Here is a 55,024-nt window from a genome sequence, read left to right as displayed (position 1 = left end):
GCCGTCGGCACGTAAAGCTCTGTCGCACGCTCGTGCGAAATCAGAACTGGGGTTCTTATGTCCTCTCTCGACCTTGCTCAGATGACTCTTCGAGTACTTGATGTCCTGCGCCAGGTCGGCGAGCGAAAGCCCGGCCTCGACACGACGCCGACGCAACTCGGATCCGAATGGAAATGCCCGCCCCACGGACTGTCCCCCTGCCGGCACGGAACCTCGAATTCCGCCCCCACTGGCCGGTACTCCCCGTGCTGACGTCTTCTTATCCGTCATCGACCATTTGAAACACCATCACCCCCGGCCATCACGCGTGACTCAGCGTTCTCTGCAGCGGCGCAGTTCCCTGCTCTCCTGTCAGCCGCCCAGGGCAGTTCGAGACCGTCCCGGCGACGGCGGGGGAGGACGTGCAGATGCAGGTGGAAGACCGTCTGGGTCGCGAGTCCGCCTCGCGAGGTGATGATGTTGCACGCTCCCATGTCGCCCGCCAGTTCCGCAGCGCGGCGCATGGTGGCCGCCGACACCGCCGGGTCGACACCCACATCGGCGACATGCTCCCTCGGGATCACCAGCATGTGCCCGGCGGTCACCGCGGACAGCGGCACGATCGCCAGGGCGTCCGGCCACCTCCGCGTGATCGTGGCCGACGCGCGTCCTGCCACGATCGCGCAGAACGGGCAGTCGCCGGGCCCCGGTGCCGACAGGTTGTTCGGGCCGGCGCTGGTCGGACGGTGCATGGACTGTTCTGCCTTTCGAGTCGGATAGGTCTCCTGCTCAGGACAGGAAGCCGCTCCCAGGATGATCGAGAAGGTGGGGCCGCCGCTGAGCGTGCGGGCAACTCGTCCGCCAGGAACAGATGGGCGACCGAACGCGCGAGACGCCGCCCCCGCGCATCCTCCCGCCCGCCCCGCTCCGGAGGCTACGCCCGGAACGGCCGGAGTGCGGCGCGGGCCTGGTCCGCCGCGCCCCGGCCGTGGTCGCACTCGGCGATGACGGCCCTCGATTGTTCTCCCTGCGGCGTGCCTGGGCGCCCAGGCGAGATGCCCGATATATCACTGTCGGGTGTCCGTGCTCATCCTCTGCCACTTCGCGCTCGCGCTGTTCGCCGCGCCGTTGGTGAGATGGTGCGGAACCCGTGCCTTCCTCGTGCTGGCCCTGCCACCCGCCGCGGCCACCGCCTGGGCCGCCACCCGGTGGACCACGACGGCCGCGGGCGGCGCCGACACCGCCGAGTGGCGCTGGCTGCCGGCCTACCGCGTGGACTGGGTGCTGAGACTGGACGCCCTCGCCGAACTCATGGTGCTGCTCGCCGCGGGAGTGGGCACCCTCGTCCTGGTCTACTGCGCGTCCTACTTCGACGACCGCTCGCGGCAGCTCGGCAGGTTCGCCGGGAACCTCCTCGCCTTCGCCGGGGCGATGCTCGGGCTCGTCCTCGCCGACGACCTCGTCCTGCTCTACATCTTCTGGGAACTGACGACCGTCTTCTCCTACCTGCTGATCGGGCAGACCAGCGACCACAAGCGCAACCGGCGCAGCGCCCTGCAGGCCCTGACGGTCACCGCGCTCGGCGGGCTGACCATGCTCGTCGGCTTCCTGCTCCTGGGCCACGAGGCGGGCACCTACCGCATCTCGGCGATCCTGGCCGACCCGCCGTCCCCGTCGGCGGCGCTGTCCACGGCGATCGTGCTGATCCTCGTCGGCGCCCTCTCCAAGTCCGCGATCTGGCCCTTCAGCCTCTGGCTGCCCAACGCCATGGCCGCCCCCACCCCGGTCAGCGCCTACCTGCACGCCGCCGCCATGGTCAAGGCGGGGGTCTACCTCATCGCCCGGCTCGCCCCCGCCTTCGCCGACGTCACACCCTGGGGCCCGCTCCTGCTCGTCCTCGGCTCGGCGACGATGCTGCTGGGCGCCTGGCGGGCCCTGCGGCTGCACGACCTGAAACTCGTCCTCGCGTACGGCACCGTCAGCCAGCTCGGCTTCCTCACCGTCCTCACCGGCGCGGGCCGCCACGACACCGGCCTCGCCGCCACCGCCATGATCCTCGGGCACGCCCTGTTCAAGGCGCCGCTCTTCCTGGTCACCGGCATCGTCGACCACGCCACCGGCACCCGTGACCTGCGCAAGCTCTCCGGACTCGGACGCCGGCTGCCCGCCGTGTGCGCCGTCGCCGTGATCGCCGGAGCGTCCATGGCCGCCGTACCGCCCCTGCTCGGCTTCACCGCCAAGGAGGCCGCCTTCCAGGCGCTCCTGGACGGGAGCACGGGTGACCGCTGGGCGCTCGCCGCGGCCGTCGTCGGCTCAGCCCTGACCACCGCCTACACCCTGCGCTACCTGTGGGGCGCCTTCGCCCGCAAGCCCGGCCTCCCCGACACCGACGCGCACCACGTCCCGGCGGCCTTCCTCGCACCGCCCGCCGTGCTCGCCCTGGCCTGCCTCGTCCTCGGACCCGGCGTGCCCTGGCTCCAGGACCTGCTCGGCACCTACGCCGGGCAGTTCCCCGCACTCGCTCACCCCTACCACCTGGCACTGTGGCACGGAGCGGGCCTCGCCCTCGGCCTGTCCGGCGCGGCCTGGGCGGGCGGAATCCTGCTGTTCCTCGCCGCGAGCCCCGTCCTGCGGGCCGGCCAGAGGCTCGCCTGGCGCTCCGCGGACCTCGTCTTCGGACGGATGCTGCTCGCCCTGGAGCGCACCGCCCTGCAGTGCACCGGGCTCGTGCAGCGCGGATCGCTGTCGGTGTACCTGGTGACGACCATGAGCGTGGTCCTCGCCGGGCAGATCGCCGTGCTCGTCGCGGACGAACCCTGGGCCGGGGTCCCCGCCCCGAGGCTCTGGGACCACCCCGCCCAGGCCGGTGTCGCGCTGCTGACCTGTGCCGTGGCCCTGCTGTGCCTGCGCGTGCGGCGCCGGATGAAAGCCGTCGTCTTCGCCGGCCTCACCGGATACGGCACCGCGCTGCTCTTCGTCGCACAGGGCGCGCCCGACCTCGCGCTCACCCAGTTCTGCGTGGAGACCGTCTCCATGATCGTCTTCGTGCTGGTGCTGCGCCGCATGCCGGTGCGCTTCGAGGAGAACTTCAGCCGGTGGCGGCGCCTGCTGCGGATGCCGGTGGCGCTCGCGGGCGGCGCCGCCGTCGCCGTCGTCGTCTGGATCATGGCGGGGCACCGCCGGGCGGACAGTGCGGGCGCCGCGATGGTCGAGGAGACCGCGCACCACGGGCTGAAGGACGTCGTCGCGACCATCCTCGTCGACCTGCGGGCCTGGGACACGATGGGGGAGTCCGCGGTGCTCGCCGCCGCGGCGATCGGTGTCACCAGCCTCATCTACCTGCACCGCCGTGCCGACGGAGCCGAGCAGCCCGTACTGCCGCTGCCCGGCGACCACCCGCACGCCGGACTGCGCACCGCCTGGCGGGCGAGCCGGTACGAATCGGCGGGCCTGCCCAGCGGCGACGAGGGCGCGCCGGAGCGGACCTGGCTCGCCGCCAGCGCCACCCTCGCCCCCGAACGCCGATCCCTCGTCCTGGAAGTGGTCGCCCGCCTCATCTTCCACCCCGTCCTCGTCCTCTCCGTCTACCTGCTGCTGTGCGCGGAGAACCTGCCGGGCGGCGGCTTCGTCGCGGGCCTGACCGCCGGCGTCGCCTTCATCGCCCGCTACCTGGCCGGCGGGCGGCACGAACTCGCCGACGCCATGCCCTTCAAACCGGGCCTGTTCACCGGCCTCGGCCTGTTCCTGTCCACCGGGGTCGCGCTGGGCGGCCTCGGCGAGGGCACCGTGCTGCACGGCTGGACCTGGCACGGCCACCTGCCCGTGTGGGGCGACGCCCACCTGTCCACCGCCGTTCTCTTCGACTGCGGGGTCTACCTGCTCGTGCTCGGCGTGGTCCAGGACATCGTGCGGGCCCTCGGCGCCCGTATCGACCGCCAGATCGAGCGGGCCGCCCCGCGGCCGGAGGCGGGCCGCGCATGACCGTGAGCCTCTCCCTGCTGGTGGCCGCCGCCGTCCTCAACGCCGTCGGCGCCAGCCTGCTGCTGACCCGGTCGCTGACCCGGATCCTGCTCGGCGCCGTCGTCCTCGGCAACGGCGTCAACCTGCTGGTCCTCGCCGCCACCGGCAGCGCGGGCGACGCGCCGCTGCTCTACCCGCACATCATCCGCAACCGCGTCACCGACCCGCTGCCCCAGGCCATCGCCCTGACCGCGATCGTCATCACCCTCGCCACCACCGCGTTCCTGCTCGCCATGGCCTACCGCAGCCACCAGGTCACCGGCTCCGACGAGATCAGCGACGACACCGAGGACCGGCTGGTCGCCCTGCGCGCCGAGTTCCTCGACCGGCGCGGCGAACTGCGCGACCGCTACCGCGAGGCCCGAGCCGGGGACGGCGGCGCCGACGCCGAGCAGCGCGCCCGCTATCGCGCGGCCCGCAAGCGGCTGCGCCGGCGGGTCCGCGCGGAACGCGCCTACCAGGCCCGTGCCAACGACGTCTCCGGCAACCTCTGGAACGACATCCTCGGCGCCGACCCCGAGGACTACCGGGAGGGCCGGGAGCTGGGCTCCACCGACGCCGCGGGCCGCCCCGGACCGGCTCCGGCCCGCATCGCCGGGCCCTCCAACGACCCCGAGGAGACCGGCCGCGAGCCCGATTCCCGTCCCGGCGAGGACTCCGGCCACCCGTCCCCCGACCAGCCCGACGACCCCGAGGGCGCCGGCACGGAAGGAACCAGGTGAACGCGCTCGTCCCGCTCCCCGTCCTGCTGCCCCTGTGCGTGACGGGCCTGAAGCTGGCCATCGGGCCCCGGCTCCACCGGCTCCAGCGCTTCATCAGCCTCGCCGTGCTCGCCGCGGTCCTGGTGCTCTCCGTCCTCCTCATGGTGGCCGCCGACCGCCACGGCCCGCTCAGCGTGCACCTCGGCGACTTCGCACCACCGGTCGGCATCACCCTCGTCGCCGACCGGCTGGCGGGCCTGATGCTCACCGTCTCCAGCGCCGTCACCCTGCTCGTCCTCGTGTACTCGCTGGGCCAGGGCATGGCCGACCGCGACGACCAGGCGCCGGTCGGCGTCTTCCACCCCGCCTACCTCATCCTCGTGGCGGGAGTCTCCTGCACCTTCCTCGCCGGGGACCTCGTCAACCTCTACGTCGGCTTCGAGATCATGCTCGTCGCGAGCTTCGTCCTGCTCACCATCGGCGGCACCGCGACCCGGATCCGGGCCGGGTCGACGTACGTGATCATCTCGCTGTTCTCCTCCGTGCTCTTCCTGGTCGCCATCGCCATGACCTACGCGGTCGCCGGGACCGTCAACTTCGCCCAGCTCGCCCAGCGGCTGCAGGAGGTGCCGCTCGGGGTGCGCACCCTGCTGGAGGCCATGCTGCTGACGGTCTTCGCGATCAAGGCGGCGGTGTTCCCACTGGCGGCCTGGCTGCCCGACTCCTACCCGACCGCGCCCGCACCGGTCACCGCGGTCTTCGCCGGACTGCTGACCAAGGTCGGCGTGTACTCGATGCTGCGCACCCAGACCCTGCTCTTCCCCGGCCACCGCCTCGGCGACCTGCTGATGCTCGCCGCGCTCGCCTCCATGGTCGTCGGCATCCTCGGCGCCGTCGCCCAGACCGACCTGAAACGGGTGCTGTCCTTCACCCTCATCAGCCACATCGGCTACATGGTCTTCGGCATCGCGCTCGCCGGACGGGGCTCGATCAGCGGGGCGATCGTGTACGTGGCCCACCACATCACCGTGCAGACCACCCTGTTCCTCGTCGCCGGGCTCATCGAGCGGCGCGACGGCACCACGGAACTCACCCGCCTCGGCGGCCTGGCCAAGGCGGCTCCGCTGCTCGCCGTGCTGTTCTTCGTCCCCGCCATGAACCTCGCGGGCATCCCGCCGCTGTCCGGGTTCATCGGCAAGCTCGGCCTGATGCGGGCCGGTATCGACGCCGGCGGCGGCTGGGCCTGGGCCCTCGTCGCCGGATCCGCCGCCACCAGCCTGCTCACCCTCTACGTCATGGCGAAGGTCTGGAACCTCGCGTTCTGGCGCGACGCGCCACCCGGGGCCGAGGAGGAGGGCGTGGTGCTGGAGTCCGCCGAGGACGACGACTCGGACGACGACGAGGAGGAGGGGAGGGCGACCGGCTCCGGCGGGCAGGCCGGCTCCGGAAAGGCGCCGGGCTCCGGCCCGCCGACCGGTGACGGGAGCGACCTGCCGGTGCCCGCGGGCGCCGTGGTCGCCGCGGGCTTCCTGGGGCAGTCCATCACCACCACCAAACGGCTGCCCTGGCCCATGCTGGCGGCCACCGGTGCCGCCGTCGCCCTCGGCCTGTCGTACACCGTGCTCGGCGGCCCCCTGACCACCTTCACCCAGGCCGCCGCCACCGAACTCCTCGCCCGCACCCCCTACATCGAGGCGGTGCTCGGCCGGTGAGCAACCTCTTCCGCGACCGTTCGCCCTACAGCTGGTCCTTCCGCGTGGGCCGCGGCCGACGCGTGCTCGACCTGCCGCTCGTCGGCTGGCTCACGGTCATCTGGATCCTGCTGTGGGGCACCCCGTCCTGGGCCAACCTCGTCAACGGCGTCCTCGTCGCGGTCTGCCTGTGCCTGGCCTTCCCGCTGCCCGCCGTGGACATCGGCCTCAGGCTGCGCCCCCTGGGCATCCTGCGCCTGGCCGCCTACCTGCTGTACGACATGTTCTCCTCCAGCGTCGAGGTCACCCGGCAGATCTTCGCCAAGGGCCCCTACCACGCCGCGGTCGTGGCCGTTCCGCTGCGGGTGCGCAGCGACCTCATGCTCACGGCCACCGCGGTCGCCGTCTCCAACGTCCCCGGCGGCTCCGTGATCGAGGTGCGCCGGTCGACGGCCACCCTGTTCCTGCACGTCCTCGACGCGGCCAACCCCGGCGAGATCGAGGGCGCCCAGCGGCAGGTGTGGCGCATGGAGGAACTCGTCGCCCGCGCCTTCGGCACCGCCGAGGACATCGCCGACGCCGCCCGTCCCGTACCGGAAGGTGACCCCTCGTCGTGACCACCCTGCACGCCGTCGAAGACGCCATGCTCGTCGCCGCGCTCGCGATGATCCTCCTCGCCGGCGCCCTGCTGCTGTACCGGATCTGGTACGGTCCCTCGATGCTGGACCGCGCCGTGGCCCTGGACGTGGCCGCGGCGCTCATCATCGCCGGCATCGGCGTCAAGGCCGCCCACGACCGCGACTCCTTCTACTTCCCCGTGATGCTGGTGCTCGCCTTCCTCGGTTTCAGCGGTTCGGTGGGCATCGCCCGCTTCATCGCCGTACGCGACCGGCCCTCCGTACGGCCGGACGGCAGGCAGGACCACCGGTGAACGCCTGGGCCGAGGCCGCCGACCTGGCCGGGACCCTCCTCCTGCTCCTCGGCTGCCTGCAGTGCCTGCTCGGTGTGATCGGCATGCTCCGCTTCCCCGACGTGCTGTCCCGCAGCCACGCGGCGACCAAACCGCAGACGCTCGGGATGCTCCTCGTCCTCGCCGGGGTGGGACTGCGCCTGCGCCACGGCACCGACGTGGGCACCCTCGCGCTCATCGTCTTCTTCCAGTTCCTCACCAGCCCGGTCGCCTCCCACCTGGTGGCCCGCTCCGCCTACCGCACCGGCCAGACGGGATCCCGGGGCCTGCTCCGGGACGACCTGGACCCCCAGCTGAGCGACGAGGACGAAACCGGTGACCAGCGGTAGCTCCCAACGGGCCCGGCGGTCACCGGGTGGTCAGACCACGCAGCCCACGTGCGCCAGCGCCTGCTTCAGCAGCACCCCGTGCCCGCCCGGCATCTCGCTCTGCACCGCCTCGGACAGGGCCTCGCGCGGATCGAACCAGACCAGGTCGAGGGCGTCCTGGCGCGGCCGGCAGTCGCCGGTCACCGGCACGACGTAGGCGAGCGAGACCGCGTGCTGGCGCGGGTCGTGGTACGGCGTGACACCGTGCGTCGGGAAGTACTCGGCCACCGTGAACGGCTGGAGCGAGGACGGCACCCGGGGCAGCGCCACCGGACCCAGGTCCTTCTCCAGGTGGCGCAGCAGGGCGTCCCTGACCCGCTCGTGGTGCAGCACCCGGCCGGAGACCAGCGTCCGGCTGACCGTCCCGTCGGGCCCGATGCGCAGGAGCAGGCCGACGCTGGTGACTTCGCCGCTGTCGTCCACACGTACGGGCACGGCCTCGACGTACAGGATCGGCATGCGGGCGCGTGCCATCTCCAGCTCGTCCGTCGTCAGCCAGCCCGGCGTGGTCTCGGTCATGTCAGACATCGCTTGATCATACTTTCAGCCGTTCGTGAGTCCCGGGCGGCGCTCCGGGACTGTGACCCGTCCCACGCCGCTCAGCCGTCGTCGCTCGGGCCGCCGGGCAGCCGGTAGACCCGGCGGGCGTTGTCCCGCCCGGCCCACCGGGCGAGGCGCAGCGCGTCCGGCAGGGACAGTTCGTCGGCGTCCAGCCGCTCCTGCAACAGCCCGGCCAGCCCTTGGCGGAAGGCCAGCGCCCCCAGGTGGTGGAACTCGGCCACCCCGTAGGCGTCGGAGCTGTACAGCAGCTTGCGGAACGGGGTGATCTCCAGCGCCTCCGCGAGGACCGCGCCCGCCCGTGCGGGGCCGACGTGGTGCAGGGTGAGCCCCACGTCGAGGTACACCCCCTCGAAGACGGCCGACAGATAGGCCGCCTGGCGCTGGTAGGGCCAGCAGTGCAGCAGCAGGACCGGGATCGTGCCGGCGGTCAGGTGCAGCCAGTCGGTCAGCAGGGCGGGGTCCACGCGGTGCATGCGGATGTCGCTGTCCCCGAACCCCGTGTGCAGTTGCAGCGGCCGCCCGAGGTCCACGGCGGTCCACAGCAGGTCCCGCACGAGCACCGGGTCGTCGAGCCGGCCGCCGCCGCGCGCGAGCCAGCGCCCGGCGGCCTGGGTGACCTCGGCCGGCGAGGGGCGGGCCGGGTCCAGGCCGAAGCCGGTGCGGTAGGCCGCGACCGACTTGACGCCCACCACACCCGGCCGCCGTACCGCCTCCCACGCGGCCGTACGGAACGCCCGCGCGTACGCGTCCGGTTCGACACCGCCCGCCGCCACCGCCTCCGCGACGCCCTCCAGCCGGACCACCTCGTACGCCGTCGCGCCCGCCGTCGCGGCCAGTTCGGCCGGACCCGTCACGGGGTGCGGGGCGTACCCCGTGTCCACACAGAACACGCCGGTGCCCGCGGCCCGCAGGAACCGCCGGTTGACCTCGGCGGCGCCCAGCTCCGACCGTCGGGCCAGGTAGGCGTCGGCGGGGGCGTGGCGCGGCAGGTCCAGCAGCGGTGCGCAGTGCCGGCGTACGGCGAGGCCGACGGGGCTGTCGAAGGGGGAGACGCCGGGCCACGCCTCGCCCTCGGTGAGCAGGGACTCGAAGCCCGCGCGGTCCAGGTCGTCGGTGACGGCGCCGTGGCAGTGGTGGTCCACCAGCTCCAGCGCGGCGAGCCGCTCGTGCACGGGCCCGGCGGCCATCTCAGTACGTCCAGCGGTAGGCCGCCGCCACGCCGTCGTCGTCCAGCCCCTCGACCGCCCCGGCCTCGCCCAGCCGTACGGCGATCACCGCGTCGGCCAGCACCGGTCCCAGCGCGGTCCTGAGCACGTCGTCCGCGCGGAACGCCGCCACCGACTCCGCGAGCGTGACCGGCAGCCGCCGCACGCCCCGGGCCGCCGCCTCGGTGGGGTCCAGCCGGGCCGGGTCGCCGGTGATCTCCTCGGGCAGCGGCGCGGACGAGGCCAGCCCGTCCAGTCCGGCGGCGATCACCGAGGCGAGGGCGATGTAGGGGTTGGCGGCGAGGTCGACCGGCTTGACCTCCAGGTTCGCGGCGCGGTCGCGGACCCCGGCGGTGCCGGTGACGATCCGCAGCGCGGCCTCGCGGGTCTCCCGGCCCCAGGCGGTGAACACCCCCGCCCACTGCGAGGGGCGCAGCCGCAGACGGCTGGCCGGGCTCGGCGCGGTCATCGCCGTGAGCGCCGGGAGGTGGCCGAGGACTCCGGCCACGAAGGACTCGGCCTCGGCGGTCATGCCGTACCGGCCCGCGCCGCCCGCGTGCAGGTTCGTCCCGCCGCGCCAGGCGGAGAGGTGGAGGTGCCCGCCGTTGCCGACGCCCTGCCCGAGGACCGCCGGGGCGAAGGAGACGCGCAGCCCGTGCCGCCGGGCCACCGCCCGGATCGTCTGCCGCACCAGCACGCTGTGGTCGGCCGCCGCCACCGGGTCGAGCGCGCCCACCGAGATCTCGAACTGCCCCGCCGCGTACTCGGGATGGAACTGCTCCACGTCCACGCCCTGCGCCGCGAGAGCGGCCAGCAGGTCGGCGGCGCAGTCGCTCAGCTCGACCTGCCGGGTGGCCCCGTACGCCGGTCCGGACACCGCCGGGACGAACGCGTCGTCGTCCGCGTCGCCCCGGCCCACGACCCACTCGATCTCGACGGCGGCCCTGAACGCGATGCCGTGCCGCTCGGCGGCCTCGGCCACGGTCCGGCGCAGGACGGTGCGCCCGCACGCCGGATGCGGTGCGCCCTCCTGCGTGATCCGGTCGACCGGGGCCCACGCCCAGCCGGGCTGCGCCGCCAGCACGGTCAGGCGGTCGAGGTCGGGGTAGAGGCGCAGGTCGCCGTCGGGGGAGCCGAGGACGTCCGTGGTGACGATCGAGTCGTCGGCGAGGAAGGTGTCGAACACCGGGGACATGCCGACGCCCCAGGCCACGGCGGAGGTGAGCTTCGCGGTGGGCACCGTCTTCACCCGGGCGATCCCGGCCGTGTCGACGTAGGCCAGCACGACGCCGTGCACGCCCTGCCCGTTCAGCTCGCCGCTCAGCGCGGTGGCCCGTTCCACCTCACCGGGCCGCCCGCCGGGCACGGGGTCGCTCTCACACACGTCTCGGCTCCTTCGCGCGGTGCGCCGTCCGTCGCGGACCATTGTGCCGTCCGGTGATCACGCTGTCCGGGTTTCGCCGGATGTGCGCACGACGCGGTGGGAGCCGCCCGGGAGTCAGTCCAGGTCGGTGGGCTGCGGCGACGGGGTCCCGCCGGCCAGGACGGTCTTCAGGCGCTCGGTGCCCTGGCGCACGCCCTGCTCGACCGAGGAGGTCTGGCCGCCGTCCAGGCCGCCGCCCGTGACGGTGAGCGCGGAGGTGCCGACGCGTACGGCGGCGATGTCCAGGGTGAGCGTGACCGGGGTGCCGTCGGCGTCGCCCTGCACGGTCACGCGCAGGCCCTCGCGGGCGTCGCCGACGTCGGGCACCGAGGCCTCGGTCACCTGGACGGTGCGCTCGGCGCCGCCGGAGTCGGTCGCGGTGAACTCGTCGCACTTCTGCGGCAGGGAGCCCATCCACTTCAGGCGGTCGTCGAGACCGGCGCGGTCGTAACCGGCGACCTGCTCCAGGAGGCGGGAGTCGCCCTGCTCGAAGCCGGTGAGCGCCGACGGTCCCGACGGCTCGCCCAGCAGGTTGTCGCGGTAGAGCCCGTCGAGCAGCTGCCGGCAGTCCGCCGCGTCGGCCTTCGCGGTGAGGAAGCCGGCCACGTCGACCTTGCCGACGAGCAGCCGGTCGCGCCACTTGTCCGCGTCCTGGACCTGGTTCCAGTCGCCCTCCAGGTCGGCCTCGGTGAGCAGGGCGGCCTTGGCGCCGGACTCGGTGAGGGTGCCGGGGGAGGCGCTGGGCGAGCCGGTCGGAGAGGTCGTGGGGGAGCCGCTCGGGGTCTGCTTCGCCGCGTTCTGCTTCGCGACCCCGGCCTGTTCGGCGGCGGTGTCCGAAGCGCTGTCCGAGCCCCCGCCGTCCGAGCAGGCCGCTGTGGTCAGCAGCGCGCCCGCCGCCAGGGCGGAGGCCAGGAGACGGACGGGGTGGGACGGACGACGGCTCATCGCGGGATGCCTCCTGGGACGGGAAAGGTGTCCTCAGCGCATCACCGGGGCCGGGCGCGCACCAGCGCAGGGGGCTGTTCGGGTGAGGGGCACCCGGCCGCTCGGTCAGGCCGCGTGATGGAGGGTGTCCTCGGCCACTTCCTTGTCCACCGCCGCGCGTACCAGCGCGGCCGCGAGGACGGCCGGTTCCGCCTTCCCGGCCAGGGCGAGGAGCCGGTCCGGGTCTCCGGGCAGACCGAGGCGCTCCGCGCCCTGGAGGGCCTTGCGGTCCAGGTACGGGGCCGCCTCCGGCCAGACCTGCTGGGCCTCCCGCAGGAAGATGTCCGCGCCGGTGGGACCCACCCCGGGGAACTCCTGCAGCAGCCGCCGCACTTGTGACACGTCGCCGTCCGCCTCGTCGCGCAGCTTGCGCAGGTCGCCGCCCCACCGCTCGGTCAGCAGTTCGGCGGCCTCGCCGAGCTGGGTGGCGGTGCGCTCGTCGTAGCGCCGGTAGCCGCCCCGGCCGAGCGCGTCCACCCGCTCCTGCCAGGCGGCGTCGGCCATGCGACGCGGGTCGCGCAGCCCCGCCTCGCTCAGGGCGCGGGCGGCGGCGACCGCGATGGAAGCGCTGATGCGGGCACTGAGCAGGTGTGCGAGGACCAGCAGCCGGTACAGCGGCTGCGGGGTGTCCTTCAGCCGGATGCCGGCCTCGTCCGCGTACGTCTGCCCGTGTGCGCCGACGAGTTCGCGCACGATCCGCTGTTGGTCGCGGCTCACGGCTACGGCTTCAGCGGGTCGTGACCGACCGTCATGAGCCGGTGCCGCAGGCCGGTGTCGTCGGCCTCGGGCTCGTTCTCCAGGTCGGTCTGCGAGGTGACGGTGTCCACGACCTTGCGCATCGCGCGCAGGTCGTCCTCCGTCAGGTCGGTGCGCCGCTTCTGCAGGATCGCGAGGACGTGCTGTCCGAGCGGCGACCCGGCGTCGTCCGGCAGCGGCTCGGTCAACTCGCCCGAGTCGCGCACCCGGAGCCAGTCCGCGAGTTCCGCGGAGGTCATGTTCACCACGCGGTGGAAGTCCTCCCACAGCGCGTCGAGTTCGAGGGCGTCGGCCATGAGGGGTCCCTCATTTCGTCGTGCGTACGTGCGTGCTGCGTGGTCAGCCGGAGCAGCGCGTCGCGCTCCGCCTCGTCGGTGCCGCCCCACACGCCCGACGTCTGCCCCGACTCCAGGGCGAAGGCCAGGCACTCGGGGGTCACCGGACATCTGGCGCAGACCCGCTTGGCGGCCGCCGTGTCCCGCAGGGCGGGCCCGGCGGTGCCCACCGGGAAGAACAGATCGGGGTCCTCATCCACGCAGGCGGCGCGGCGCAACCACTCCATGCGGGCGCGGGTGCCCATGGGGCGTGGGGGCAAACGCCCGGCGGACTCCGACGCGGACGACCCGCCGGGTCAGCGGGCGAGCACGCCGTCCAGGAAGCGGGTGACGTCCGCGAACACCGCGTCCCGGTTGGTCTCGTTGAAGAGCTCGTGCCGGGCGCCCGGGTAGATCCGCTCGGTGAGGTCTCCGCCGCTCAGCGGTTCGACGCCGACGCGGCTGCCGGGCAGCGGCACCAGCCGGTCGTCGTCCCCGTGCACCCACAGCAGCGGCAGCCGGCCGACGTCACCCCCCTTGGCCACGGTCTCCAGCGTCCGCACGAACGCCTCCAGGGTCGGCCGCTTCATCGGCCCGTGCCAGACCAGCGGGTCCGCCGCGTACGCCGCCCCCACGGCAGGGTCGCGGGAGAGCGAGGCCGGGCTGATCGGGGTGTCGGGGATCTCCTCCATGGCCAGCAGCCGGCGCGGCAGCTCCCAGTCGCCGATGACGGGTCCCGACAGCACCAGCGCCGTCAGCTCGCCGGGGTGGCGCTGGGCGTAGCGGGAGGCGATGAGGCCGCCCATGGAGTGTCCGACCATGACGACCGGCAGGCCCGGGTGGGCGGCGCGGGCGAGGTCCGCCACGGCGTGCACGTCGGTGACCACGTCCTCGAAGTCCTCGATCATCACCCGCTCGCCGTCCGAGCGCCCGTGCCCGGTGTGGTCCGGGGCGTAGACGGCCGCGCCGTGGCCGGTGAGGACGCCGGCCACCTCTTCGTAGCGGCCGGAGTGCTCGCCGTATCCGTGGACCAGCAGCGCGACGTAGCGGGGGCGCCCCGCGGACCACTCGCGGACGGTGATCCGTCCCCGCGTTCCGTTCAGGGCGTGCTCGCGGGCCTCGGCCATGACTCCTCCGGCTGCGTCGGTGACGGTCGTCCGGAGGATCTTCCCAGGACGCGGTCCGGCGGTCTATAGTCCAAAACTAGCAGTGCTAATTAAGGGTAGTGCTCATCAAGGTTCGCGGTGGTCGACGCGGCGGCGGTGCGCCGTCCGGTGACCGCGCGACGACGGTCAGGAGTCCCCCCGTGCGTCCCGTCCACTTCGCGGCCGCCCGCCGCACCCCGATCGGCAAGCTGCGCGGCGCGCTGTCCACCGTGCGACCCGACGACCTCGCCGCCGCGGTGATCCGGGGCCTGGTCGCCGACGTGCCCGCGCTGGACCCGGCCCGTATCGACGACGTGTACTGGGGCGCCGCCAACCAGGCCGGCGAGGACAACCGCAACGTCGCCCGCATGGCCGCCCTGCTCGCGGGCCTGCCCGAGACCGTGCCCGGCGCCACCGTGAACCGGCTGTGCGCCTCCGGCCTCGAGGCCGTCACCACCGCCGCCCGCACCATCGCCGCCGGCGAGGCCGACGTCGTGCTCGCGGGCGGCTCCGAGTCCATGAGCCGGGCCCCCTTCGTGCTGCCCCGGCCCGACGAGGCGCTGCCGCACCGCATCGAGACCGCCGACACCCGGCTCGGCTGGCGCCTGGTGAACCCGGCGATGAAGGACCTGCACGGCCTGCTGGCCATGGGGGAGACGGCCGAGGAGGTCGCCGAGCGGTACGGCGTCCCGCGCGAGCGCCAGGACGAGTTCGCCCTGCGCAGCCACCGCCTGGCCGCCGAGGCCCGCAGACGCGGCCACTTCCACGACGAGATCCTCCCCGTCGAGCGTCCCGACGGCATGGTCGTCGACACCGACGAGTGCGTCCGCGAGGACACCTCCCTGGAGAAGCTGGGCCGCCTCAAGCCCGTCTTCCGCCCCGGTGGCACGGTCACCGCGGGCAACGCCTCCCCGATGAACGACGGCGCCGCTGGTCTCCTCCTGGTCAGCGAGGAAACCCTCAACGACCTCGGTCTGGAGTCGCTGGGCCGCTACGTCGCGGGCGGCTCGGCCGGCGTCCACCCGGACGTCATGGGCATCGGCCCGGTCCCCGCCACCCGCAAGGTCCTCGCCCGGGCCGGCTGGAGCGTCGACGACCTCGCGGAGGCCGAGTTCAACGAGGCGTTCGCCGCTCAGGCCCTCGCCTGCGTCGACCAGCTGGGCATCGACCCCGGCCTCGTCAACCCCACCGGCGGCGCCATCGCGCTGGGCCACCCGCTCGGCTGCTCCGGCGCCCGCATCCTCACCACCCTGCTCCACCGCATGCGCCGCACGGGGGCCGGCCGAGGGCTGGCCACGATGTGCGTGGGCGTGGGGCAGGGCAGCGCGGTGCTCGTCGAACGCCACTAGGACCGCACCAGCCGTAGAACCACCCCCTCTGCAGAGCCGCAGCAAGGAAACGGAGCAACACCCCATGGCAACCCTCTCCGTCGCCGCAATCCTCGCCGAGAACGCCCGGCGCCGTCCCGACAAGGAGGCGCTGGTCGAAGGCGACCTGCGGCTGACCTTCGCCGAGGTGTGGCGGCGGGCCCGCGCCCAGGCCGGTGCCCTCGTCGGCCTGGACGTCCGGCCGGGGGACCGGGTGGCGCTGATGGCACCGAACACCGCCGACTTCCCGCAGGCCTACTACGCCGTCGCCGCGGCCGGCGCCGTCGTCGTACCGGTGCACCTGCTGCTGTCGGCGGCCGAGGTCGAGCACGTCCTGCGCGACAGCGGCGCCACCCTGCTGCTGTGCCACCCGGCGCAGGCGGAGACCGGGGCCGCCGCCGCGCGGGCGACGGGCGTACGGATGATCACGCTCGGCGAGGAGTTCGGCAAGCTCGCCGCCGACGCCGAGCCCCTGCCCTCGTACGTCACCCGGAACGCCGACGACCCCGCCGTCGTCTTCTACACCAGCGGCACGACCGGCGTCCCCAAGGGCGCCGTGCTCAGCCACTTCAACCTGGTGATGAACGCGACGGTCAACGCCTTCGACGCCAACGACATCCGGCCCGATGACGTGGCGCTCGGCGCACTGCCCCTCTTCCACGCCTTCGGCCAGACCGTCTCCCTGAACTCCACCTGGCGGGCGGGCGCCACCCTCGTCCTGCTGCCGCGCTTCGACGCGGCACGCGCGATCGAGCTGATGGTGAAGGAGGGCGTCAACACCTTCCACGGGGTGCCGACCATGTTCGTCGCCCTCGCCGCCGCGGCGGCCGGTGCCGAGGCCCTGCCGGAGCTGCGGGTGTGCATCTCCGGCGGCGCCTCGCTGCCGGTGGCCGTGCTCGAACGGTTCGAGGAGGCCTTCGGGGCGAAGATCTACGAGGGGTACGGGCTGTCGGAGACCTCTCCGGCGGCCGCCGTGAACCAGCCGGTGTTCGGCGCCAGGCCCGGCACCATCGGCCACCCGCTGTGGGGCGTGGACGTGGAGATCGCCCGCGCGGAGGTCGAGGACGCCGTGGAGCTGCTGCCGGCCGGCGAGCTCGGCGAGGTCGTCGTACGCGGCCACAACGTCTTCTCCGGCTACCTCGGCCGCCCCGAGGCCACCGCCGAGGCGCTGGTCGACGGCTGGTTCCGCACCGGGGACCTGGGCACCAAGGACGAGGACGGGTTCCTCAGGATCGTCGACCGGAAGAAGGACGTCATCATCCGGGGCGGCTACAACGTCTATCCGCGGGAGGTCGAGGAGGTGCTGATGCGCCACCCCGGCATCGCCCAGGTCGCCGTCATCGGACTTCCGGACGAGCTGCACGGCGAGGAGGTCTGCGCGGTGGTCGTGCGCGCCCCCGGCGCCGAGCCCGGGGCGACGCCGGACGCCGGCAAGGTCACCGAGTGGTCCAAGCAGCACCTCGGGCGGCACAAGTACCCGCGCCGGGTGGAGTTCGCGGACGAGCTTCCGCTCGGGCCGAGCATGAAGGTGCTGAAGCGGGAGCTGCGGGCGCGCTACGCCGACCGCGGCGGATCAGCCGGCCGCTAAGGATCAATGGGCGAGACGGTGCTTACGGTACCGGGTGGGTGCGCATAGCATCGGTCCCCGCAATGGACACCATGACGCTCTGGCACCTCACCGGCTGGGAATTCGCCGCCCTCGCCTTCGCGGCCCTGCTCGTCGGCTTCTCCAAGACCGCGGTGAGCGGGGCCAACACGGTCAGCCTCGCGATCTTCGCGGCGGTCCTGCCGGCCCGCGCCTCCACCGGCATCCTGCTCCCCGTCCTGATCGCCGGTGACATCCTCGCCGTCCTCACCTACCGGCGCCACGCGCACTGGCCCACCCTGTGGCGGCTGTTCCCGGCGGTCGGGGTGGGCGTGGTCGTCGGCACCCTGTTCCTGGTGTGGGCCGACGACGCCGTCGTGCGCACGTCGATCGGCGTGATCCTGCTGTTCATGGCCGGGGTGACGGTGTGGCGCCGACGGCAGGCCGACGCCACCGAGCAGCCGGACGAGGTCACCTCGCGCACCGGCCGCGTGAAGGCCCGCTCGTACGGCGTACTGGGCGGGTTCACCACGATGGTCGCCAACGCGGGCGGCCCGGTGATGTCGATGTACCTGCTCTCCGCGGGGTTCAGGAAACTCGGCTTCCTGGGTACGTCGGCGTTCTTCTTCCTGATCGTCAACGTCTCCAAGCTGCCCTTCAGCGCGGGCCTCGGCCTGATCGACGGCCGCTCGCTGCTGCTCGACGCGGCGCTGGTCGTCTTCGTGGTGCCCGGCGCGTTCCTCGGCAAATGGGCCGTGAACCGGATCAACCAACGCCTGTTCGAGCGTCTGGTGATCGCGGCGACGGTTGTGGGCGGTCTGCAGCTCCTGCTTGCCTGACCCGCTGCGGGAGCCCGCTGCTGAGGTCCTCCACCAGCAGGCGCTTGGCGATGGCGTCGACGGCGGCGCGCAGCTCCGTGTCCGTGGGGCGCCCGATGTCCCGCTCCACCCGGTCCTCCAGCCAGGCCGCCCACGCCCGGCCGATCACCAGCGCCTCGCGGGCGCCCGCCTCGGTGTGGGAGAGCAGGGAGCCGTGGCGGGTCAGGAACCCCTCCTCCACCATCCGGTCGAAGACCGGCAGCAGCACCTCCGGCGGGAGCCGGCGGCGGGCGGCGATCAGGCCGAGGCTGGCGTGCCCGACCAGCCGCGTGAACAGGTCCACCTGCATCACCGCCCAGGCACCGGCGACATCCAGCCGGGTGTCGCTGTCCGCGACGATCCGGCGCGCGGTGTCCAGCTCCGTACCGCCGATGATCTTCCCGACGGATGCCTCCAACGCCCGCCTGCTGTTGGCGTCGTGCGGTGAGGCGAAGCCCTCGCCCATGTCCGTGGAGCCCGCGCGGGCGCTGTCGCGCAACTGGACCTGCTTGAGGAACAGCGCCACCAGGAAGCCCAGGACCGCGACCGGCACCGTCCACAGGAACACGGTCTGGATGGTGTCCACGTACGCGCCGACGATGGGCGCCGACGCCCGGGGCGGCAGCCCGTGCACGCCCTCCGGACTGGTCGACGCCCGGGCGATCACCGAGGGGTCGGCGGCCCCGGTGCGGGCCGCCGCCGCGACGCCGTCGCGCAGGTTGGGGCCGAGTGCGTTGGCGTAGATCGTGCCGAACACGGCGGTGCCGAAGGAACTGCCCAGCGTACGGAAGAAGGTGACGCCGGAGGTCGCGGTGCCCAGGTCGGCGTAGTCGACGGTGTTCTGCACCGCGATGGTCAGCACCTGCATGGACAGCCCGATGCCCGTGCCGAGGACGAACATGTACAGCGACTCGAGGCCGGCGCCCGTGTCCGGACCCATCAGCGACATCAGGTACAGGCCGACGCCCATCACCAGCGTGCCCACGATGGGGAACAGCCGGTAACGACCCGTCTTGCTGACCACGTTGCCGCTGAACACCGAGGCGATCAGCAGCCCCGCCACCATCGGCAGCGTCCGCACCCCGGAGACCGTGGCCGAATCCCCGTCGACGTACTGCAGGTACGTCGGCAGGTACGTCAGCGCCCCCAGCATCGCGAAGCCGACGATGAAGCTGAGGATCGAGCAGACCGTGAACACCGGGTTGGAGAACAGCCGCATCGGCAGCATCGGTTCGGCCGCCCGGGTCTCCACCCAGCAGAACAGGCCGAGCGCGATCAGCCCGCCCGCGAACAGGCCGATGATCACGGTCGAGCCCCACGCGTACTGGTTGCCGCCCCAGCTCGTCGCCAGGATCAGCGCGCTGGCACCGACCGCGACCAGCGCGATGCCCAAGTAGTCGATGACGGGACGGGCGGCGGACTTCACCACCGGGATGGTGCGGGCGGCGGCGATCACGACGACGATCGCGATGGGGACGTTGACGTAGAACGCCCAGCGCCAGGAGAGATGGTCGGTGAACAGCCCGCCCAGCAGCGGCCCGATGACCGTCGCCACCCCGAAGACCGCGCCGATCGCGCCCTGGTACTTGCCCCGCTCCCGCAGCGGGATGACGTCCGCGATCAGCGCCATCGCCGTCACCATCAGGCCGCCCGCGCCGATGCCCTGCACCGCCCGCCAGATGATCAGCAGTGGCATGTTCGTCGCCAGCCCGCACAGGAATGAGCCGGTGATGAACACGACCGCGGACACCTGGAAGACCACCTTGCGGCCGAACAGGTCGCCGAACTTGCCGACCAGGACCGTCGCCACGGTCTCCGCGAGCAGGTACGAGGTCACCACCCACGACATGTGCGCGGCGCCGCCCAGGTCCGACACGATCGTGGGCAGCGCGGTGCCCACGATCGTCTGGTCCAGCGCCGCGAGCAGCATGCCGAGCATGATCGTGACGAAGACGACGTTGCGGCGTCGCCGGTCCAGCACGGGCGGCTGGGTGGCGGCGGTCCGCGGCGATTCCTCGGCGACTGTCACACGGTCACGATCACACCGGTGCACGGGCCACGCATGCGGTGGCGGTCCGCCCGGGTGCCGTCCGCCGACGGCCCCGGGCCCCGTCCTACCGGTCCCGCGGGTTGCGCCGCAGCAGATAGGTGTCCATGATCCAGCCCTTGCGCTCCCGCGCCTCGGCACGCAGCCGCTCGATGCGGGGCGCGGCCTGGGCGATCGGGCCGGAGTCGAGGATCTCGTCCGGGGTGCCCAGGTAGGCACCCCAGTAGATGTCGATGTCCTGGTCCGCGTACTGCCGGAAGGTCTGGTGGGCGTCCAGCATCACCACGATGTCGTCCGCGTCCTCGGGAAAGCCCTCGGCGAGCCGCCGCCCGGTGGTGATCTGCACCGGGCGCGCCACCCGGTTCAGCCCGGTCCGGTGCCGGGCGACCAGCGAGGAGACGCTGCTGATGCCGGGGACGACGTCGTACTCGAACGCCACTGCGCCGCGCTCCAGGATCTCCTCCAGGATGCCCAGCGTGCTGTCGTACAGCGCCGGGTCGCCCCACACCAGGAACGCGCCGCTCCCGTCCTCGCCCAGCTCCTCGGCGATCAGCCGCTCGTAGATCCCCGCGCGGGCACTGCGCCAGTCCCCGACGGCGGGGGAGTACGCCGCGCCGCCCGCCCTCCGGTCCCGCTCGGGGTCGCGCGCCTCGACGACCCGGTACGTCCCCTCCGGTACGTGCGTCTCCAGCATGTCCCGGCGCAGCCGCACCAGATCGGCCTTGGCCTCGCCCTTGTCCAGGACGAAGAACACGTCCGTGCTCCGCAGCGCCTTGACCGCCTGGAGCGTCAGCTGGTCGGGGTCGCCCGCGCCGATACCGATCACATGAATTGTCCGCACGCCACGAGTCTGCCGTACGGCACCGGCAACGCCCGGACCGGGGCGTCAGGCCGCCCCTCCGTCCTTCAGCCCCGCAGCCGAGGCGCCCGCGCCGCCGCGTCCACGGACACGCCGCCCTCCACCTCGCCCGCCAGCTCCCGGGCCCACCCGGCGACCGCGCCGAGGTCCATCCCGTACGGCCGCTCCCGCCCGGCCCCCGACGCCGCCCACCGGGTGACGGCCTCCGCCCCGCGCCGCAGCAGCCTCGCCCCGCCGGTGACATTGCCGCGCGCGGAGTGTGTGAGCCCGACGGCCAGTTGGGCCATTCCCCGCCACAGCTCGCGCTCCTCCTCGGGCCCCGACTTCCAGGCGTCCTCGAAGACCTCGTGCGCGTGGAACGGCTTCCCGTCGTCCAGCAGCCCCTGCGCCTCGGCGACCGTCTCCCGAGGGGCCCGTACGACGCCCTCGGGCTGGCGGGGCACGCCGTCCGTGCCGTACGGCAGCGGGCGTCCGAGCCCGTCCCGCGGCCGGGCGTTGCGCGCCCGCCCCTCGTCGTCGCGGTCCCGACCGTCCACCGGACGGTCGGAGGCTGTGCTGTCCACGGGGCTGTCGGCAGGGCTGTCCATGGCACCGATTGTCCCTCGCCCGTGCCCGCTTAGGCATGGCCCGGTCCGTGGGGTAAAGTGCTGTCCGCGTGATCGCGCGGTTCACCGCGCGTGACGACAGCGGGACGTGGCGCAGCTTGGTAGCGCACTTGACTGGGGGTCAAGGGGTCGCAGGTTCAAATCCTGTCGTCCCGACTCGTACGAGTCGCAGATCAGGGCCGGTTTCGGAGGCATCCGAAACCGGCCCTTGGTCATTCCTGGGGACGATCGCCTCCCGCGAGCCGGCGGCCGCGTGCGGACATCGGGTATCTCCTGGCGCGGGTTGACAGCGCATTTCATCAACCGCAGAATTAAATTCATCATGTGATGAACGCAGTCTGGCGGGCTGATCACGGCCCGCACCCTTGTCGTACTCGCAGATCCCCCATCCGCGCAGGAGCGCCTCACCCATGTCCATCGACACGCCACATCCCGAGTCGGCCGCACCGGAGGACGGGCGCGACTCCCGCCGCTGGTGGATCCTCGCCGTCATCGCCGTCGCCCAGCTGATGGTGGTCCTGGATGCCACGATCGTGAACATCGCGCTCCCCTCGGCGCAGCGCGACCTCGGTTTCTCCGACGCGGACCGGCAGTGGGTGGTGACCGCCTACTCGCTGGCGTTCGGCAGCCTGCTGCTCATCGGCGGACGCCTGGCCGACCTGTTCGGCCACAAGGTCGTCTTCCTCGTCGGCGCCGTGGGTTTCGCCCTCTCGTCCGCCCTCGCCGGCGCCGCCGACAGCTTCACCCTGCTGATCTGCGGCCGTGCGCTCCAGGGCGTGTTCGGAGCCGTCCTGGCACCCGCGGCCCTCTCCCTGCTGAACCTCACCTTCCCCGAGGGCAAGGGACGCGCCAGGGCACTCGGGATCTTCGGAGCCATCGCGGGCACGGGCGGCGCCATCGGCCTGCTGCTCGGCGGTGTCCTCACCGAACACCTGAGCTGGCGCTGGACCCTCTACGTCAACCTCGTCTTCGCCGTCCTCGCCCTCGTCGGCGGTGGGCTCCTGCTGGAGGGCGGCCGACGGGCCGGCCGGGCCCGCCTCGACCTCCCGGGCACCCTGCTGGTCTCCGCCGGTCTCTTCGGTGTCGTCTACGGACTGGGCAACGCCGAGTCGCACGGCTGGTCCTCGGCCATGACGTGGGGCTTCCTGGCCCTGGGAGCCGTGCTGGTCGCCGCGTTCGCGGCCTGGCAGTCCCGCGCGGCCAACCCGCTGCTGCCGCTGCGCATCCTGCGCGACCGTGACCGGGCGGCCTCCTTCTCCGCCATCCTCGTCGCGGCTTCCGGCATGTTCGGCATCTTCCTCTTCCTCACCTACTACCTGCAGGTGTCGCTCAGCTACACGCCGGTCGGCACCGGTATCGCGTTCCTGCCGATGATCGTCGCGCTCGTCGTCTCCGCGCAGATCGCCACCAACCTCACCGTCCCGAAACTGGGCGTGCGCGTCGCCGTCCCCACGGGCATGGTGCTGGCGGCGGTCGGCATGACCTGGCTGACGAACATCGGCCTCGACACCTCCTACAACACGCACGTCCTGCCGCCGCTGCTGGTGGTGGGCCTCGGTCTCGGTCATGTCGTGCCGCCCGCCCTGGGCACGGCCACGGCGGGGGTGGGCCGCGACGACGCCGGTGCCGCGTCGGCCGCGACCAACACGATGCAGCAGATCGGCGGGTCCATCGGTACGGCCCTGCTGAACACCATCGCCACCAGCGCGGCGAGCTCCTACCTGGAGGGCAGGACCCCGAGCAGACTGGTCCAGGCGCAGGCACAGTTGCACAGCTTCACGACCGCGTTCTGGTGGGGAGCGGGCATCTTCGGACTGGGCGCGGTCTGCACGGCGCTGGTCTACCGGTCCGGCACCGCCGCCCCCGCGAAGGCGCCGGTGGAGTCCGTGAGTTCGTGACCGGCGGGACCGTCCTTGTGCGACGGCGGAGCCGGGCCCGTGCTGCCCGGGGCTGACTGGCCCCGTCGCACGGCTCAGCCGAGTTCGCGTCGTGCGTACTGGGCGAGGGTGGTGGGCTCGCGGTCGAGGAGCCGGCGCAGGACGTTGGGGTTGCCCAGCAGGCCGTAGCGGTCGTAGTGCGTGGCCAGCCGGATGAAGCCGTCGACCGTGTAGTCGGGGGCGCCCTTCGGGAGAATGTCCCGGACGTCGACCTGCTCGGCGCGCACGCTGGTGCCGCCGGCCTCGGTGAGGACGCGGGCGATGTCGTGGCCGGTGAGGGTGTCCGTGCCGCACAGTTCGTAGGTCGCCCACAGGTGCTTGGCGGGATCGGCGAGAACGGTCGCGGCGACCTCGCCGACGTCGGCGAGGTCGACGAAGGACAGCGGCCGGTCCAGGGAGTAGGGCAGGCGGAAGACGCCGGTCCTCAGGCAGTCGGCCACGTCCACGTTCTGCATGTAGTGCATGGGCTGGAGGATCGTGAACGGCAGCCGTGAGGTCAGCAGATGGCGTTCGACGGCGAGCTTCGACTGGTGGTTGAGCAGCGGCTCCACCTGCGGGTGGGTGACCGACATCAGGAGCACGTGCCCGACGCCCGCCTGCTTCGCGGCGTCGAGGACGTTCTGGCCCATGGTGATCTCGCGCGGGTGCATCGGCGGGCCGATGTGGACCACGGCGTCGCAGCCCTTCAGCGCGGCGGTCAGCTCGTCGGGGCGGGTCAGGTCGGCGACGACTGCCTCACGTGCGCCGTACGAACGGGCCTCGTCGAGACGGCGGTCGGAGTGCACCAGAGCGCGCACCTCGTGACCCGCCGAGGACAGCGCCCGCAGCACGTGCCGGCCAGTGGTTCCCGTGGCGGCGGTGATCGCGATCATGAACTTGCCTGCCTTCCGATTCGAGTGCGGCGGCCGGGTCCCCGCGGGCGCGTCAGAGTCCCGCGGGGTCGTAGCGGTCGGCGAGTGCGGTCCGGTTGCCGTCGGAGAGCAGTTCCCGTTCGGCGTCGGTGAAGCGGTCGACCGTCCCGGTGTCGGCCAGCCCGGGGACGCAGAGGACCTCGCCCTGCTCCACGGCGGCGGCGGTCGCCGTCGCGACGTCCTGGGCGGACATGACGCCCGGCTGGTTTTCCTGGCTGGCTCCGCCCGACCACTCCGTGGCGACGCGTCCGGGGCAGACCACGGTGGCGGTGACACCGGTGCCGGCCAGTTCACCGGCCAGCGCGCGGGTGAACGCCACGGTGGCGGACTTCGCGGCGGCGTACATGGTCCGCGGTGGCATCGGCAGGGAGACGACGTCCGTTTCGAGGGTTCGCTGTGCGGTGCTGAAGGCAAGGAGCGAGGCGATGGTCACGATGCCGCCCTCGCCCCTCGCGCGCAGCGAGGGGAGCACGGCGTGCGCCAGGGTGACCGGGGCGGTGGCGTTGAGCCGCCAGAGCTGGTCGATGTCGGCGGCGGACAGGTCGTGCAGCGGCTTGTAGCCGGACACGCCGGCGCAGGAGACGAGCAGGTGCACATCGCCCTTCGCCGCGCGCTCCGCGACATCGGCGAGACCCTGTGGGGCGGCGAGGTCGGCGACGAGGATCTCGCTTGCCGCGCCGCTCTCCGCGGCCTCGGCGGCGACCTCCTCCAGGCGGTCGCGGCGCCGGGCGACCAGTACGAGGTCGTGGCCGCGGGCGGCGTAGGTGCGGGCGAGGGCGGCACCGATGCCGCTGCTCGCGCCGGTGACGAGGGCAAGGGGACGATTCGACATGGCACCAGCGTATCAAGCTCTTGATGCGAATCAACGACTGTATATCACTCAACATCTGTAAAGTAGCGGTATGAGCAGTCGTCCGGCGCCCGGTGCGCCTTCCCCCGGTGAGGACGTCTTCGGCCGCGTTGCCTGGGCGCTGCGCCGTACCGACCTGACGCTTCAGGCGGTGAAGGAACCTTCGCTGCGCGCCGCCGGTGTGCCGGGTTCCCACTACGCGGTGCTGATCGCGCTCCACGCGAGCCCGGGGCTCACCGGTGCCGAGCTGGCTCGCACCGTCGGCACCACGCCCCAGGCGGTGGCGCTGCTGGTGGGCAAGCTGGCGGGGCGGGGGTTGATCGAGCGCCGCCCGCATCCGCGCCACCGCAGCGTGCAGGAGCTGCATCTGACCGACGAGGGCCGCGCGGAACTGGCGAAGGCCGAGCGCTACGTCACCGACCTGGAGCGCCACATACAGCTGTCCCTGGGTGACCAGCGCTACCGACAGCTGCGCGAGCTGCTGGTCCAGGTCATGGAGGAACTGCCGAACTGGACGCCCCCCGCCGAGTCGTGACCGCGGCCCGGCACCTCGCGGACGGTGCCGGGCGGGGTGTCGGCGAGGCGGACGCGGCGCCCGGTGCGGGTCCTCCGCCCGGTGGTCAGTCCCGCGGCCGTGCCCCCGCGGCGACGAGCAGGTCCACCGTCTCCGGGTACGGCCCCTTCGACGCCCAGTCCAGCGGCGCCCAGCCGGTGCCGTGGTCCTCCCGCAGGTTCGGGTCGGCTCCGTACCCGAGGAGTGCGCGGACGGCCTCGGTGTGTCCCCAGCAGGCCGCCCCGCACAGCGGCGTGCCCTCCGAGCCGATCCCGCTCTCCGTGTCGGGCCGGGCACCGGCCGCGAGCAGCACGCGGACGATGTCGGCGGCCCCGTTCACGGACGCCAGGTACAGCGGGGTGCTCCCCGCCGTGTCCGCAGTCTCGGCGGGCGCTCCGGCCCGCAGCGCGGCCCGCACCTGCGCCAGGTCACCGACGAGCGCGGCGTCGACGAGACGCCGGGACAGTTTCTTGTGCTTTCGCCTGTTCACGCGAGCCGAGACTACGTGAGCGCTTGACTTGAAGTGCACTTCAAATTGGAGACTCCCACTACGTACCCGGACGACCGGGACGTATGGGGAGGAACACCATGAAGTACCGCACCATCGGCACCGACCCGGCACACCGCCGCGAGGTGAGTGTGCTCGCGCTCGGCGCGATGCTGTTCGGCTCGCAGACCGACGAGAAGACCTCGTACGCCGTCCTCGACCGCTACGTGGAGGCGGGCGGGAACTTCATCGACACGTCCGACAACTACGCCTTCTGGACCGACGGCGGCCAGGGCGGCCAGAGCGAACAACTCCTCGGCCGCTGGCGGCGCAGCCGCGGGATCGGCGACGAGGTCGTGATCGCCACCAAGCTGGGCGCGCGTCCGCTGGCGCCCGGCACCGGCTACACCGACAACCCGGAGGGGCTGTCGGCCAAGGTGATCCGCGAGGCCGCCGACCGCAGCCGGGAACGGCTCGGCATGGAGAAGCTGGACCTGCTGTACGCGCACATCGACGACTTCACCGTGGAGCAGCGCGAGACCGTCGAGGGGTTCGGCGCACTGGTCGCGGAAGGCACCGTCGGACTGCTCGGCGTCAGCAACCAGGCGATGTGGCGCGTCGAGCGGGCCCGCGCCCTGGCCGCCGCGGCCGGACTCCCCGGCTACGAGGTGCTGCAGTACCAGCACAGCCACCTGCGGCCCCGCTTCGACGTGCCCGGTGAGTTCTCGCCGTACGGCAGCCTCGGCCACGCCGGCGCCGAACTCCTCGGCTACCTGCGGGCCGAGCCGGACCTGACCCTGGTCGCCTACTCGCCGCTGCTGGCCGGCGCCTACGTCCGCGAGGACAAGCCGCTGCCCCCCGACTACGATCACCCGGGCACCCCGGCCCGGCTCGCCGTGCTCCGCGAGGTCGCCCTGGAGACCGGGGCCACGGTCAACCAGGTCGTCCTCGCCTGGCAGATCGGCGCGGAACTGCCGATCGTGCCGCTGGCCGGGGCCTCGTCGGTGACGCAGCTGGAGGAGAACCTGGCGGCCGTGGACCTGGAACTGACGGCGGACCAGCGGGCCCGCCTGGACGCGGTCCACTGAGCCCGGTCAGTTCCTGACCAGCAGCTGGAAGTCGAACGCGTACCGGGACGCGCGGTAGACGTGCGTCCCGTACTCGACCGGCCGTCCGGTGTCGTCGTACGCGGTGCGCTGCATGGTGAGCAGCGCGGCGCCCTCCTGCTCGCCGAGGCGCTCGGCCTCCTCGCGGGAGGCGATGCGGGCGCCGACGGTCTGGCGGGCGCTGTGCAGGGTGATGCCGCGGGCGCGCATCATCCGGTACAGGCCGGTCGACTCCAGCCGGGTGTCGTCGAGTTCCAGCAGGTCCGCGGGAAGGTGGTTGCAGAGCATCGCCACCGGCTGGCCGTGGGTGAGGCGCAACCGCTCCAGGACGGCGACCTCGGTGCCCTCCGTGACGCCGAGGGCCGCCGCGACCTCGGCGGGGGCGGGGACGCGCTCGTTGCGCACCACACGGGTGCCGGGGCCCTGACCGGCGGCCTCCAGGTCGTCGTAGAGACTGCTCAGTTCCAGCGGGCGCTTGACCTGGCTGTGCACCACCTGGGTGCCGACCCCGCGCCGCCGCACCAGGAGCCCCTTGTCGACCAGCGACTGGATGGCCTGCCGGACGGTCGGCCGGGACAGGCCGAGGCGGACGGAGAGGTCGACCTCGTTGCCCAGCAGGTTCCCCGGTGCGAGGACGCCGTGTTCTATCGCCGCCTCCAACTGCTGGGCCAGCTGGTGGTAGAGCGGCACCGGACTGCTCCGGTCCAGGGCGAAGTCCAGGGTGCCGGTCGCGGGGGCGGTCACGGCACGTGCGGGGTTGCCGGTCTTCGCCATGGACGTACCTCCCTTGCGTAGGTGACGGGCGGTCGGGGGAGCCGGGGGCGTCAGAGGTGGCGGCGGCGGTCGGCGACGGCGCGCTCGTACGCCGCACGCGCGTCCGCGGCCGCCTCGCGGGCCGACACCTCGGCCACCGGCACGTCCCACCAGGCCTCCGCCGGGAGAGCGGCCGCGGCGGGCGCCGTCTCGACGTACACGCACGTCGGGCGGGTCGCCGCGCGGGCCGTCGACAGCGCCTCGCGCAGCTCCCGCACCGTCTTGGCGCGCAGCACGTCCATGCCGAGGCTGGCCGCGTTGGCGGCGAGGTCGACGGGGAGCGGGGCGCCGGTGAAGGAACCGTCGGCGACGCGGTGGCGGTAGTCGGTGCCGAAGCGCTCGGCGCCCACCGACTCGGACAGGCCGCCGATGGACGCGTAGCCGTGGTTCTGGACCAGGACCAGCTTCACCGGCAGGTTCTCCTGGACGGCCGTGACGATCTCCGTCGGGTTCATCAGGTACGTGCCGTCGCCGACCAGGGCCCACACGGGGGTGCCGGGCGCGGCCTGCTGGACGCCGAGCGCGGCCGGGATCTCGTAGCCCATGCAGGAGTAGCCGTACTCCAGGTGGTACTGGCGCGGGGAGCGGGCCCGCCACAGTTTGTGCAGGTCGCCGGGGAGCGAGCCGGCCGCGTTGATCACCACGTCCTCGTCGCCGACGACCGCGTCCAGCGCGCCCAGCACCTGTGTCTGGGTCGGCACCGCGCTGTCGTCGTCGGCGCGGAACGCCGCCTGTACGGTCTCCTCCCAACGGGCCTTCCCCGCGCGGTACTCCGACTCGTACGCCGCGTCCACGCGGTGGCCGGACAGCGCCTCCGTGAGCGCCGTGACCCCCGACCGCGCGTCGCACACCAGGGTGCCGGCGGCGAGCTTGTGGGCGTCGAAGGCGGTGATGTTGAGGTTGAGGAAGCGGACGTCCGGGTGCTGGAAGAGGGTGCCGGAGGCGGTGGTGAAGTCCGAGTAGCGGGTGCCGACGCCGATCACCAGGTCCGCGGTACAGGCGAGTTGGTCGCTCACCGCGGTGCCGGTGTGGCCGATGCCGCCGAGGTCGGCCGGGTGGTCGTGACGCAGCGCGCCCTTGCCGGCCTGGGTGGAGGCGACCGGGATGCCGGTGGCGTCCACCAGTGCCTTCAGGGCCTGCTCGGCCTCGCTGTGGTGGACGCCGCCGCCCGCCACGATCAGCGGGCGTGCGGCGGCGCGGACCGCCCGGACGGCCTCGGCCAGTTCCGCCGGGTCGGGCGCGGGGCGGCGTACCCGCCAGACGCGGTCGGCGAAGAACTCCTCCGGCCAGTCGTACGCCTCCGCCTGCACGTCCTGCGGGAGCGCGAGGGTGACCGCGCCGGTCTCCGCCGGGTCGGTCAGTACGCGCATGGCCTTCAGAGCGGAGGCGAGGAGCGCTTCGGGGCGGGTGATCCGGTCGAAGTACCGGGACACGGGTCGCAGGGTGTCGTTGACGGACACGTCGGCCTCGACCGGGTGCTCCAGCTGCTGGAGCAGCGGGTCCGCGGCGTGCGAGGCGAAGTAGTCGCCGGGGAGCAGGAGGACCGGCAGGCGGTTGATCGTGGCCAGGGCGGCGCCGGTGACGAGGTTGGTGGCGCCGGGACCGATGGACGTCGTCACCGCCTGCGCGGACAGGCGGTTGAGCTGGCGGGCGTGGCCGACGGCCGCGTGCACCATGGCCTGTTCGTTGCGGCCCTGGTGGTAGGGCATCGCCTCCCGGTACTCGACGAGCGCCTGGCCGAGGCCGGCCACGTTGCCGTGGCCGAAGATGCCCCAGGTGCCGGCGATCAGGCGGTGCCGTACGCCGTCGCGTTCGGTGTACTGCGCGGCCAGGAAGCGCACCAGGGCCTGGGCGGTGGTCAGTCGGCGGGTGGCGGCGGCGCTCATGCGGACGTCTCCGGTGCGGTGTAGAGGGGGAGCCGGGGGTCGACCGGCTGCTCGGGCCAGGTGTCCCGGATCCAGGCGTGGTCGGGGTGGTCGCAGATCAGCCAGGCGCGGTCGGCCTCCGGACCGGCCATGACGTTGAGGTAGTACATGTGGTGGCCGGGGACCGCCATCGACGGTCCGTGCCAGCCGTCGGGGATCAGCACGACGTCCCCGTCGCGCACTTCGGCGAGGACGTCGGTTCCCTGTCCCTGCCCGGACGGTGACACCCGCTGGTAGCCGAGGCCCGGGGTGCCGCCGTGGTCCGCGAACTCGAAGTAGTAGATCTCCTCCAGCACCGACTCCTCGCCGGGGCGGTGCTCGTCGTGCTTGTGCGGAGGGAAGGACGACCAGTTGCCGCCGGGGGTCAGCACCTCCACCGCGATCAGCTTGTCGCACTCGAACACCCCGGCCGCACCGAAGTTGTTGACCTGGCGCGAACAGTTCCCGGTGCCCCTCAGCTCCACCGGCACCGACGACGCCGGACCGTACCGGGCGGGCAGGCGGCGGGTGCAGCGGGCGCCGGTCAGGGCGAACCGGCCGCCGCCGGTGGACGTCAGCGTCGTACGGGCGTCGCGCGGGACGTACGCGAAGTCGGTGACACCGCTGAACACGCTGCCTCGGCCGGTGAGTTCGAAGGACTCCCGGCCGAAGTCGTCGGCGGTCGCGACCGTGCAGCCGCCGCTCAGCGGCAGGACGATCCACTCGCTCTCGCCGCTGTCGAAGGTGTGGCTGCCGCCGGGGAGCAGGTTCACGACCCGCAGGCTGGAATGGCCCCAGCCCGCGCTCTCGGGCGTCACGTCCACGGGGTGCGGGCCGTCCGCCGCCGCCTTGCCCGCGGGAAGGTGATACGTCATCGTCCGGTCCTCCGCCTCTCCTGGGTCACAGCAGTCCTGGTCACAGCAGTCCCACGGCCGTGTCCACCGCCTCCTCCACACTGCCCCCGGCCGGGTAGAGCAGCGAGCGGCCGACGACCATGCCCTGCACGGTGGGCAGCCTCAGGGCCTTGCGCCAGCGTTCGTAGGCCGCGGTCTGATCCGCGGGGGAGCCCCCTATGTCGCCGCCGAGCAGGACCGCGGGCAGCGTGGAGGTCTCCAGGACCTCGGCCATGTCGTCCGGGTCGCGGGTGACGGGCAGTTTCAGCCAGGTGTAGGCGGAGGTGCCGCCGAGACCGGAGGCGATGGCGATGGAGCGGGTGACGGCCTCGGCCGACAGGTCGTTGCGGACCCGCCCGTCGATCCGGCGCGACATGAACGGCTCCACGAACAACGGCAGTCGGCGTTCCGCCATGGCGTCGACCGCCCGCGCGCTCGCCTCCATCGTGGTCAGCGAGCCGGGGTCCTCGTAGTCGATGCGCAGCAGCAGCTTGCCCGCGTCGAAGCGCAGCCGGGCGATGTCCTCGGCACGGTGGCCGGTGAAGCGGTCGTCCATCTCGAAGGCGGCGCCCGCGAGGCCGCCCCGGTTCATCGAACCCATGACGACCTTGTTCTCCAGCACCCCGAGCAGCAGCAGGTCCTCCAGCACGTCCGCGGTGGCGAGCACCCCGTCGACGCCGGGCCGGGACAGTGCGGTGCACAGGCGCTCCAGCAGGTCGGCCCGGTTGGCCATGGCCAGCCTGCGGTCGCCGACACCGAGCGCGCCGCGCGCCGGGTGGTCGGCGGCCACGATCATCAGGCGGCCGGAGTCGCCGATCAGCGGGCGGCGCAGGCGGCGGGCCGCGGCCTCGGCGATCGCCTCCGGGTGCCGGGCTCTGACCGCGGTGAGGTCCGGGATGCTGGAGATGCTCAGGGACAAGACGAAGCTCCGTTCAGGGAGTGGCTCGCGCGAGGAGGTCGTCGACCTCCGCCTCGGTGGGCATCGCGGAGGAGCAGGCGAGACGGGAGGCGACGAGGGCGCCGGCCGCGTTGGCGTACCGCATGATCCGCTCCAGCTCCCAGCCGGAGAGCAGACCGTGGCACAGGGACCCGCCGAACGCGTCGCCCGCGCCGAGTCCGTTGACCACCTCGACCGGGACCGGCGGCACCTCGGCGGACCGGCCGTCGCGGTGCACGGCGAGGACACCCTTGGGGCCCTGCTTGACCACGGCCAGTTCCACACCGGCCGCCAGCAGCGCCTCGGCGCAGGCACGTGGTTCGCGCACGCCCGTGGCGATCTCGCACTCGTCCAGGTTGCCGACCGCGACGGTCGTGTGCCCGAGCGCCTCGGCGTAGTACGGGCGGGCCTGGTCCGGGTCGGTCCAGAACATGGGGCGCCAGTCCAGGTCGAAGACCGTGGTGCCGGACTTGGCGCGGTGGGCGAGGGCGGCCAGGGTCGCCGTACGGCTCGGCTCCTCGCTCAGTCCGGTGCCGGTCATCCAGAAGATCGAGGCCGCGCGGACCGCGTCCAGGTCCAGCTCCTCCTGGTGGATCTCCAGGTCCGGGGCCTTGGGACGGCGGTAGAAGTACAGCGGGAAGTCGTCCGGCGGGAAGATCTCGCAGAACGTCACGGGGGTCGGGTATGCGGCGACCGGGGTGACCCACCGGTCGTCCACGCCGAACTCCTTCAACGCCTGGTGCAGGTAGCCGCCGAAGGGATCGTCGCCCGTGCGGGTGATGACGGCCGTGGTACGGCCGAGCCGGGCGGCGGCGACCGCCACGTTGGAGGCCGAACCGCCGAGAAACTTGCCGAAGGTCTCAACCTCCGCCAGGGGTACGCCCGTCTGCAAAGGATAGAGATCGACCCCGATGCGGCCCATCGTGATCAGATCGAAACGCGGGACTGACTCGGCCATGTGCGACGCTCCTCGGGCTGGGCGGGGGCCTGCCGCCTCCCAGGTGTATGACTCCTGGACGACGCTGTCAATACTTTGTACTTACATTCGGACCTGTGAGTGAAGTGATGTCTTGACAAAGTATTGACAGTGGGCGCCTCAAGGACTTGTATCCGGTCCCAGCGCAGCAACAGCCATTCTTCTCGGGTCTGGCACTCGGGTCTGGCACACGGCTTTCCCGTCGCACAGTCGCACAGTGAGGTGCAGGAAAAGATGGACCGCTCTTCGCACGCCCGCTCCCGCAGATTCGCTCCCGCCGTGGCCCTCGCCGCCGCCGCGGCCCTGACCCTCGCCGGCTGTTCCAGCAGCTCGGGCGGGAAGAAGGCAGACGAGGAGGGTGGCTCGGGCGCCTCCGCGGGCAAGGCGAGCACCCCCCGCATGACCGTCGCCCTCATCACCCACCAGGCGCCCGGCGACACCTTCTGGGACATCGTCCGCAAGGGCGCCCAGACCGCCGCCGACAAGGACAACGTCAAGCTCGTCTACTCCGCGGACCCGAACGCGGGCAACCAGGCCAACCTGGTGCAGAACGCGATCGACCAGAAGGTCGACGGCATCGCCGTCACCCTCGCCAAGCCGGACGCCCTGCGGAGCGTCCTCGCCAAGGCGGAGAAGGCCGGCATACCCGTGGTCGGGCTCAACTCCGGTCTGGCGGACTGGAAGAAGCTCGGCCTGATGGAGTTCTTCGGCCAGGACGAGAGCGTGGCGGGTGAGGCGTTCGGCAAGAAGCTGAACGAGGTGGGTGCCAAGAAGGCCCTCTGCGTGATCCACGAACAGGGCAACGTCGGCCTGACCCAGCGGTGCGACGGCCTGAAGAAGACGTTCGAGGGCTCGGTGGAGAACCTGTACGTCAACGGCGCCGACAAGCCCTCGGTGAAGGCGACGGTCACGGCCAAGCTGCAGCAGGACAGCGCCATCGACCACGTCGTCACGCTCGGCGCCCCGTTCGCCATGACGGCCGTGCAGTCGGTGGACGAGTCCGGCAGCAAGGCGAAGGTCGCCACCTTCGACCTCAACAAGGAACTGGCCGGCGCCATCGAGAAGGACGACATCGAGTTCGCCGTCGACCAGCAGCCCTACCTCCAGGGCTACCTCGCCGTCGACGGACTGTGGCTCTACAAGAACAACGGCAACTACAGCGGCGGCGGTGAGCAGCCGGTGCTGACCGGCCCGGCCTTCGTCGACAAGTCCAACGTGAAGGCCGTCGCCGAGTTCGCCTCGAAGGGCACCCGGTGATGAGCATGGCCCAACAGGCTGAGCCGGCGGTGACCACACCGCCGGCCCCCGGCCCCAAGGAGACGGACGGGCGCACCCGTGAGCGCCCCGTGGTGCTGCGGCTGCTGGCCCGGCCCGAGGTCGGGGTCTTCCTCGGCGCCGTGGCCGTGTTCGTCTTCTTCCTGATCGCCGCGCCCACGCTCCGCGACGGCGCCTCCATGGCGACGGTGCTGTACCAGTCGTCCACCATCGGCATCATGGCGCTGCCCGTCGCCCTGCTGATGATCGGCGGCGAGTTCGACCTGTCCGCCGGTGTCGCCGTGGTCACCTCGGCGCTCACCGCCGGCATGCTCAGCTACCAGCTGACCATGAACGTCTGGATGGGCGTGATCGTCGCCCTGGTGGCCTCGCTCGCCGTCGGCGCCTTCAACGGCTGGGTGCTGGTGAAGACCGGCCTGCCGAGCTTCCTGGTGACGCTGGCCACCTTCCTGGTCCTCCAGGGCGTCAACCTCGCCGTCACCAAGCTCGTCACCGACAACGTCGCCACCGACGACATCAGCGACATGGACGGCTTCGACCAGGCCAAGGCCCTGTTCGCCTCGTCCTTCGACGTCGGCGGCGTCGAGGTGAGGATCACGGTCGTGTGGTGGCTGGTCTTCGCGGCCCTGGCCACCTGGGTGCTGCTGCGCACCAAGTACGGCAACTGGATCTTCGCCGTCGGCGGCAGCCAGGAGTCCGCCCGCGCGGTCGGCGTGCCGGTCACCTTCACCAAGATCACGCTGTTCATGCTGGTCGGCTTCGGCGCCTGGTTCGTCGGCATGCACCAGCTGTTCTCCTTCAACACCGTGCAGTCCGGCGAAGGCGTCGGCCAGGAGCTGATCTACATCGCCGCGGCGGTCATCGGCGGCTGTCTGCTCACCGGCGGCTACGGCTCCGCCATCGGCCCCGTCTTCGGCGCCTTCATGTTCGGCATGGTGAACCAGGGCATCGTCTTCGCGGGCTGGAACCCCGACTGGTTCAAGGCATTCCTCGGTGTGATGCTCCTCGGCGCCGTCCTCATCAACCTGTACGTCCGCCGCGCCGCGACCCGGAGGTGATCGGAATGACCAGCAAGACCACCGGAAGCCCCGGAACCACCGGAACCCCCGGCACCCCCGGCACCCACGGCGCCGTCCTCGCCGACCCCGCACCCGAGCAGGACCGCCCGCTCGTCGAACTGCGCCGCGCCGGCAAGTCCTACGGCAACATCCGCGCCCTGCACGGAGTCGACCTCGCCGTGCACCCGGGCAGGGTGACCTGCGTGCTCGGCGACAACGGTGCCGGCAAGTCCACCCTCATCAAGATCATCTCCGGGCTGCACCAGCACACCGAGGGCGAGTTCCTCGTCGACGGCGACGCCGTGCGCTTCAGCACCCCGCGCGACGCCCTCGACCGCGGCATCGCCACGGTCTACCAGGACCTCGCGACCGTCCCGCTGATGCCGGTGTGGCGCAACTTCTTCCTCGGCTCCGAGATGACCAAGGGGCCCTGGCCCGTGCGCTGCCTCGACATCGCCCGCATGAAGCGGACCGCCGACGAGGAACTGCGCAACATGGGCATCGTCCTGGACGACCTCGAACAGCCCATCGGCACCCTCTCCGGAGGCCAGCGCCAGTCCGTCGCCATCGCCCGCGCCGTCTACTTCGGCGCCCGCGTCCTCATCCTCGACGAGCCCACCGCCGCCCTCGGCGTCAAGCAGTCCGGCGTGGTCCTCAAGTACATCGCCGCCGCCCGCGAACGCGGCCTCGGCGTCGTGTTCATCACCCACAACCCCCACCACGCCTACATGGTCGGCGACCACTTCAGCGTGCTGCGCCTGGGCACCCTCGAACTCAGCGCCGCCCGCGCCGACATCACCCTGGAGGAACTCACCAACCACATGGCGGGCGGGGCCGAACTCGCCGCCCTCAAGCACGAACTGGCCCAGGTCGGCGGGGTCGACGTGGAGGCGCTCCCCGACGACCCGGGCGATGCGGCGAAGGCCGCCGCACCCGATACTGCCGACAGGACCGGCGCCGCCTCGTCCGACGCCGCCGCATCCGACAGCACCGCATCCGGCACCGCCGAAGGGAAGGCCTGAGCATGCCCTCTGCCCTCGACCGCATCCGAGTCGGCTCGGCCCCCGACTCCTGGGGCGTCTGGTTCCCCGACGACCCGCGGCAGGTGCCCTGGGAACGGTTCCTGGACGAGGTCACCGAGGCCGGCTACGACTGGATCGAGCTGGGACCCTACGGCTACCTCCCGACCGACCCGGCCCGGCTCACCGACGAGGTGACCCGGCGCGGCCTCAAGGTCTCCGCGGGCACCATCTTCTGCGGGCTGCACCGCGGCCCCTCCGAGTGGGACGCCACCTGGGAACAGGTGGGCCGCGTCGCCGCCCTGACGCAGGCGATGGACGCCAAGCACCTCGTCGTCATCCCGTCCTTCTGGCGCGACGACAAGACCGCCGAGATCCTGGAGCCGCCGGAGCTGACCGGCGAGCAGTGGACCCACCTCACCCGGGGCATGGAACGCCTCGGCCGCGAGGTGCGGGAGACCTACGGCCTGGACATCGTCGTCCACCCGCACGCCGACACCCACATCGACACCGAGGAGCACGTCGAGCGCTTCCTCGACGCCACCGACTCCGACCTCGTGAACCTCTGCCTGGACACCGGTCACTACGCCTACTGCGGCGGCGACAGCGTCAAGCTGATCGAGACCTACGGCGAGCGCATCGGCTACCTCCACCTCAAGCAGGTCGACCCGGAGATCCTCGCCGGGGTGCGGGAGGGCGGGGTGCCCTTCGGCCCGGCCGTGCAGCGCGGCGTGATGTGCGAACCGCCGGGCGGCGTGCCGGAGCTGGGTCCGGTGCTCACGGCGGCCCAGGAACTCGGCGTGGACCTGTTCGCCATCGTCGAGCAGGACATGTACCCCTGCGAGCCGGACAAGCCGCTGCCCATCGCGGTGCGCACCCGGAAGTTCCTGCGGTCCTGCGGCGCCTGAGCCGGGCCGCGCCGGCGGGGGAGTGTCCCGCCGGCGCACCGCTCGGCGGGCCGTTGTCGGTGGTGCGCGCTAGCGTGCGCAGCACTGACACCTCGCACCGTTCCGGGAGGCAGCCATGACCTCGCGTCTCAACCCGTACCTCAGCTTCGACGGCGACGCCCGACAGGCGATGGAGTTCTACGAGCAGGTGTTCGGCGGCACCCTGTCGCTGAACACCTTCGGCGAGTCCGGCATGCCGGACAGCGCGTACACCGACAAGATCATGCACGGCATGCTGGAGACGCCGGGCGGCTTCACCCTGATGGGCGCCGACACCCCGCCCGGGATGGCGTACACGCCGGGGAACAACTTCTCCGTGAGTCTCAGCGGCGACGACGCGACCGAGCTGCGCGGCTACTGGGAGAAGCTGTCCGCCGGCGGTTCGGTCGCCGTGCCCCTGGAGAAGCAGATGTGGGGCGACGTCTTCGGCATGTGCACGGACCGGTTCGGCGTCCCCTGGATGGTGGACATCAGCGAGCCGGCGGGCTGACCCCGCCGGCCCGTACGGCCCTGTGCCCCCCGCTCAGCCCCGCCGCACCTCCGCGATCGTCACCGGACGGTGCTCGTGCAGCGACAGGGTGCACGCCTCGGCGATCCAGCCCGCCTCCAGCGCGTCCTCGATCGTGCAGGGGGAGGTGCGGGCGCCGGCGACGACCTCGGTGAACGCGGTCAGCTCGGCGCGGTAGGCGGCGGTGAAGCGGTCCATGAAGAAGTCGTGCGGAGTACCGGCCGGGAAGGCCACGCCCGGCTCCACCGAGCGCAGCGGCAGCTTGTCCTCCAGGCCGACGGCGATCGAGTCGTCGAAGCCGTGGATCTCCATGCGTACGTCGTGACCGCGGCCGTTGTGGCGGCTGTTGGAGACCACGGCGATGGTGCCGTCGTCCAGGGTCAGGACCGCGCCGGTGGTGTCCGCGTCGCCCGCTTCCCTGATGAAGTCGGCGCCACGGTTGCCGCCGACGGCGTACACCTCGCTCACCTCCCGGCCGGTCACCCAGCGGATGATGTCGAAGTCGTGCACCGAACAGTCCCGGAAGATGCCCCCGGAGGCGGCGACGTAGGCGGCGGGCGGCGGCGCCGGGTCAAGCGTGGTCGACCGTACGGTGTGCAGCGTGCCCAGCTCTCCGCTGAGCACGGCCGCACGCGCGGCGGCGAACCCGGCGTCGAAGCGGCGGTTGTAGCCGATCTGGACCGGCACGTCACGGCCCGCGAGCGCCTTGAGCACCTCGACGCCCTCCGTCATGGTGCGGGCGACGGGCTTCTCGCAGAAGACGGGCACACCGGCCTCGACGGCGGCGAGGATCAGCTCCGGGTGGGCGTCGGTCGCCGCCGCGACCACCACACCGTCCACGCCGGCGGCCAGCACCGCCTCGGGGGAGTCCGCGACTTCGGCGCCGAACCGCTCGGCGGCGGTCCTCGCGGCGTCCGCGAACGGGTCGGCGACGACCAGCGAGTCGACGGCGTCGAGTCCGGCGAGGGTCTCGGCGTGGAAGGCGCCGATGCGGCCGAGGCCGAGGATTCCGATACGCATGCGTTCGTCTGCTCCTTGTGTGGGGTGGTGCGTGGTGTCCGTGCCGGGGCCCGTGCCCGGCACGGTCACGTTCACCGGCTCTCTCGCCGTTCGCGGCCCGCCCGCAGCTCCGCGCGGAGCGCCTCCGGCGCCCACTCCTCGCACAGCGCCCGCCGTACGAGGTCCGCCTGGGAGGGCGGGGCGAGACCGTCGACCGGCGGGTCCCTGTCGAGGTTCGTGGGGAAGGGGTACCCCTCCGCGCTCGCGGCGATCACACGCTCCAGCCACCGCTCGCCCACGCCTTCGGCCTTCCGTTTCAGCAGCACCGGGTATACGGCGTCCACCACCGCCGCCCGGTCCACGGTCTCCATCGCGCGGCCGAACGGCGAGGAGATCTGCAGCAGGTTGGCCATGCGGCGGATGTCCGCCGAGCGGTTGGTGCCCGCCGCGTGGAACAACGCGGGGTTGAAGAACACCGCGTCGCCCTTGGCCAGCGGCAGTTGCACGTGGTGCGCCTCGAAGTAGGCCCGGAACTCCGGCAGTCGCCAGGCCAGGTAACCCGGCAGGTACTTCTGGGAGTGCGGCAGGTACATGGTGGGCCCCGACTCCACGGGCATGTCGCAGTGCGCGACCGCGCCCTGGAGCGTGAGCACCGGGGACAGGCGGTGCACGTGCGCCGGGTAGGCGGCCGCGACCTCGGCGGAGAGGAAACCGAGGTGGTAGTCGCGGTGCACCGTCTGGGCCGCGCCGCCCGGGTTGACCACGTTGATCTGGGAGGTGACCTGGTGGCCGGGACCGAGCCAGGCCCGGGCCACCAGGGACAGGGCGTCGTTGGCGTAGTAGTCGGCGAACGCCTCGGGGTCGTGCAGGGCCGCCTTCTCCAGGGCGTTCCACACCCGGTCGTTGGCCCCGGGCGCGGCGAAGTGGTCACCGGCGGCGGCGCCCGAGGCGCGCTGCTCGGCGATCAGCGCGTCGAACACGGCGGTGGCCCGGTCGACCACCACCGGGTCCGGGAAGGCGCCCTGGAGGACGACGATGCCGGGGCCGTCGGCGAGGGCGTGGACGAGTTCGGCCGCCGTCTCCGCGTCGTCGCGCAGCCCTCCGGCGTCGTACACGGGGACGTTCTGCTCCACGGCGGCGGCCCGAGGGTACGCGGCCGGGTCGGTCGGCTGCTCGACGAGCGTGCGGAAGGCGCCGAGATCGCAGTCGCGTTCGGACAGATGGGCACGGTGGGTGGGGACGGACGCAGCGGACATCGTCGGCCTTTCGCTGACAGGGGCGACGCGGTGCTGTCATTCTTGTCCTGACAAACGCGTCGAACAACCAGCAGGCGGCCATCAAAAACCCCTCAGAACCCGCCGCACCGACGAAGCCGAGGAGCCGGTCATGGGGCACCCCTTCCCGATCCGGGAGATCGCACGTCAGGCGGGCCTGAGCGAGGCCACCGTCGACCGGGTGCTCAACGGCCGCGGCGGTGTGCGCGAGAGCACCGCGTACGAGGTGCACCGGGCCATCGCCGACCTGGACCGCCAGCGCACCCAGGTCCGGCTGGTCGGCCGCACGTTCATGTGCGACATCGTGATGCAGGCGCCTGAACGCTTCTCCACCGCCGTGCGGACGGCGCTGGAGGCGGAACTGCCCGCCCTGCACCCCGCCGTGGTGCGCTGCCGCTTCCACTTCCGCGAGACGGGCCCGGCCGGAGAGCTGACCGACACCCTGGACCGGATCGGCCGGCGCGGCTCCCAGGGGGTGATCCTCAAGGCCCCGGACGTCCCCGAGGTGGCCGCCGCCGTGAGCCGGCTGACCGCCGCGGGCGTCCCCGTCGTCACCCTGGCGACGGACCTGCCCACCAGCCCTCGGGTCGCCTACGTCGGCATCGACGACCGGGCGGCCGGCGCGACCGCCGCCTACCTCATGGGCCAGTGGCTCGGCGACCGCCCCGGCAACGTCCTCACCAGCCTCAGCAGCGGCTTCTTCCGCAACGAGGAGGAGCGCGAAATGGGCTTCCGCGGCGTCATGCGGGCCCGGCACCCCGGGCGGGCCCTCGTCGAGATCGCCGAGGGACAGGGCCTGGACGCCACCCAGTACGACCTGGTGCGGGCCGCGCTCGAACGCGACCCGGACATCCGGGCCGTCTATTCGATCGGCGGCGGCAACATCGCCACCCTGCGCGCCTTCGAGGACCTCGGCCGCCCCTGCGAGGTGTTCGTCGCCCACGACCTCGACCAGGACAACACCCGTCTGCTGCGCGAGCGGCGCCTGTCCGTCGTCCTCCACCACGACCTGCGCCAGGACCTGCGCGAGGCCTGCCGCCACGTGATGCGGGCCCACGGCGCCCTGCCGTCCGCCGGTCCGGCGCGGCCGTCGGCGATCCAGGTCGTCACCCCGCACAACATGCCTCCCGACACCGCGACCGTGTGACGCGCGGCGCCGCGCCGGGCGGGTGACGCGGCCGTCCGCGCGCTCGCTGCACGAGTACGGGCGGGAACCGGTCCCCATCGCCGTCCACGCGGCGGCGGTCGCCTCCCACGGCGCCCTGCGCGCCGTGCCGGCCACCCGGCCCTGGCCGCGCGGCGACACCGCACCCGAGGAAGGGTCCTCGCTCTACGGCCCGGACGTCGCGGCGTCGGCGGTGGCCTTCGCGTCGAGCATCCCGCTCGCCCTAGGCGGGAGTGACCCAGGCGCCGCTCTGCGCCGACCGCGCCATGGCCTCCAGTACGGCCGCGCTGTGCACGGCGTCCGGCAGGGTGGCGCCGTACGGGGTGCCCTCCGCGATCGAGCGCAGGAACCGGTGGGCCTCCACCACCTTCAGGTCGTCGTAGCCCATGGCGTTGGCGGCACCCGGCTGGAAGGACGCGAACTCGCCGTGCCCGGGGCCGACGTACACGGTGCTGACGGGCTGGTCCTGAAACACCGTGCCGCGGCTGACGCCCAGTTCGTTCATGCGGCGGAAGTCCCAGTACACCGCGCCCGTGGTGCCGTGCACCTCGAAGCCGTAGTTGTTCTGCTCGCCGACCGAGACCCGGCAGGCCTCCAGGACACCGCGGGCGCCGGAGGCGAAGCGCAGCAGGCAGTTGACGTAGTCCTCGTTCTCGACCGGGCCCAACTCGCCGCCCGTGGCCCGCGCGTGACCGGCGGTGGCGGCGGCGGGACGGGCCCGCTCCGGCAGGAAGACCGCCGTGTCGGCGGTCAGCGACGCGATGTCGCCGAGCAGGAACCGGGCCAGGTCCACGCCGTGCGAGGCCAGGTCGCCGAGCACCCCGCTGCCACCGCGCTCCCGCTCGAACCGCCACGTCAGAGCGCCCTCGGGATGGGCCGCGTAGTCGCTGAAGAGACGGATGCGGACATGGGTGACGGCGCCGATCTCCCCGGCGGCGATCAGGTCGCGGGCCGCCTCGACGGCGGGCGCGTTGCGGTAGTTGAAGCCGACCGCGCCCTGCACACCCGCCTTGGCCACCGCGTCCGCCACCGCGCGGGCGTCCCCGGCGGTCAGCCCCACCGGCTTCTCGATCCAGATGTGCTTGCCCGCCTCGGCCATCGCCACGGCGATCTCGCGGTGCAGGAAGTTCGGGGCCGTGATGCTGACCGCCTGGATCCGGGGGTCCGCGGCCACCTCGCGCCAGTCGCGGGTGGTCGAGGCGAACCCGAACTGCGCGGCGGCCTCCTCGGCCCGCCCCGGCACATCCTCGGCGACCGTCACCAGCTCGGGGCGGAGGGCGAGGTGCGGGTAGTGGTGCCGGACACGTGCGTACGCCTGGGTGTGCACCCGGCCCATCCAGCCGAAACCGACGACGGCGACACCGAGCGCGTCCACCATGAGAGCCCCTCTTCGGACCTGTCCGTGATCTGTCCAGCGTGATCTGTCCAGGCCACCCTGAGCGGGTGTCGGCATCATGTCAACCTTTTGACAGGACAAACACCATGTGCTGATCTCACGACCGGCCGAGGTTGATCGTGTACGCCTTGCGCAGCGTCTCGTGCACCGTCCACGTCGTACGGTCGCCCTCGCGCAGCACGGCCAGGTCGCCCGGTCCGACCGTGAGGGTCGGACCGTCCGCCACCTCGATGGTGGCCGAGCCGCTGAGCACGACGAACATCTCGTCCGCCTCGGTGTCGGTGACGACGCCCGGCGTGATCTGCCAGACGCCCCGCACCTGACGGCCGTCCGGCGACTCCCAGACCACCCTGCCGGTCACCTCGGGCGTGCCGGACACGATCTGGCCGGGGGAGAGCGGCTCGGGTTCGAGCTCGGCGTCGGGGACGTGGACAACGAAGCTGTGGGTCATGCCGTGACGCTAGCCGCGCCGTGCGGGGCGCCGGGGGAGACAGGGTGTGCGGGATCCGGACCGGTGTGCGGACACTTCGTCGCGGCCCGGGCGCGGACAGCGGGAGCGTAATAACGCAAACAAAATTGTTGACAATGTTGTTTGGCTAGATTTACGTTCGACAGGCACTCACTCAGGGAGGGCAACCATGCCGAACCAAGCCCGTCCGGGCACCGGGGAGCAGGCCAAGCAGCTTGCGCTCGGGCAGCTGCGGCAGGCGATCCTGCGCGGCGACATGGCACCCGCGCAGCGGCTGGTGGAGAACGAACTCGCCGAGCAGTTCGGCGTGACCCGGGCCAGTATCCGGGCCGCGCTGATCGACCTGGAGTCCCAGGGGCTCGTCGAGCGCATCCGCAACCGCGGTTCACGGGTGCGGGTGGTGACCGTGGAGGAGGCCGTCGCCATCACCGAGTGCCGGCTCGTCCTCGAAGGGCTCTGCGCGGCCAAGGCGGCCGCCGCCGTCGACGACGGGCAGGTCGCCCAGCTGAAGGACCTGGGCACGGCGATGCGCAAGGCCGTGGCCGGCGGCGAACCGCTGACCTACTCGGACCTCAACCACGAACTCCACGCCCGCATCCGGGAGTTCTCCGGCCAGCTGACGGCCGTGGAGCTGCTGGAACGGCTCAACGCCCAACTGGTACGGCACCGCTTCCAGTTGGCGCTGCGTCCGGGACGCCCGCAGCAATCCCTGAACGAGCACCTGGCCATGATCGAAGCGATCGAGGCCAGGGACCCACAGGCCGCCGAGGCGGCCGTCCGGGCCCACCTCACCAGCGTGATCGAGGCGCTGCGCGACTGACACACGCACCTGAGACACGCACCGAGGCGGGCGCCACCTGTCCACCAAGGAGATTGCACCCATGACGTACGGCAACGCGCCCGCCGCCGTCCCCCGCTCGACCCTCGTCGTCACCGCGCACGCGGGGGACTTCGTGTGGCGGGCGGGCGGCGCCATCGCGCTGGCCGCATCCCGCGGGGAGAAGGTCACCATCGCGTGCCTGACCTTCGGCGAGCGCGGCGAGTCCGCCAAGGCCTGGCGCGAGGGGAAGAAGCTGGCGGAGATCAAGGCGCTGCGCCGGGAGGAGGCCGAGAAGGCCGCCGCCACCCTGGGCGCGGAGGTCCGCTTCTTCGACGCCGGTGACTACCCGTTGGCCGTCACCCCGGAGCTGACCGACCGGCTCGTCGAGGTCTACCGCGCCACCCAGCCCGACGTCGTGCTCACCCACCCCGTCGAGGACCCGTACAACGGAGACCACCCGGCCGCCAACCGCATGGCACTGGAGGCGCGCGTCCTCGCTCAGGCCATCGGCTACCCGGGCGAGGGCGAGATCATCGGCGCCCCGCCGGTCTTCTACTTCGAGCCGCACCAGCCCGAGATGAGCGGCTTCCGCCCCGAGGTGCTGCTCGACATCACCGAGGTGTGGGAGACCAAGCGCAAGGCGATGGAGTGCCTCGCCGCCCAGCAGCACCTGTGGGACTACTACACCGACCTGGCCGTCCGCCGGGGCGTCCAGCTCAAGCGCAACGCGGGCCCCAACCTCGGCCTCGCGCACAAGACCATGGCCGAGGCGTTCATGCGCCCCTACCCGCAGATCGCGAAGGAGCTCGCATGAGCGGCGTCGTCGTCACCAACCCGCCCAAGGCCGCCGCCGAGGACGTCGAGGCGCTCGCCGGGTACGGCGTGGCCACGGTCAGCGAGGCCATGGGCCGTACCGGACTGCTCGGTCCGGAGATCCGCCCCGTCCAGCAGGACGTACGGATCGCGGGCACCGCGGTCACCGTGCTCAGCTGGCCCGGCGACAACCTGATGATCCACGCCGCCGTGGAGCAGTGCGGCGAGGGCGACGTCCTCGTCGTCACCACCACCTCACCGTCCACCGACGGCCTGTTCGGCGAACTGTTCGCCACCGCCCTCCAGCGGCGCGGGGTGCGCGGCATCGTCATCAACACGGGCATCCGCGACACCCAGGAACTGCGGGAGATGGGCTTCGCCGCATGGTCCCGTGCCGTGTCCGCGCAGGGCACGGTCAAGGCCACCGGGGGCTCGGTCAACGTCCCGATCGCCGTCGACGGCCAGGTCGTCCGCCCCGGCGACGTGATCGTCGCCGACGACGACGGCGTGGTGGTCGTCCCCCGCGAGCGCGCCCGGCAGGTCGTCGAGGCCTCCGAGGCCCGCGAGAAGAAGGAGGCCGCCACGCGCGCCGCGTTCGTGGACGGTCAACTCGGTCTGGACCGCTACGGGTTGCGCGAGAAGCTGAAGGAACTCGGCGTCACCTACCGGTCGTACGACGAGTACACCGCCGGGGAACGGCCGTGACCGGCACCGGCACCGGCACCGGCACCGGCACCGGCACCGGCACCGGCACCGGCACCGGCACCGGCACCGAGGAGGTGCGCTGCACACTGATGCGCGGCGGCACCTCCAAGGGCGCCTACTTCCTCGCCGACGACCTGCCCGCCGACCCCGGCGCCCGCGACGACCTGCTCCTGCGGATCATGGGCAGTCCCGACCCGCGCCAGATCGACGGCCTGGGCGGCGCGCACCCGCTGACCAGCAAGGTCGCCGTGATCTCCCGCTCAGCCGACCGGGACACGGACGTCGACTACCTGTTCCTCCAGGTCGCCGTGGACGCGCCCGAGGTCACCGACCGGCAGAACTGCGGCAACATCCTCGCCGGGGTGGGCCCGTTCGCCGTAGAGCGCGGGCTCGTGCCGGCCGGGGAGGCCGAGACCTCCGTACGCATCCGCATGCTCAACACCGGCGAACGGGCCGTCGCGACCTTCCCGACCCCGGGCGGGCGCGTCGACTACACGGGCGACACCGCGATATCCGGCGTGCCCGGCACCGCCGCCGCGGTCCTCATCGAGTTCCCGCAGGGCGCGGGTCCCCTGCTGCCCACCGGCAACGTCCGCGACACCGTCGCCGGCACCGAGGTGACCTGCGTCGACAACGGCATGCCCGTCGTACTGATCCCGGCCGCCGCGCTGGAGGTCACCGGGTACGAGACACCCGCCGACCTCGAGGAGGACACGGCGCTCGCCGACCGGCTGCGCGAGATCCGGCTGGCCGCCGGACACCTGATGGGCCTCGGCGACGTCGAGGGCGCCACCGTGCCCAAGCTGACCCTGCTCGCCCCGCCCCGGGACGGCGGCGCGGTCACCACCCGCACCTTCATCCCCGTGCGCTGCCACACCTCCATCGGCGTCCTGGGCGCCGCGAGCGTGGCGGCCGGGCTGCGCGTCCCCGGCGGCGTGGGGGAGGGCATCGCCCAACTCCCCGACTCCGGCGACCGCGTCCGGGTGGAACACCCCACCGGCTTCCTGGAGGTCGGCGTCGAGCTCGACCCCGGCCCGCTCGTGGTCCGGCGTACCGCCGTCGTACGCACCGCGCGCAAGATCTTCGACGGCACCGTCTTCCCCCGGTCCGCCGCGACGGCACCGATCCCCGCACAACGCCCTGGAGGCCACCATGACTCCGCCGCTCGGTGACATCGCCCACGTCGGCCACGCCCAGCTCTTCACGCCCGATCTGGACGCGAGCGTCGCCTTCTTCACGGACTACCTGGGCCTGACCGTCAACGGCCAGGACGGCGACACCGTCTACCTGCGCACCTACGACGACTACGAACACCACAGCCTCGTCCTCACCGCCCGCGCACAGCCCGGCCTCGGCCGTCTCGCGCTGCGCACCTCCAGTGAGGAGGCGCTCCGCCGGAGGGTGGCGGCGCTGGAGGCGGCGGGGCGGCCCGGCAAGTGGGTCGAGGACGAGCCGGGCATCGGCGAGCTGTACCTCACCACCGACCCCGACGGGCACGAGCACGCCCTGTACTGGGAGAGCGAGCACTACCGGGCACCCGAGGAACTGAGGCCCGCCCTCAAGAACCAGCCGCAGGCCAAACCCAACCGGGGCGTGGGCGTACGCCGCCTGGACCACATCAACTTCCTCGCCGCCGACGTCCTCGCGAGCGCCGAGTTCCAGGAACAGCTCCTCGGCGCCCGGCCCACCGAGCAGATCCGGCTCGACTCCGGGAGGATCGCGGCCCGTTGGCTGACCTTCACCGACAAGTCGTACGACGTCGTCTACACCGAGGACTGGACCGGTTCCTCCGGGCGCCTGCACCACATCGCCTTCGCCGCCGACACCCGCGAGGACATCCTGCGCGCCGCCGACCTCGCCATCGACACCGGCGTGTTCATCGAGACGGGCCCGCACAAGCACGCCATCCAGCAGACGTTCTTCCTGTACGTCTACGAGCCCGGCGGCAACCGCATCGAACTGTGCAACCCGCTCACCCGCCTCGTGCTGGCGCCGGACTGGCCGCTGATCACCTGGACCGAGGAGGAGCGGAGGAAGGGCCAGGCCTGGGGTCTGAAGACCATCGAGTCCTTCCACACCCACGGCACTCCGCCGGTCGCCTGACAGGCCGTCCTCACAGGTTTCGCACAGGGGGTGGGTCGCGCACGAATCGATCAGGGCCTTGCGCTCGTCGAACGGGACGAAGGCGCTCTTGNACACACAGGCCCTCCTCCGGCTCGCTCGACAACGGATCAACGTGCTGTTCGCGATGCTCCGCGACGGCACCTTCTACGAACCCAGAACCCCGCGCCTCGCTTGACGAAAGACATAGAGGCACCCCCCCGTCGCCCGGGACTCCCCTCAGGTCCTTGGAGCAGGGAGAGGGAGCACACCGCCCGCGGCTGCCGGGTCTGGGCGGCCCGTCGCGGTCGGGTCAGGGTGTCTCGTGCGCCTTGAGCAGGCGCGACGGCCCGGTGGCGAGGGCTCCCGCCGTGGACAGGGCGGTGAGGAGCAGCAGCGCCTGGCGGTAGCCGCCGGTGACGGCCGCGGTGACGGCCGGCAGCGCCAGGAGGGGGCCAAGCTGTACGGCCGTCTGGTAGACCGGCACCGCCGCGCCCCGGTGTTCCGGCGACATGCCGGAGGTTGCCTGCAGGTTGAGGGCCGCGAAGGACAGGACGAAGCCGGTCTCCACGCACAACAGCGCGGGCAGCACCCCGGTGACATAGGTCTCGGGCGGCCCGGTCAGCAGCGTGGTCACACAGCCGGCCGCCGCCGCACAGCCGCCGGCCGCGATCAGCCGTTCGGTGCCGAAGCGCCCCACCATCCGTCCGGTGAAGGGCAGAGCGAACGCCAGCGGTACGCAGGCCGGCAGGAAGGCGAGTGCCGTACGCCAGGAGCTCCACCCCCACTGGTCGTGCAGCCAGTGGGTGAGGAGCAGCAGCAGCCCCAGGTACGTGCCGTTGAGCGTCGCCGCGCACACCGCCGACCGCACGAACGGGCCGTTGCGCACCAGCCGTGCCAGGGTCGCCCGGAGCGGCGCGGCGGCCGTCGGCGCCGTGTCGGGCGGGATGAGGCGGACACCGACGATCAGCAGGAGCAGGGCGAACGGTGCGGGAAACACCGGGTTCCAGCGCCAGCTCAGTCCGGTGAGGGCCCCCGAAGCGAGGAGGCCCGCGGTGAACCCGGCCGCCCCGAACAGCGAGTACACCGACACCGCCCGGCGCTGCTCGGGCCCCGGCAGGTACGCGGTGCTGATGATGCCGAGTCCGGTGGGCGCGGTCAGCGCCGCGCACATGCCCTTCACCACCCGGGTGGCGATCAGCACGGCCCCCTGGTCGGAGAACCCGCCGGCCACCGAGGCGGCGATGAACACAGGCAGCGCGGCGAGATACACCCGTCGCCGGCCCCAGCGTGCCACGAGACGAGGCCCGAGCAGCAGCAGCGCCGCGAACCCTGCGGCGAAGCCGCTCATCACCCACTGGCCGGCGACCGCCGACAGCCCGAGGTCCCGCCCCATGGCCGGCAGCGCGACCAGCATGACGGACACCTCCAGGGCGTCGATGAGCATGTTGCCCGCGAGGACGAAGAGCAGAGCCCGCCGGCCGGAGCCGGCGCGGGGCGCACGGCGGGAGAAGAGGGTCGTCATCCGCTTGACCGTCCGACCGCTCAGCCGCCGAGCAGGGTGCCGCCGCTGGCGTCCAGGTAGGAGCCGGTGACCCAGCGGGAGTCGTCGCTCGCGAGGAAGGCAACGACGTCGGCGATGTCGCGGGCCTCCCCGACCCGGTTGAAGACCGAGTAGCCCGCCATGGCGGTCACCGCCTCCTGGTTGTCGAAGACCGGCGAGCCGTTGTCGGTGATGCCGGGACCCACACTGTTCACAGTGATGCCGCGCGCACCGAGGTGCTTGGCGAAGTGCAGGGTGAGCTGGTCGACGGCGCCCTTGGTCATCGCGTACGCCACCTCCTGCGGGTTGGCGACCCGGGTCAGACCGGAGGAGATGTTGATGATCCGGCCGCCGTCGGGCAGGTTGCTCAATGCCCGCTGCACGAGGAAGTACGGCGCTTTCGCGTTGACGGCGAAGAGCCGGTCGAACTGCTCGGGCGTGAGGTCCTCGGGGTTCACCCCGCCCATGACTCCGGCGTTGTTCACCAGGATGTCAAGGGTGGTGCTGCCGGTGCGTTCCTTCAGCTCCCGCTCCAGGCCCAGGAACAGCTCGTGGACGTCGCCCGGCACCCCGAGTTCGGCGAGCACCGGGAAGGCCCGGCCGCCCTCCTTCTCGATGGCGGCGACGGTCTCCTCGGCGGACGCCGGGTTGCTCGAGCCGTGCACCGCGACGAGCGCCCCCTCGCGGGCCAGCCGGATGGCCGTGGCCCGGCCGATGCCACGGCTGGAGCCGGTGACGAGCGCGGTCTTTCCGGTGAGCTTGCCCATGGTGGTCCTCCTGTGCGTGATGTGCTGACGAATCGGTGCGGAAGCGCCGGGCACGGCCGGCCGGCGGGCCCCGGGCGCGGCGGGGCCGCCGCTGTCGAGCCCGCTGATCATTGCGCCCAGGTGGCGGCGGGCCACCGGGATCTCCAGCAGCTCGCGGAACACCCCCCGCAGCGCCTCCACTTCGGGCCCGCCGAACATCAGCTGGGCCTGCGCCTCGATGTTGGAGAGCACGCGGGCGCCCACGGGATGGCGGACCGTGTGATAGGTGTCGAGCAGCTCCTCGCCGGCTCGGCCGGTGAGATGCGCGGCAAGGGTCCCGCCGAGCTCCATCGCGTCCTGCAGGCCCAGGTTGAGCGCCTGCCCGCCGACCGGCAGCTGGACATGGGCGGCGTCTCCGGCGAGGAACACCCGGCCCTTGCGGTAACGGACCGCCTGCCTGCGGGCGTTGTGGAAGGCGTTGACCCAGACGGGCCGGGCGCCGCTGATGTCCTCGCCGGTGACCCGTGCCCAGACGGCGCACACCTCGGCGAACGTGGGGACCTTGGAAGTGCCGGGAACCCGGTCGAACGCGTGCACCATGATGCGGGTGACACCGTCCGGTCCGCGGCGGGCGTTGGCCACCCCCTCCGGATGCCGCTCGAAGCGCCGCTCCGGCACATCGATGTCCGCCAGGTCGGCGCGCAGCAGCTCCTTGGTGGGGCCTGTTCCGGAAAGGCCGAAGCCCACCAGCCGCCGTACGGTGCTCTCCTCGCCGTCGCAGCCGACGACGTACGCGGCAGTGAGCCGCAGCCGCCCGCCGTCCGGCGCGGTGGCGACGACATGGACCCGGTCGGGCGCCTCGACCAGACCGGTGACCGTGTGACCACGCCGCACCTCGGAGCCGAGCTGCCCCGCCCACTCGCCCAGCACCGCCTCGACACGGGTCTGCGGTGCCTTCCACTGTCCGGCGTACGGGCTGTCGCCGGCCTCGGTCAGGTCGAGGCGGATGCCGCCGAAGTGGCCCGCTCCGGCGTCGGGCAGCGGCCCGAACCGGTCCAGCAGATCCCGCTCGTGCAGCAGTTCCATCGTGCGGGCGTGCAGGACCGAGGCCCGCGACTCGGTGGTGGGCGCGGCCAGCCGTTCCAGTACGGTCACCCGTGCCCCGCCGGTGCGCAGTTCCCCGGCGAGCATCAGGCCGACCGGCCCGGCGCCGACGACGACCACATCGGTGTCCAGCTGCCTCATGGTCAGCGCTTGTTCTCGGCGTAGTTCTTGGCGTGGCCCAGGGTGGCGCGGCTGTTGGTGCTCAGCGCGCTGCGGACGTACTCCCGGGCATCGGCGACGGTCGCCCCGGGGCCCAGGATTTTGACGATGTTCTCCGTGTTGAGGACCACGGTGTGCTGCGAGGTGGCGGCGACACCGCTTTCGTTCTCCGCGAACGTCCAGCAGCCGGTGTGCAGGGTCATCAGCGCGGGCAGGGTGACCTGCTTGTACGCGATCTTGTAGGGCGGGAAGGTCACCCGGTACGACTTCGTGGTGTGCGTCGAGCCGTCCTTGGCGCGGGTGTCCATCTCCAGGGTCTGCAGCCCCGGGGTGTCCTCCGAGAAGCGGACGGAGGCCACGTGCGGCAGCCGCTCCACCCACAGGCCGGCCTCGTTGACGAAGTCGTAGGCGTCCTTGGCCGATCCGGTGATCTGCACGGTGTCCTCGAAGGAGAAGGTGATCTCCTCGGCGGCGTGGGCCCGTTCGACGTTGGTCTTCAGTGCGGCCAGCTCCGAGCGGGAGTTGCGGTCGACGGCCTCGTCGATCCACTTCAGGCCCTCCGGATCGTCGTCGACGGCCCGGTAGTCGTGCAGCAGCCGGATGCGGGCGGACGCCGTGGAGAGCGGCTCGATGATCCAGGTGCCGCCCATCGCGGCGACCGGCGGGGTGGAGACCTCCTGGCGGAAGGTGATCCGCAGGTTCTCCGGGTCCAGGGTGCGGCGCGAGGACCAGTTCTTCGCCTCGCCGTTGGCGGTGGCCCAGATCCGGATGCGCTCCTCGCCCGCGCCGCGCTCCACGTGGTCGACGTAGATGGTGGGCGGGAAGATCCGCGGCCAGTTCTCCACCTCGGCGATCAGCCGGTAGACGGCGGCGGCCGGGGCGTCGACGGCGATCTCGTGCTCGACCTGGCGGGTCGTCATGGTGTCTTCTCCTGCGTGTGGTCGGGGTCCGGAGGCCGGGTATCAGAAGTTGCCCAGGCCGCCGCAGACGTTCAGCGCCTGGGAGGTGATGGACGCGGCGGCGTCGGAGGCCAGATAGCCGACCAGGCCCGCGACCTCCTCGGGGGTCGAGTAGCGGCCGAGCGGGATCTTCGCCTGGAATTTCTCGAGGATGGCGTCCTCGGTGCTGTCGTAGGCAGCCGCGTAGCCCTGGCGCACGCGCTGCGCCATCGGGGTCTCGACGTAGCCCGGGCAGACCGCGTTGACCGTGATGCCGGTGGGCGCCAGCTCGTTGCCGAGCGCCTTGGTGAAGCCGACGACGCCGTGCTTGGAAGCGGAGTACGGCGCGCCGAGCACCACGCCCTGCTTGCCCGCGGTGGAGGCGATGTTGAGGATCCGGCCGCGTTCCTTCTCGCGCATGCCGCCCGTGGTGAGCACTTCGCGCGTCATCAGGAAGACGCTGTTGAGATTGGTGTCGATCACGTCGTACCAGAGGTCGTCGGCGATGTCGGCGGTGACCCCGCCACCCGACCGGCCCGCGTTGTTGACCAGCACGTCGATCGTGCCGAAGCGGTCGACGGCCTGCTGCACCAGCCGCTTGATGTCGTCGGAGGAACGGACGTCGCAGGGCGCGCCGTCCACCTCCAGCCCCTCGTCGAGGAGTTCCTTGACCGTACGGGTCACGCTCTCCTCGGTGCGGGCGCAGAGGAACACCTGGTGGCCCTGGGCGGCCAGCAGCCTGGTCACCGCCAGGCCGATACCGCTGGTCGCGCCGGTGACGAGGGCGACCCTCCGGTGCTGCTGCGTCATGTCTGTCTCCTGGAAACGTCGGTGAAGGCGGCTGGACACACCGCTGCCGCCGGACCTGCGGCGGCACCGGCGGCAGAGCGGGAAAGGAAGAAAGGGAGGAAAGGGAAGGGGTGAAGCGCGCCGCCGGTTCCCGCCGAGGGCATCGACGGTGTCCGGCGGGAACCGACGGGGCGCGGTCCGGGACGGGCTCAGCCGATACGGGCCGGCACCAGCACGGCGTTGACGGCCGCGATCAGCTCACGCGGCGTCCGCGCGTCGGTCAGCGTCTCGTCGTCGAGGATGATGTCGAACTCGCGCTCGATCCGGCCGCTGGTCTCCAGCATCGCCAGGGACTCGTAGCCCAGCGACTCGAAGTCGGTGTCGACGATGTCCCCGTCGAGGTCGATGCCGTCGTCCGCGCCGGCTCCCTCGCGCAGGATGCGCTTGAGGTCGTCGAGGGTGAACTCATGGGCGGGCATGGGTGACTGTCCTTTCGTTGCTGGTGTGGGGGGCGGTCACGGCCGGCTCTCCGCGCGCCGTCGTGACCGCCGCCGCTCGCCGATCGGCACGCCACACGATGCGGCGCCCTCGGACCGGCCGAGCGGGACCATGGGGCAGCGTGCAGCTGCGGGGCGGAGGTGACGGAGGAGGCTGTTCCCGCCCGTGGGCGTCCGATGCGGTGCCACGCGCGAGGCACCGGTGCCGGACTTCCTCAGGGTGGTGCGGGCGGGGGACCGGCCGCGGGTGCGGCAGGCGCGGGTGTTCCCCGGCGGTTGCCGGAGGCCGTGGTCGTCCGCGGTGCGCCGACGGCGGCCCGAGCGGCCGTACGACGGTGGCCGACGGGCGTCGACGGCGTCGTCGCGGCCGGTGAGTGCCCTCGGGGACGGTGCGTCCCGGGAGAGCACGGCGGGAGCCGCGGGACCGGTTCTACTCGGCGGCGCGCACGACGACTGCGGAGTTGAAACCGCCGTGGCCGCGGGCGACCACCAGAGCCGAGCGCACCGGCGCCGTCCGCTCCTCGTCGACGACCAGGTCGAGGTCGTGGTCGGGGGAGGGTGCGATGCCGACGGACGGGGGGATCACCCCGTCCCGCATGGTGAGGAACGCGGCGGCCAGGTCCAGGGGTGCCGCCCCCGAGTACAGCCGCCCGGTCATCGTCTTGGGCACTGTCACGGGCACTGCCCGTGCCCCGAACACCTCGGTGATCGCCTCGGCCTCGACCCGGTCCAGCTCGGGGATCGCGGCCGCGTCGGCGAACACCACGTCGATGTCGCCGGGAGCCGTCCGGGCGTCGGCCAGCGCCAGCTCGATCGCCTTGCGCAGACCGGGTGGACGCCCGCTGCCGGGCCGGGGGTCGAGTGTGGCGCCGTACCCCGCGATCTCGCCGTAGATCTGCTGCGCGCCCCGGGCCCGGGCCTGTTCCAGCTCCTCCAGGACGAGCAGGGCGCCGCCCTCGCCGGGCACATGGCCGCTCGCCGCCGCGTCGAAGGGGAGATACGCCCGCTCCGGGTCGCGGCTGGTGCTCAGCCGGTTGCTCGCCATCTGCGCGACCCAGCCCCACGGGCAGATCGAGGCGTCGACGGCACCGGACATCACCAGCCGGGTGCCCTTGCGGATCTGCCGCCGGGCCTGTGCGACGGCATCCAGACCGCCGGCCTGGTCGCTGACGACCACGCCGCTCGGGCCGCGCATGCCGTTGCGGATGGAGATCTGCCCGCTGTTGACGGCGTAGAACCAGGCGAAGGACTGGTACGCGCTGACGTACCGGCTGCCCTTGCCCCACAGGGCCTGCAGCTCGCGCTGGCCGAACTCGAATCCGCCCGACGAGCTGGCCGTGATCACGCCCATCTCGAACTCGGGCAGCTCCCCGGGATGCACCGCGGCGTCCTGGAACGCCCAGTCGGCGGCCACGAGGGCGAGCTGGGTCATCCGGTCCGTCTGCGGCAGCAGCCGGCCGGGCAGATGTTCCTCCGCGGCGAATCCGTCGACCTCGCCGGCCAGTTGGGCCGGATAGCGGTCGGGAACGAAGCGGGTGATCCGGCCGATGCCGCTCGTCCCCTTGCGGGTCGCGGCCCAGTAGGCCGCCGTGCCCAGCCCGTTGGGGGCGACGACACCCAGCCCGGTGACGGCGACCCTGACACCCGTCGCGCTCACGCTGTCCTCCGATCGGGGCGGGCGAGCACCATGGCGCTCTGGAACCCGCCGAATCCGCTTCCCACCGACAGCACCGCGTCGGTCCTCCAGTCCCGTGCGGTCAGCGGCACGTAGTCGAGGTCGCACTCGGGGTCCGGGGTGTGCAGGTTGGCCGTGGGCGGCACGACGTGGTGCTCCATCGCCAGCGCGCTCGCCGCGATCTCGATCGAGCCGATCGCGCCCAGCGAGTGGCCCACCAT

General features: G+C 72.4%; 54 protein-coding genes, 1 tRNA gene and 1 pseudogene (2 of these 56 cut by a window edge). 24 read left to right on the top strand and 32 right to left on the bottom strand.

All coding sequences use genetic code 11. The features are described from left to right. Both ABS735_RS22150 and ABS735_RS22145 read right to left on the bottom strand, forming a co-directional pair. A pseudogene (locus ABS735_RS22150) lies at positions 1 to 270 on the bottom strand (helix-turn-helix domain-containing protein) (its annotated part extends 3 nt beyond the left edge of the window); the annotation flags it as partial. Further along, the gene (locus ABS735_RS22145) at positions 267 to 731 is read right to left on the bottom strand and encodes an HIT family protein (protein ID WP_373900846.1); all 465 of its coding nucleotides are present in this window, start codon (positions 729 to 731) and stop codon (positions 267 to 269) included. The pseudogene ABS735_RS22150 and the gene ABS735_RS22145, both read right to left, overlap by 4 nt. Before the next feature lie 325 nt (positions 732 to 1,056). On the opposite strand from ABS735_RS22145, the gene ABS735_RS22140 reads away from it, so the two are divergent. Genes ABS735_RS22140 through mnhG form a run of 6 tightly spaced genes read left to right on the top strand, consistent with a single transcriptional unit; the run spans position 1,057 to position 7,690 of the window. Next, positions 1,057 to 3,960 (top strand): Na+/H+ antiporter subunit A, encoded by a 2,904-nt coding sequence (locus ABS735_RS22140; RefSeq protein ID WP_373900847.1) that lies wholly within the window; start codon positions 1,057 to 1,059, stop codon positions 3,958 to 3,960. Beyond that, positions 3,957 to 4,721: a Na(+)/H(+) antiporter subunit C gene (locus ABS735_RS22135; RefSeq protein WP_373900848.1), complete on the top strand. Its 765-nt coding sequence runs from the start codon at positions 3,957 to 3,959 to the stop codon at positions 4,719 to 4,721. The genes ABS735_RS22140 and ABS735_RS22135 overlap by 4 nt, the downstream gene beginning before the upstream one ends. Continuing rightward, complete coding sequence (locus ABS735_RS22130; protein ID WP_373900849.1) at positions 4,718 to 6,412, top strand: Na+/H+ antiporter subunit D; 1,695 nt, start codon at positions 4,718 to 4,720, stop codon at positions 6,410 to 6,412. Before ABS735_RS22135 ends, ABS735_RS22130 begins: the two co-directional genes overlap by 4 nt. After that, positions 6,409 to 7,008: a Na+/H+ antiporter subunit E gene (locus ABS735_RS22125; RefSeq protein ID WP_373900850.1), complete on the top strand. Its 600-nt coding sequence runs from the start codon at positions 6,409 to 6,411 to the stop codon at positions 7,006 to 7,008. The genes ABS735_RS22130 and ABS735_RS22125 overlap by 4 nt, the downstream gene beginning before the upstream one ends. 26 nt (positions 7,009 to 7,034) lie before the next feature. After that, on the top strand, positions 7,035 to 7,322 hold the full coding sequence (locus ABS735_RS22120; protein ID WP_373901276.1) for an MrpF/PhaF family protein: 288 nt from the start codon (positions 7,035 to 7,037) through the stop codon (positions 7,320 to 7,322). Next, positions 7,319 to 7,690, top strand: coding sequence for a monovalent cation/H(+) antiporter subunit G (gene mnhG, locus ABS735_RS22115; protein ID WP_373900851.1), 372 nt, complete (start codon positions 7,319 to 7,321; stop codon positions 7,688 to 7,690). Before ABS735_RS22120 ends, mnhG begins: the two co-directional genes overlap by 4 nt. Positions 7,691 to 7,720: 30 nt before the next feature. Here mnhG and ABS735_RS22110 read toward each other — a convergent pair whose 3' ends face one another. The 8 genes from ABS735_RS22110 to ABS735_RS22075 form a co-directional block, all read right to left on the bottom strand. Further along, the gene (locus ABS735_RS22110; protein WP_373901277.1) at positions 7,721 to 8,248 is read right to left on the bottom strand and encodes an NUDIX hydrolase family protein; all 528 of its coding nucleotides are present in this window, start codon (positions 8,246 to 8,248) and stop codon (positions 7,721 to 7,723) included. A gap of 80 nt (positions 8,249 to 8,328) precedes the next feature. Further along, positions 8,329 to 9,477, bottom strand: a complete 1,149-nt coding sequence (locus tag ABS735_RS22105) for an amidohydrolase family protein (RefSeq protein ID WP_373900852.1) — start codon at positions 9,475 to 9,477, stop codon at positions 8,329 to 8,331. A gap of 1 nt (position 9,478) precedes the next feature. Next, entirely contained in the window at positions 9,479 to 10,879 is a 1,401-nt protein-coding gene (locus ABS735_RS22100; RefSeq protein WP_373900853.1) for a type I glutamate--ammonia ligase, read from the bottom strand. A 114-nt stretch (positions 10,880 to 10,993) separates the two neighbouring features. Further along, positions 10,994 to 11,863 carry a hypothetical protein gene (locus tag ABS735_RS22095; protein WP_373900854.1) on the bottom strand — a complete coding sequence of 290 codons (870 nt, stop codon included), beginning with the start codon at positions 11,861 to 11,863 and terminating at the stop codon, positions 10,994 to 10,996. A 105-nt stretch (positions 11,864 to 11,968) separates the two neighbouring features. Beyond that, positions 11,969 to 12,619: an HhH-GDP family DNA glycosylase gene (locus tag ABS735_RS22090; RefSeq protein WP_373900855.1), complete on the bottom strand. Its 651-nt coding sequence runs from the start codon at positions 12,617 to 12,619 to the stop codon at positions 11,969 to 11,971. A 2-nt stretch (positions 12,620 to 12,621) separates the two neighbouring features. Further along, positions 12,622 to 12,954: a DUF3140 domain-containing protein gene (locus ABS735_RS22085; protein ID WP_373900856.1), complete on the bottom strand. Its 333-nt coding sequence runs from the start codon at positions 12,952 to 12,954 to the stop codon at positions 12,622 to 12,624. Then, positions 12,900 to 13,220 (bottom strand): WhiB family transcriptional regulator, encoded by a 321-nt coding sequence (locus ABS735_RS22080; protein WP_373900857.1) that lies wholly within the window; start codon positions 13,218 to 13,220, stop codon positions 12,900 to 12,902. The genes ABS735_RS22085 and ABS735_RS22080 overlap by 55 nt, the downstream gene beginning before the upstream one ends. Before the next feature lie 69 nt (positions 13,221 to 13,289). Further along, a complete protein-coding gene (locus ABS735_RS22075; protein WP_373900858.1) occupies positions 13,290 to 14,099 on the bottom strand; it encodes an alpha/beta hydrolase in 810 nt (269 codons plus the stop codon). Positions 14,100 to 14,278: 179 nt separating this feature from the next. Between ABS735_RS22075 and ABS735_RS22070 the strand changes: the two genes are divergently transcribed. From ABS735_RS22070 to ABS735_RS22060, 3 genes are all read left to right on the top strand, one after another. Next, a complete protein-coding gene (locus tag ABS735_RS22070) occupies positions 14,279 to 15,466 on the top strand; it encodes a thiolase family protein (protein ID WP_373900859.1) in 1,188 nt (395 codons plus the stop codon). 64 nt (positions 15,467 to 15,530) lie between these two features. Beyond that, complete coding sequence (locus ABS735_RS22065; protein WP_373900860.1) at positions 15,531 to 17,072, top strand: long-chain-fatty-acid--CoA ligase; 1,542 nt, start codon at positions 15,531 to 15,533, stop codon at positions 17,070 to 17,072. Positions 17,073 to 17,134: 62 nt separating this feature from the next. Continuing rightward, the gene (locus ABS735_RS22060; protein WP_373900861.1) at positions 17,135 to 17,908 is read left to right on the top strand and encodes a sulfite exporter TauE/SafE family protein; all 774 of its coding nucleotides are present in this window, start codon (positions 17,135 to 17,137) and stop codon (positions 17,906 to 17,908) included. Here the strand turns inward: ABS735_RS22060 and ABS735_RS22055 are convergent. The 3 genes from ABS735_RS22055 to ABS735_RS22045 form a co-directional block, all read right to left on the bottom strand. After that, positions 17,835 to 19,955 (bottom strand): MDR family MFS transporter, encoded by a 2,121-nt coding sequence (locus tag ABS735_RS22055; RefSeq protein WP_373900862.1) that lies wholly within the window; start codon positions 19,953 to 19,955, stop codon positions 17,835 to 17,837. The genes ABS735_RS22060 and ABS735_RS22055 overlap by 74 nt on opposite strands. 85 nt (positions 19,956 to 20,040) lie before the next feature. Then, the gene (cobF, locus tag ABS735_RS22050; protein ID WP_373900864.1) at positions 20,041 to 20,814 is read right to left on the bottom strand and encodes a precorrin-6A synthase (deacetylating); all 774 of its coding nucleotides are present in this window, start codon (positions 20,812 to 20,814) and stop codon (positions 20,041 to 20,043) included. 65 nt (positions 20,815 to 20,879) lie between these two features. Beyond that, a complete protein-coding gene (locus ABS735_RS22045) occupies positions 20,880 to 21,419 on the bottom strand; it encodes a DUF309 domain-containing protein (protein ID WP_373900865.1) in 540 nt (179 codons plus the stop codon). A 100-nt stretch (positions 21,420 to 21,519) separates the two neighbouring features. Here ABS735_RS22045 and ABS735_RS22040 point away from each other — a divergent pair. Both ABS735_RS22040 and ABS735_RS22035 read left to right on the top strand, forming a co-directional pair. Beyond that, positions 21,520 to 21,593: transfer RNA gene (locus ABS735_RS22040), tRNA-Pro, on the top strand. 254 nt (positions 21,594 to 21,847) lie between these two features. After that, the gene (locus ABS735_RS22035) at positions 21,848 to 23,335 is read left to right on the top strand and encodes an MFS transporter (RefSeq protein WP_373900866.1); all 1,488 of its coding nucleotides are present in this window, start codon (positions 21,848 to 21,850) and stop codon (positions 23,333 to 23,335) included. 74 nt (positions 23,336 to 23,409) lie between these two features. Here the strand turns inward: ABS735_RS22035 and ABS735_RS22030 are convergent, their stop codons facing one another. Both ABS735_RS22030 and ABS735_RS22025 read right to left on the bottom strand, forming a co-directional pair. Continuing rightward, positions 23,410 to 24,246, bottom strand: a complete 837-nt coding sequence (locus tag ABS735_RS22030; RefSeq protein ID WP_373900867.1) for an SDR family oxidoreductase — start codon at positions 24,244 to 24,246, stop codon at positions 23,410 to 23,412. Positions 24,247 to 24,298: 52 nt separating this feature from the next. Further along, complete coding sequence (locus ABS735_RS22025) at positions 24,299 to 25,117, bottom strand: SDR family NAD(P)-dependent oxidoreductase (RefSeq protein ID WP_373900868.1); 819 nt, start codon at positions 25,115 to 25,117, stop codon at positions 24,299 to 24,301. A 70-nt stretch (positions 25,118 to 25,187) separates the two neighbouring features. On the opposite strand from ABS735_RS22025, the gene ABS735_RS22020 reads away from it, so the two are divergent. Then, positions 25,188 to 25,670, top strand: a complete 483-nt coding sequence (locus ABS735_RS22020) for a MarR family winged helix-turn-helix transcriptional regulator (protein ID WP_373900869.1) — start codon at positions 25,188 to 25,190, stop codon at positions 25,668 to 25,670. Between the two features lie 85 nt (positions 25,671 to 25,755). Here the strand turns inward: ABS735_RS22020 and ABS735_RS22015 are convergent, their stop codons facing one another. Beyond that, a complete protein-coding gene (locus ABS735_RS22015; RefSeq protein ID WP_373900871.1) occupies positions 25,756 to 26,178 on the bottom strand; it encodes an ankyrin repeat domain-containing protein in 423 nt (140 codons plus the stop codon). 98 nt (positions 26,179 to 26,276) lie between these two features. Between ABS735_RS22015 and ABS735_RS22010 the strand changes: the two genes are divergently transcribed. Further along, the gene (locus ABS735_RS22010) at positions 26,277 to 27,263 is read left to right on the top strand and encodes an aldo/keto reductase (RefSeq protein ID WP_373900873.1); all 987 of its coding nucleotides are present in this window, start codon (positions 26,277 to 26,279) and stop codon (positions 27,261 to 27,263) included. Positions 27,264 to 27,269: 6 nt separating this feature from the next. Here the strand turns inward: ABS735_RS22010 and ABS735_RS22005 are convergent, their stop codons facing one another. The 5 genes from ABS735_RS22005 to iolC are packed head-to-tail and all read right to left on the bottom strand — an operon-like array spanning position 27,270 to position 32,786. Continuing rightward, positions 27,270 to 28,055, bottom strand: coding sequence for a GntR family transcriptional regulator (locus tag ABS735_RS22005; protein ID WP_373900875.1), 786 nt, complete (start codon positions 28,053 to 28,055; stop codon positions 27,270 to 27,272). Positions 28,056 to 28,105: 50 nt separating this feature from the next. After that, complete coding sequence (iolD, locus tag ABS735_RS22000) at positions 28,106 to 29,980, bottom strand: 3D-(3,5/4)-trihydroxycyclohexane-1,2-dione acylhydrolase (decyclizing) (protein ID WP_373900877.1); 1,875 nt, start codon at positions 29,978 to 29,980, stop codon at positions 28,106 to 28,108. After that, complete coding sequence (gene iolB, locus ABS735_RS21995; RefSeq protein WP_373900878.1) at positions 29,977 to 30,873, bottom strand: 5-deoxy-glucuronate isomerase; 897 nt, start codon at positions 30,871 to 30,873, stop codon at positions 29,977 to 29,979. The genes iolD and iolB overlap by 4 nt, the downstream gene beginning before the upstream one ends. 40 nt (positions 30,874 to 30,913) lie before the next feature. Then, positions 30,914 to 31,810 carry a Cgl0159 family (beta/alpha)8-fold protein gene (locus ABS735_RS21990; protein WP_373900879.1) on the bottom strand — a complete coding sequence of 299 codons (897 nt, stop codon included), beginning with the start codon at positions 31,808 to 31,810 and terminating at the stop codon, positions 30,914 to 30,916. A gap of 13 nt (positions 31,811 to 31,823) precedes the next feature. Then, positions 31,824 to 32,786: a 5-dehydro-2-deoxygluconokinase gene (iolC, locus tag ABS735_RS21985; protein WP_373900880.1), complete on the bottom strand. Its 963-nt coding sequence runs from the start codon at positions 32,784 to 32,786 to the stop codon at positions 31,824 to 31,826. A 252-nt stretch (positions 32,787 to 33,038) separates the two neighbouring features. On the opposite strand from iolC, the gene ABS735_RS21980 reads away from it, so the two are divergent. The 5 genes from ABS735_RS21980 (at position 33,039) to ABS735_RS21960 (ending at position 37,593) form a co-directional block, all read left to right on the top strand. After that, positions 33,039 to 34,061 carry a sugar ABC transporter substrate-binding protein gene (locus ABS735_RS21980; protein ID WP_373900881.1) on the top strand — a complete coding sequence of 341 codons (1,023 nt, stop codon included), beginning with the start codon at positions 33,039 to 33,041 and terminating at the stop codon, positions 34,059 to 34,061. After that, positions 34,061 to 35,137: an ABC transporter permease gene (locus ABS735_RS21975; protein ID WP_373900882.1), complete on the top strand. Its 1,077-nt coding sequence runs from the start codon at positions 34,061 to 34,063 to the stop codon at positions 35,135 to 35,137. Before ABS735_RS21980 ends, ABS735_RS21975 begins: the two co-directional genes overlap by 1 nt. Before the next feature lie 5 nt (positions 35,138 to 35,142). After that, on the top strand, positions 35,143 to 36,159 hold the full coding sequence (locus ABS735_RS21970) for an ATP-binding cassette domain-containing protein (RefSeq protein ID WP_373900883.1): 1,017 nt from the start codon (positions 35,143 to 35,145) through the stop codon (positions 36,157 to 36,159). Positions 36,160 to 36,161: 2 nt separating this feature from the next. Continuing rightward, positions 36,162 to 37,064, top strand: coding sequence for a sugar phosphate isomerase/epimerase family protein (locus ABS735_RS21965; protein WP_373900884.1), 903 nt, complete (start codon positions 36,162 to 36,164; stop codon positions 37,062 to 37,064). A 115-nt stretch (positions 37,065 to 37,179) separates the two neighbouring features. Further along, entirely contained in the window at positions 37,180 to 37,593 is a 414-nt protein-coding gene (locus tag ABS735_RS21960) for a VOC family protein (protein ID WP_373900885.1), read from the top strand. 33 nt (positions 37,594 to 37,626) lie between these two features. Here the strand turns inward: ABS735_RS21960 and ABS735_RS21955 are convergent, their stop codons facing one another. Further along, positions 37,627 to 38,631: a Gfo/Idh/MocA family protein gene (locus ABS735_RS21955; RefSeq protein ID WP_373900886.1), complete on the bottom strand. Its 1,005-nt coding sequence runs from the start codon at positions 38,629 to 38,631 to the stop codon at positions 37,627 to 37,629. A gap of 71 nt (positions 38,632 to 38,702) precedes the next feature. After that, complete coding sequence (locus ABS735_RS21950; RefSeq protein WP_373900887.1) at positions 38,703 to 39,866, bottom strand: phytanoyl-CoA dioxygenase family protein; 1,164 nt, start codon at positions 39,864 to 39,866, stop codon at positions 38,703 to 38,705. Positions 39,867 to 39,996: 130 nt separating this feature from the next. Here ABS735_RS21950 and ABS735_RS21945 point away from each other — a divergent pair, with 130 nt between their 5' ends. Continuing rightward, positions 39,997 to 41,031, top strand: coding sequence for a LacI family DNA-binding transcriptional regulator (locus ABS735_RS21945; protein ID WP_373900888.1), 1,035 nt, complete (start codon positions 39,997 to 39,999; stop codon positions 41,029 to 41,031). A gap of 241 nt (positions 41,032 to 41,272) precedes the next feature. Here the strand turns inward: ABS735_RS21945 and ABS735_RS21940 are convergent, their stop codons facing one another. Both ABS735_RS21940 and ABS735_RS21935 read right to left on the bottom strand, forming a co-directional pair. Then, the gene (locus ABS735_RS21940; protein ID WP_373900890.1) at positions 41,273 to 42,427 is read right to left on the bottom strand and encodes a Gfo/Idh/MocA family protein; all 1,155 of its coding nucleotides are present in this window, start codon (positions 42,425 to 42,427) and stop codon (positions 41,273 to 41,275) included. Between the two features lie 115 nt (positions 42,428 to 42,542). Next, positions 42,543 to 42,896, bottom strand: coding sequence for a cupin domain-containing protein (locus ABS735_RS21935; protein WP_373900891.1), 354 nt, complete (start codon positions 42,894 to 42,896; stop codon positions 42,543 to 42,545). Positions 42,897 to 43,083: 187 nt separating this feature from the next. Here ABS735_RS21935 and ABS735_RS21930 point away from each other — a divergent pair, with 187 nt between their 5' ends. From ABS735_RS21930 to ABS735_RS21910, 5 genes are all read left to right on the top strand, one after another. Continuing rightward, the gene (locus ABS735_RS21930; RefSeq protein ID WP_373900892.1) at positions 43,084 to 43,734 is read left to right on the top strand and encodes a GntR family transcriptional regulator; all 651 of its coding nucleotides are present in this window, start codon (positions 43,084 to 43,086) and stop codon (positions 43,732 to 43,734) included. A gap of 61 nt (positions 43,735 to 43,795) precedes the next feature. Beyond that, on the top strand, positions 43,796 to 44,548 hold the full coding sequence (locus tag ABS735_RS21925) for a PIG-L deacetylase family protein (protein ID WP_373900893.1): 753 nt from the start codon (positions 43,796 to 43,798) through the stop codon (positions 44,546 to 44,548). Continuing rightward, positions 44,545 to 45,252: a 4-carboxy-4-hydroxy-2-oxoadipate aldolase/oxaloacetate decarboxylase gene (locus ABS735_RS21920; RefSeq protein ID WP_373900894.1), complete on the top strand. Its 708-nt coding sequence runs from the start codon at positions 44,545 to 44,547 to the stop codon at positions 45,250 to 45,252. Before ABS735_RS21925 ends, ABS735_RS21920 begins: the two co-directional genes overlap by 4 nt. 74 nt (positions 45,253 to 45,326) lie before the next feature. Further along, positions 45,327 to 46,424: a 4-oxalomesaconate tautomerase gene (locus ABS735_RS21915; protein WP_373901278.1), complete on the top strand. Its 1,098-nt coding sequence runs from the start codon at positions 45,327 to 45,329 to the stop codon at positions 46,422 to 46,424. Further along, on the top strand, positions 46,405 to 47,355 hold the full coding sequence (locus tag ABS735_RS21910) for a catechol 2,3-dioxygenase (protein WP_373900895.1): 951 nt from the start codon (positions 46,405 to 46,407) through the stop codon (positions 47,353 to 47,355). The genes ABS735_RS21915 and ABS735_RS21910 overlap by 20 nt, the downstream gene beginning before the upstream one ends. Positions 47,356 to 47,665: 310 nt before the next feature. Here the strand turns inward: ABS735_RS21910 and ABS735_RS21905 are convergent, their stop codons facing one another. The 7 genes from ABS735_RS21905 to ABS735_RS21875 form a co-directional block, all read right to left on the bottom strand. Next, the gene (locus ABS735_RS21905; RefSeq protein WP_373900918.1) at positions 47,666 to 48,877 is read right to left on the bottom strand and encodes an MFS transporter; all 1,212 of its coding nucleotides are present in this window, start codon (positions 48,875 to 48,877) and stop codon (positions 47,666 to 47,668) included. 20 nt (positions 48,878 to 48,897) lie between these two features. After that, positions 48,898 to 50,886: an SDR family oxidoreductase gene (locus tag ABS735_RS21900; protein ID WP_373900919.1), complete on the bottom strand. Its 1,989-nt coding sequence runs from the start codon at positions 50,884 to 50,886 to the stop codon at positions 48,898 to 48,900. A gap of 2 nt (positions 50,887 to 50,888) precedes the next feature. After that, entirely contained in the window at positions 50,889 to 51,824 is a 936-nt protein-coding gene (locus tag ABS735_RS21895) for an aromatase/cyclase (RefSeq protein WP_373900921.1), read from the bottom strand. Positions 51,825 to 51,866: 42 nt separating this feature from the next. Continuing rightward, positions 51,867 to 52,652, bottom strand: coding sequence for a 3-oxoacyl-ACP reductase (locus tag ABS735_RS21890; protein ID WP_373900922.1), 786 nt, complete (start codon positions 52,650 to 52,652; stop codon positions 51,867 to 51,869). 188 nt (positions 52,653 to 52,840) lie between these two features. Then, a complete protein-coding gene (locus tag ABS735_RS21885) occupies positions 52,841 to 53,110 on the bottom strand; it encodes an acyl carrier protein (RefSeq protein WP_373900923.1) in 270 nt (89 codons plus the stop codon). Between the two features lie 448 nt (positions 53,111 to 53,558). After that, a complete protein-coding gene (locus tag ABS735_RS21880) occupies positions 53,559 to 54,785 on the bottom strand; it encodes a ketosynthase chain-length factor (RefSeq protein WP_373900924.1) in 1,227 nt (408 codons plus the stop codon). Continuing rightward, on the bottom strand, positions 54,782 to 55,024 hold the 3' portion of the coding sequence (locus ABS735_RS21875; protein WP_373900925.1) for a beta-ketoacyl-[acyl-carrier-protein] synthase family protein. It continues 1,038 nt past the right edge of the window; 243 of the gene's 1,281 nt are visible here — the last part of the coding sequence; its start codon lies beyond the right edge, outside the window; the stop codon is at positions 54,782 to 54,784. The genes ABS735_RS21880 and ABS735_RS21875 overlap by 4 nt, the downstream gene beginning before the upstream one ends.

Source organism: Streptomyces sp. MMCC 100 (assembly GCF_041538145.2).
In the GTDB taxonomy this organism is placed as follows: Bacteria; Actinomycetota; Actinomycetes; order Streptomycetales; family Streptomycetaceae; genus Streptomyces.
The sequence above is the reverse complement of the archived record's forward strand: the minus strand, read 5'-3'. Positions and strand labels throughout refer to the sequence as shown.

What these genes read in the sequence shown, in the direction of transcription:
- ABS735_RS22145 (WP_373900846.1), bottom strand. Translation starts at nt 731, where the DNA reads ATGCACCGTCCGACCAGCGCCGGCCCGAACAACCTGTCGGCACCGGGG.
- ABS735_RS22135 (WP_373900848.1), top strand. Translation starts at nt 3,957, where the DNA reads ATGACCGTGAGCCTCTCCCTGCTGGTGGCCGCCGCCGTCCTCAACGCC.
- ABS735_RS22120 (WP_373901276.1), top strand. Translation starts at nt 7,035, where the DNA reads ATGCTCGTCGCCGCGCTCGCGATGATCCTCCTCGCCGGCGCCCTGCTG.
- ABS735_RS22110 (WP_373901277.1), bottom strand. Translation starts at nt 8,248, where the DNA reads ATGACCGAGACCACGCCGGGCTGGCTGACGACGGACGAGCTGGAGATG.
- ABS735_RS22105 (WP_373900852.1), bottom strand. Translation starts at nt 9,477, where the DNA reads ATGGCCGCCGGGCCCGTGCACGAGCGGCTCGCCGCGCTGGAGCTGGTG.
- ABS735_RS22095 (WP_373900854.1), bottom strand. Translation starts at nt 11,863, where the DNA reads ATGAGCCGTCGTCCGTCCCACCCCGTCCGTCTCCTGGCCTCCGCCCTG.
- ABS735_RS22085 (WP_373900856.1), bottom strand. Translation starts at nt 12,954, where the DNA reads ATGGCCGACGCCCTCGAACTCGACGCGCTGTGGGAGGACTTCCACCGC.
- ABS735_RS22080 (WP_373900857.1), bottom strand. Translation starts at nt 13,220, where the DNA reads ATGGAGTGGTTGCGCCGCGCCGCCTGCGTGGATGAGGACCCCGATCTG.
- ABS735_RS22075 (WP_373900858.1), bottom strand. Translation starts at nt 14,099, where the DNA reads ATGGCCGAGGCCCGCGAGCACGCCCTGAACGGAACGCGGGGACGGATC.
- ABS735_RS22065 (WP_373900860.1), top strand. Translation starts at nt 15,531, where the DNA reads ATGGCAACCCTCTCCGTCGCCGCAATCCTCGCCGAGAACGCCCGGCGC.
- ABS735_RS22060 (WP_373900861.1), top strand. Translation starts at nt 17,135, where the DNA reads ATGGACACCATGACGCTCTGGCACCTCACCGGCTGGGAATTCGCCGCC.
- ABS735_RS22045 (WP_373900865.1), bottom strand. Translation starts at nt 21,419, where the DNA reads ATGGACAGCCCTGCCGACAGCCCCGTGGACAGCACAGCCTCCGACCGT.
- ABS735_RS22035 (WP_373900866.1), top strand. Translation starts at nt 21,848, where the DNA reads ATGTCCATCGACACGCCACATCCCGAGTCGGCCGCACCGGAGGACGGG.
- ABS735_RS22030 (WP_373900867.1), bottom strand. Translation starts at nt 24,246, where the DNA reads ATGATCGCGATCACCGCCGCCACGGGAACCACTGGCCGGCACGTGCTG.
- ABS735_RS22025 (WP_373900868.1), bottom strand. Translation starts at nt 25,117, where the DNA reads ATGTCGAATCGTCCCCTTGCCCTCGTCACCGGCGCGAGCAGCGGCATC.
- ABS735_RS22020 (WP_373900869.1), top strand. Translation starts at nt 25,188, where the DNA reads ATGAGCAGTCGTCCGGCGCCCGGTGCGCCTTCCCCCGGTGAGGACGTC.
- ABS735_RS22010 (WP_373900873.1), top strand. Translation starts at nt 26,277, where the DNA reads ATGAAGTACCGCACCATCGGCACCGACCCGGCACACCGCCGCGAGGTG.
- ABS735_RS22005 (WP_373900875.1), bottom strand. Translation starts at nt 28,055, where the DNA reads ATGGCGAAGACCGGCAACCCCGCACGTGCCGTGACCGCCCCCGCGACC.
- iolD (WP_373900877.1), bottom strand. Translation starts at nt 29,980, where the DNA reads ATGAGCGCCGCCGCCACCCGCCGACTGACCACCGCCCAGGCCCTGGTG.
- iolB (WP_373900878.1), bottom strand. Translation starts at nt 30,873, where the DNA reads ATGACGTATCACCTTCCCGCGGGCAAGGCGGCGGCGGACGGCCCGCAC.
- iolC (WP_373900880.1), bottom strand. Translation starts at nt 32,786, where the DNA reads ATGGCCGAGTCAGTCCCGCGTTTCGATCTGATCACGATGGGCCGCATC.
- ABS735_RS21980 (WP_373900881.1), top strand. Translation starts at nt 33,039, where the DNA reads ATGGACCGCTCTTCGCACGCCCGCTCCCGCAGATTCGCTCCCGCCGTG.
- ABS735_RS21975 (WP_373900882.1), top strand. Translation starts at nt 34,061, where the DNA reads ATGAGCATGGCCCAACAGGCTGAGCCGGCGGTGACCACACCGCCGGCC.
- ABS735_RS21970 (WP_373900883.1), top strand. Translation starts at nt 35,143, where the DNA reads ATGACCAGCAAGACCACCGGAAGCCCCGGAACCACCGGAACCCCCGGC.
- ABS735_RS21965 (WP_373900884.1), top strand. Translation starts at nt 36,162, where the DNA reads ATGCCCTCTGCCCTCGACCGCATCCGAGTCGGCTCGGCCCCCGACTCC.
- ABS735_RS21960 (WP_373900885.1), top strand. Translation starts at nt 37,180, where the DNA reads ATGACCTCGCGTCTCAACCCGTACCTCAGCTTCGACGGCGACGCCCGA.
- ABS735_RS21955 (WP_373900886.1), bottom strand. Translation starts at nt 38,631, where the DNA reads ATGCGTATCGGAATCCTCGGCCTCGGCCGCATCGGCGCCTTCCACGCC.
- ABS735_RS21950 (WP_373900887.1), bottom strand. Translation starts at nt 39,866, where the DNA reads ATGTCCGCTGCGTCCGTCCCCACCCACCGTGCCCATCTGTCCGAACGC.
- ABS735_RS21945 (WP_373900888.1), top strand. Translation starts at nt 39,997, where the DNA reads ATGGGGCACCCCTTCCCGATCCGGGAGATCGCACGTCAGGCGGGCCTG.
- ABS735_RS21940 (WP_373900890.1), bottom strand. Translation starts at nt 42,427, where the DNA reads ATGGTGGACGCGCTCGGTGTCGCCGTCGTCGGTTTCGGCTGGATGGGC.
- ABS735_RS21935 (WP_373900891.1), bottom strand. Translation starts at nt 42,896, where the DNA reads ATGACCCACAGCTTCGTTGTCCACGTCCCCGACGCCGAGCTCGAACCC.
- ABS735_RS21930 (WP_373900892.1), top strand. Translation starts at nt 43,084, where the DNA reads ATGCCGAACCAAGCCCGTCCGGGCACCGGGGAGCAGGCCAAGCAGCTT.
- ABS735_RS21925 (WP_373900893.1), top strand. Translation starts at nt 43,796, where the DNA reads ATGACGTACGGCAACGCGCCCGCCGCCGTCCCCCGCTCGACCCTCGTC.
- ABS735_RS21920 (WP_373900894.1), top strand. Translation starts at nt 44,545, where the DNA reads ATGAGCGGCGTCGTCGTCACCAACCCGCCCAAGGCCGCCGCCGAGGAC.
- ABS735_RS21910 (WP_373900895.1), top strand. Translation starts at nt 46,405, where the DNA reads ATGACTCCGCCGCTCGGTGACATCGCCCACGTCGGCCACGCCCAGCTC.
- ABS735_RS21905 (WP_373900918.1), bottom strand. Translation starts at nt 48,877, where the DNA reads ATGACGACCCTCTTCTCCCGCCGTGCGCCCCGCGCCGGCTCCGGCCGG.
- ABS735_RS21900 (WP_373900919.1), bottom strand. Translation starts at nt 50,886, where the DNA reads ATGAGGCAGCTGGACACCGATGTGGTCGTCGTCGGCGCCGGGCCGGTC.
- ABS735_RS21895 (WP_373900921.1), bottom strand. Translation starts at nt 51,824, where the DNA reads ATGACGACCCGCCAGGTCGAGCACGAGATCGCCGTCGACGCCCCGGCC.
- ABS735_RS21890 (WP_373900922.1), bottom strand. Translation starts at nt 52,652, where the DNA reads ATGACGCAGCAGCACCGGAGGGTCGCCCTCGTCACCGGCGCGACCAGC.
- ABS735_RS21885 (WP_373900923.1), bottom strand. Translation starts at nt 53,110, where the DNA reads ATGCCCGCCCATGAGTTCACCCTCGACGACCTCAAGCGCATCCTGCGC.